The organism is Nocardioides turkmenicus, from assembly GCF_011045035.1.
Taxonomy (GTDB): domain Bacteria; phylum Actinomycetota; class Actinomycetes; order Propionibacteriales; family Nocardioidaceae; genus Nocardioides; species Nocardioides turkmenicus.
Window position 1 is genome coordinate 1 of record NZ_JAALAA010000029.1, and the last position, 52,213, is coordinate 52,213.

General features: G+C 69.7%; 51 protein-coding genes. 28 read left to right on the top strand and 23 right to left on the bottom strand.

All coding sequences use genetic code 11. From position 1 onward, the window contains the following. The 4 genes from G5C66_RS23535 to G5C66_RS26630 form a co-directional block, all read right to left on the bottom strand. Positions 1 to 830 (bottom strand): hypothetical protein (locus tag G5C66_RS23535; RefSeq protein WP_478354330.1); only part of this gene is annotated, 830 nt, incomplete at its 3' end. A 251-nt stretch (positions 831 to 1,081) separates the two neighbouring features. Beyond that, positions 1,082 to 1,945 carry an HpcH/HpaI aldolase/citrate lyase family protein gene (locus G5C66_RS23540; RefSeq protein WP_165113721.1) on the bottom strand — a complete coding sequence of 288 codons (864 nt, stop codon included), beginning with the start codon at positions 1,943 to 1,945 and terminating at the stop codon, positions 1,082 to 1,084. A 2-nt stretch (positions 1,946 to 1,947) separates the two neighbouring features. Continuing rightward, positions 1,948 to 3,018 carry an HpcH/HpaI aldolase/citrate lyase family protein gene (locus tag G5C66_RS23545; protein WP_165113724.1) on the bottom strand — a complete coding sequence of 357 codons (1,071 nt, stop codon included), beginning with the start codon at positions 3,016 to 3,018 and terminating at the stop codon, positions 1,948 to 1,950. Positions 3,019 to 3,075: 57 nt separating this feature from the next. Then, complete coding sequence (locus G5C66_RS26630; RefSeq protein ID WP_277602232.1) at positions 3,076 to 3,207, bottom strand: hypothetical protein; 132 nt, start codon at positions 3,205 to 3,207, stop codon at positions 3,076 to 3,078. Positions 3,208 to 3,277: 70 nt separating this feature from the next. Here G5C66_RS26630 and G5C66_RS23550 point away from each other — a divergent pair, with 70 nt between their 5' ends. Next, positions 3,278 to 4,231, top strand: a complete 954-nt coding sequence (locus tag G5C66_RS23550; RefSeq protein WP_165113727.1) for a GlxA family transcriptional regulator — start codon at positions 3,278 to 3,280, stop codon at positions 4,229 to 4,231. 80 nt (positions 4,232 to 4,311) lie between these two features. Next, entirely contained in the window at positions 4,312 to 4,956 is a 645-nt protein-coding gene (locus G5C66_RS23555) for a dihydrofolate reductase family protein (protein WP_165113729.1), read from the top strand. 3 nt (positions 4,957 to 4,959) lie between these two features. Here the strand turns inward: G5C66_RS23555 and G5C66_RS23560 are convergent, their stop codons facing one another. From G5C66_RS23560 to G5C66_RS23575, 4 genes are read right to left on the bottom strand one after another with little or no spacing between them, the layout of a single operon-like run. After that, positions 4,960 to 5,493, bottom strand: coding sequence for a DnaJ family domain-containing protein (locus tag G5C66_RS23560; protein ID WP_165113731.1), 534 nt, complete (start codon positions 5,491 to 5,493; stop codon positions 4,960 to 4,962). A 56-nt stretch (positions 5,494 to 5,549) separates the two neighbouring features. Next, a complete protein-coding gene (locus G5C66_RS23565; RefSeq protein WP_165113733.1) occupies positions 5,550 to 6,986 on the bottom strand; it encodes an MFS transporter in 1,437 nt (478 codons plus the stop codon). Beyond that, a complete protein-coding gene (locus G5C66_RS23570) occupies positions 6,983 to 8,287 on the bottom strand; it encodes a M20/M25/M40 family metallo-hydrolase (RefSeq protein WP_165113735.1) in 1,305 nt (434 codons plus the stop codon). The genes G5C66_RS23565 and G5C66_RS23570 overlap by 4 nt, the downstream gene beginning before the upstream one ends. A gap of 53 nt (positions 8,288 to 8,340) precedes the next feature. Beyond that, complete coding sequence (locus tag G5C66_RS23575; RefSeq protein ID WP_165113737.1) at positions 8,341 to 9,630, bottom strand: C39 family peptidase; 1,290 nt, start codon at positions 9,628 to 9,630, stop codon at positions 8,341 to 8,343. 94 nt (positions 9,631 to 9,724) lie between these two features. Here G5C66_RS23575 and G5C66_RS23580 point away from each other — a divergent pair, with 94 nt between their 5' ends. After that, positions 9,725 to 10,873, top strand: coding sequence for a GTPase family protein (locus G5C66_RS23580; RefSeq protein WP_338144295.1), 1,149 nt, complete (start codon positions 9,725 to 9,727; stop codon positions 10,871 to 10,873). Positions 10,874 to 10,885: 12 nt separating this feature from the next. Here G5C66_RS23580 and G5C66_RS23585 read toward each other — a convergent pair whose 3' ends face one another. Continuing rightward, entirely contained in the window at positions 10,886 to 11,374 is a 489-nt protein-coding gene (locus G5C66_RS23585; RefSeq protein ID WP_338144296.1) for a winged helix-turn-helix transcriptional regulator, read from the bottom strand. Between the two features lie 108 nt (positions 11,375 to 11,482). Between G5C66_RS23585 and G5C66_RS23590 the strand changes: the two genes are divergently transcribed. After that, positions 11,483 to 12,145, top strand: coding sequence for a dihydrofolate reductase family protein (locus tag G5C66_RS23590; RefSeq protein WP_165113741.1), 663 nt, complete (start codon positions 11,483 to 11,485; stop codon positions 12,143 to 12,145). A gap of 18 nt (positions 12,146 to 12,163) precedes the next feature. Further along, positions 12,164 to 13,054 (top strand): SDR family NAD(P)-dependent oxidoreductase, encoded by an 891-nt coding sequence (locus G5C66_RS23595; RefSeq protein WP_165113743.1) that lies wholly within the window; start codon positions 12,164 to 12,166, stop codon positions 13,052 to 13,054. A 4-nt stretch (positions 13,055 to 13,058) separates the two neighbouring features. Here G5C66_RS23595 and G5C66_RS23600 read toward each other — a convergent pair whose 3' ends face one another. Continuing rightward, complete coding sequence (locus G5C66_RS23600) at positions 13,059 to 13,655, bottom strand: nitroreductase family protein (RefSeq protein WP_165113745.1); 597 nt, start codon at positions 13,653 to 13,655, stop codon at positions 13,059 to 13,061. Between the two features lie 146 nt (positions 13,656 to 13,801). On the opposite strand from G5C66_RS23600, the gene G5C66_RS26635 reads away from it, so the two are divergent. From G5C66_RS26635 to G5C66_RS23645, 10 genes are all read left to right on the top strand, one after another. Next, positions 13,802 to 13,924, top strand: coding sequence for a hypothetical protein (locus G5C66_RS26635; protein WP_277602233.1), 123 nt, complete (start codon positions 13,802 to 13,804; stop codon positions 13,922 to 13,924). Between the two features lie 94 nt (positions 13,925 to 14,018). Further along, entirely contained in the window at positions 14,019 to 16,919 is a 2,901-nt protein-coding gene (locus tag G5C66_RS26640; RefSeq protein ID WP_165113747.1) for a helix-turn-helix transcriptional regulator, read from the top strand. A gap of 89 nt (positions 16,920 to 17,008) precedes the next feature. Beyond that, the gene (locus G5C66_RS23610; protein WP_165113750.1) at positions 17,009 to 17,149 is read left to right on the top strand and encodes a hypothetical protein; all 141 of its coding nucleotides are present in this window, start codon (positions 17,009 to 17,011) and stop codon (positions 17,147 to 17,149) included. 59 nt (positions 17,150 to 17,208) lie between these two features. Further along, positions 17,209 to 20,139 (top strand): helix-turn-helix transcriptional regulator, encoded by a 2,931-nt coding sequence (locus tag G5C66_RS26645; RefSeq protein WP_165113752.1) that lies wholly within the window; start codon positions 17,209 to 17,211, stop codon positions 20,137 to 20,139. Between the two features lie 90 nt (positions 20,140 to 20,229). Further along, positions 20,230 to 20,823: a hypothetical protein gene (locus G5C66_RS23620; RefSeq protein ID WP_165113755.1), complete on the top strand. Its 594-nt coding sequence runs from the start codon at positions 20,230 to 20,232 to the stop codon at positions 20,821 to 20,823. 39 nt (positions 20,824 to 20,862) lie between these two features. Then, positions 20,863 to 21,714, top strand: coding sequence for an aldo/keto reductase (locus G5C66_RS23625; RefSeq protein WP_165113758.1), 852 nt, complete (start codon positions 20,863 to 20,865; stop codon positions 21,712 to 21,714). Positions 21,715 to 21,980: 266 nt separating this feature from the next. Further along, the gene (gene dnaK, locus G5C66_RS23630; RefSeq protein ID WP_165113762.1) at positions 21,981 to 23,840 is read left to right on the top strand and encodes a molecular chaperone DnaK; all 1,860 of its coding nucleotides are present in this window, start codon (positions 21,981 to 21,983) and stop codon (positions 23,838 to 23,840) included. Continuing rightward, complete coding sequence (grpE, locus tag G5C66_RS23635) at positions 23,837 to 24,544, top strand: nucleotide exchange factor GrpE (protein WP_165113765.1); 708 nt, start codon at positions 23,837 to 23,839, stop codon at positions 24,542 to 24,544. Before dnaK ends, grpE begins: the two co-directional genes overlap by 4 nt. A gap of 78 nt (positions 24,545 to 24,622) precedes the next feature. After that, entirely contained in the window at positions 24,623 to 25,822 is a 1,200-nt protein-coding gene (locus G5C66_RS23640) for a DnaJ C-terminal domain-containing protein (RefSeq protein WP_338144297.1), read from the top strand. Further along, complete coding sequence (locus G5C66_RS23645) at positions 25,822 to 26,256, top strand: heat shock protein transcriptional repressor HspR (protein WP_165113767.1); 435 nt, start codon at positions 25,822 to 25,824, stop codon at positions 26,254 to 26,256. Before G5C66_RS23640 ends, G5C66_RS23645 begins: the two co-directional genes overlap by 1 nt. A gap of 259 nt (positions 26,257 to 26,515) precedes the next feature. On the opposite strand, the gene G5C66_RS23650 is transcribed toward G5C66_RS23645, so the two are convergent. The 6 genes from G5C66_RS23650 to G5C66_RS23675 all read right to left on the bottom strand — a co-directional run bounded on the left by G5C66_RS23650 (position 26,516) and on the right by G5C66_RS23675 (position 30,899). Continuing rightward, complete coding sequence (locus G5C66_RS23650) at positions 26,516 to 27,244, bottom strand: DUF6230 family protein (RefSeq protein ID WP_165113770.1); 729 nt, start codon at positions 27,242 to 27,244, stop codon at positions 26,516 to 26,518. A gap of 26 nt (positions 27,245 to 27,270) precedes the next feature. Beyond that, on the bottom strand, positions 27,271 to 28,263 hold the full coding sequence (locus G5C66_RS23655; RefSeq protein ID WP_165113772.1) for a hypothetical protein: 993 nt from the start codon (positions 28,261 to 28,263) through the stop codon (positions 27,271 to 27,273). 5 nt (positions 28,264 to 28,268) lie between these two features. Next, entirely contained in the window at positions 28,269 to 28,745 is a 477-nt protein-coding gene (locus G5C66_RS23660) for a DUF6114 domain-containing protein (RefSeq protein WP_165113774.1), read from the bottom strand. A 37-nt stretch (positions 28,746 to 28,782) separates the two neighbouring features. Next, complete coding sequence (locus G5C66_RS23665) at positions 28,783 to 29,694, bottom strand: DUF6230 family protein (protein ID WP_165113776.1); 912 nt, start codon at positions 29,692 to 29,694, stop codon at positions 28,783 to 28,785. Beyond that, positions 29,691 to 30,209 carry a DUF6114 domain-containing protein gene (locus G5C66_RS23670; protein ID WP_165113777.1) on the bottom strand — a complete coding sequence of 173 codons (519 nt, stop codon included), beginning with the start codon at positions 30,207 to 30,209 and terminating at the stop codon, positions 29,691 to 29,693. Before G5C66_RS23670 ends, G5C66_RS23665 begins: the two co-directional genes overlap by 4 nt. An 84-nt stretch (positions 30,210 to 30,293) precedes the next feature. Continuing rightward, positions 30,294 to 30,899: a hypothetical protein gene (locus G5C66_RS23675; protein WP_165113779.1), complete on the bottom strand. Its 606-nt coding sequence runs from the start codon at positions 30,897 to 30,899 to the stop codon at positions 30,294 to 30,296. A 237-nt stretch (positions 30,900 to 31,136) separates the two neighbouring features. Here G5C66_RS23675 and lepB (G5C66_RS23680) point away from each other — a divergent pair, with 237 nt between their 5' ends. The 7 genes from lepB (G5C66_RS23680) (at position 31,137) to G5C66_RS23710 (ending at position 39,608) form a co-directional block, all read left to right on the top strand. Then, the gene (lepB, locus tag G5C66_RS23680; protein WP_165113781.1) at positions 31,137 to 31,814 is read left to right on the top strand and encodes a signal peptidase I; all 678 of its coding nucleotides are present in this window, start codon (positions 31,137 to 31,139) and stop codon (positions 31,812 to 31,814) included. Further along, positions 31,811 to 32,386: a signal peptidase I gene (lepB, locus tag G5C66_RS23685; protein WP_165113783.1), complete on the top strand. Its 576-nt coding sequence runs from the start codon at positions 31,811 to 31,813 to the stop codon at positions 32,384 to 32,386. Before lepB (G5C66_RS23680) ends, lepB (G5C66_RS23685) begins: the two co-directional genes overlap by 4 nt. A gap of 168 nt (positions 32,387 to 32,554) precedes the next feature. Further along, entirely contained in the window at positions 32,555 to 33,874 is a 1,320-nt protein-coding gene (locus G5C66_RS23690) for a DUF445 domain-containing protein (protein ID WP_206444491.1), read from the top strand. Continuing rightward, complete coding sequence (locus G5C66_RS26980) at positions 33,871 to 34,893, top strand: Abi-alpha family protein (RefSeq protein WP_165113785.1); 1,023 nt, start codon at positions 33,871 to 33,873, stop codon at positions 34,891 to 34,893. Before G5C66_RS23690 ends, G5C66_RS26980 begins: the two co-directional genes overlap by 4 nt. A gap of 96 nt (positions 34,894 to 34,989) precedes the next feature. After that, positions 34,990 to 36,312, top strand: coding sequence for a DUF445 domain-containing protein (locus tag G5C66_RS23700; protein ID WP_165113787.1), 1,323 nt, complete (start codon positions 34,990 to 34,992; stop codon positions 36,310 to 36,312). Further along, entirely contained in the window at positions 36,309 to 37,202 is an 894-nt protein-coding gene (locus tag G5C66_RS23705; RefSeq protein ID WP_206444492.1) for an Abi-alpha family protein, read from the top strand. The genes G5C66_RS23700 and G5C66_RS23705 overlap by 4 nt, the downstream gene beginning before the upstream one ends. 177 nt (positions 37,203 to 37,379) lie before the next feature. Then, a complete protein-coding gene (locus G5C66_RS23710) occupies positions 37,380 to 39,608 on the top strand; it encodes a transglycosylase domain-containing protein (RefSeq protein WP_241248805.1) in 2,229 nt (742 codons plus the stop codon). Between the two features lie 97 nt (positions 39,609 to 39,705). Here G5C66_RS23710 and G5C66_RS23715 read toward each other — a convergent pair whose 3' ends face one another. After that, complete coding sequence (locus G5C66_RS23715; RefSeq protein WP_165113791.1) at positions 39,706 to 40,554, bottom strand: GTP-binding protein LepA; 849 nt, start codon at positions 40,552 to 40,554, stop codon at positions 39,706 to 39,708. Between the two features lie 233 nt (positions 40,555 to 40,787). Here G5C66_RS23715 and clpB point away from each other — a divergent pair, with 233 nt between their 5' ends. The 4 genes from clpB to G5C66_RS23735 all read left to right on the top strand — a co-directional run bounded on the left by clpB (position 40,788) and on the right by G5C66_RS23735 (position 45,876). Continuing rightward, complete coding sequence (gene clpB, locus G5C66_RS23720) at positions 40,788 to 43,370, top strand: ATP-dependent chaperone ClpB (protein WP_165113794.1); 2,583 nt, start codon at positions 40,788 to 40,790, stop codon at positions 43,368 to 43,370. Positions 43,371 to 43,464: 94 nt separating this feature from the next. Beyond that, a complete protein-coding gene (locus G5C66_RS23725) occupies positions 43,465 to 44,010 on the top strand; it encodes a chloramphenicol phosphotransferase CPT family protein (protein WP_165113796.1) in 546 nt (181 codons plus the stop codon). A gap of 61 nt (positions 44,011 to 44,071) precedes the next feature. Then, positions 44,072 to 45,160, top strand: coding sequence for a hypothetical protein (locus G5C66_RS23730; RefSeq protein WP_165113798.1), 1,089 nt, complete (start codon positions 44,072 to 44,074; stop codon positions 45,158 to 45,160). A 41-nt stretch (positions 45,161 to 45,201) separates the two neighbouring features. Further along, positions 45,202 to 45,876, top strand: coding sequence for a hypothetical protein (locus tag G5C66_RS23735; RefSeq protein ID WP_165113800.1), 675 nt, complete (start codon positions 45,202 to 45,204; stop codon positions 45,874 to 45,876). Between the two features lie 6 nt (positions 45,877 to 45,882). Here the strand turns inward: G5C66_RS23735 and G5C66_RS23740 are convergent, their stop codons facing one another. After that, positions 45,883 to 46,557 (bottom strand): DedA family protein, encoded by a 675-nt coding sequence (locus G5C66_RS23740; protein ID WP_165113802.1) that lies wholly within the window; start codon positions 46,555 to 46,557, stop codon positions 45,883 to 45,885. Positions 46,558 to 46,599: 42 nt separating this feature from the next. Further along, complete coding sequence (gene pyrE, locus G5C66_RS23745; protein ID WP_165113803.1) at positions 46,600 to 47,136, bottom strand: orotate phosphoribosyltransferase; 537 nt, start codon at positions 47,134 to 47,136, stop codon at positions 46,600 to 46,602. Positions 47,137 to 47,155: 19 nt separating this feature from the next. Between pyrE and G5C66_RS23750 the strand changes: the two genes are divergently transcribed. After that, positions 47,156 to 48,322, top strand: coding sequence for an aminotransferase class I/II-fold pyridoxal phosphate-dependent enzyme (locus G5C66_RS23750; RefSeq protein ID WP_165113804.1), 1,167 nt, complete (start codon positions 47,156 to 47,158; stop codon positions 48,320 to 48,322). Here the strand turns inward: G5C66_RS23750 and G5C66_RS23755 are convergent. Next, positions 48,319 to 49,050: a DedA family protein gene (locus G5C66_RS23755; protein ID WP_241248801.1), complete on the bottom strand. Its 732-nt coding sequence runs from the start codon at positions 49,048 to 49,050 to the stop codon at positions 48,319 to 48,321. The two genes, G5C66_RS23750 and G5C66_RS23755, sit on opposite strands and share 4 nt — an antisense overlap. A 105-nt stretch (positions 49,051 to 49,155) precedes the next feature. Between G5C66_RS23755 and G5C66_RS23760 the strand changes: the two genes are divergently transcribed. Continuing rightward, a complete protein-coding gene (locus G5C66_RS23760; RefSeq protein ID WP_165113805.1) occupies positions 49,156 to 49,845 on the top strand; it encodes an RNA methyltransferase in 690 nt (229 codons plus the stop codon). A 130-nt stretch (positions 49,846 to 49,975) separates the two neighbouring features. Here G5C66_RS23760 and G5C66_RS23765 read toward each other — a convergent pair whose 3' ends face one another. The 3 genes from G5C66_RS23765 to G5C66_RS23775 all read right to left on the bottom strand — a co-directional run. Beyond that, on the bottom strand, positions 49,976 to 50,539 hold the full coding sequence (locus G5C66_RS23765; RefSeq protein WP_165113806.1) for a dihydrofolate reductase family protein: 564 nt from the start codon (positions 50,537 to 50,539) through the stop codon (positions 49,976 to 49,978). Between the two features lie 54 nt (positions 50,540 to 50,593). Continuing rightward, on the bottom strand, positions 50,594 to 51,085 hold the full coding sequence (locus tag G5C66_RS23770; protein ID WP_165113807.1) for a SigE family RNA polymerase sigma factor: 492 nt from the start codon (positions 51,083 to 51,085) through the stop codon (positions 50,594 to 50,596). Further along, positions 51,082 to 52,213, bottom strand: a 1,132-nt coding sequence (locus tag G5C66_RS23775; protein WP_165113808.1) for a hypothetical protein, incomplete at its 5' end; no start/stop codon positions are given. The genes G5C66_RS23775 and G5C66_RS23770, both read right to left, overlap by 4 nt.

Sequence of the window (52,213 nt, forward strand, 5' to 3'; positions counted from 1 at the left end):
GCGGGTCTCGTGGGCTCGGGGGCCGGCTGGGGAGCGGGCTTCGGCTCCTTGTCCTCCAAGGGGGTCCCGTTCTGAGGGGTGGAGACGGATCCGCTGGCGGCGTGGGCGCCACCGTAGGCCTCGGCGGTGGAGGGGGCGTCGTAGTCGCCGCTGGAGTGCTTGCCGGGGGTCGCGCGGCCGGCCGTACGGGAGAAGAGGGTGGTCTCCTTCGGTGCGATCACGCCGGGGGCGTCGATGACCTTCTGCTCGTCGGTGTCGACGACCGCGATGGCGTCGTACTGGTCGGCGTGGGCCTTGACCTGCTGGGTCTCGATGTCCGGGTCGACGTTCGACTGCGCGAATGCGCCGAGGCCGGCCGAGGCGATCGCCATCGCCGCGAGCGGCAGCAGCACCGCCTTCTTGTTCCGGGCACGGTTCTTCGGGATCCGGTACTCCTCGACCGCGGCGTTCCGGGTCGGGACCTGCGCGGCGGCGTACGGCGGCATCGCCGGGTTGGCGAAGGTCACCGGTCCGGCGGGGTGGTACTGCTGCGCCGTGTAGGGGCTCGGCTGGTAGGCGTACTGCGGTAGCCGGGTGTGCGGCGGCAGCGGGCGCTGGTAGTTGGGCCGCGGCGGCTGGTAGCGGACGGGGACGGGAGCGGGGTGTGCGGGAACGAGCGCCGTGCCGGGCTGTGGCGGCGGGGCGTACGGAATGTGACGCGGTCGCCCCCGGTCGGGGGCGGCGTTGGTCTTGGGAGAGTCGAACCACGACTCGGTCCCCGGCGACAATCCCTCGAGAGCGCGGTTGGCGATCTCGAGGGGGTCGGCCGCGGCGTTGTTCTTGCTGCGCATCTGTGGGGCGTGGTGTCGTGCCGGCGTGGGCGGGACGTTCGAGGGGTCCCCCGTCGCGGGCCGACGGTTCGCTTCAGTCATCTGACGCTGTCTCCTGAGCGCTTAGCGAGTGTCGGTTGTGTCGCGCAGCACGTAACGGAATCAGAATCCCGCCGGTTTGTCACCTTCTTCTCGGAAAAAAGTTACTGATCAGCCAAAATGGGAGATGGGTAACTTTTTCTATACATTGAGAGGTATTCCTGGCCGGTGGCCTACAGCGCGGCGATGGCCTCGGCGATGCTGAGGACTCGCTTGGCGCTCTCGACGTGCAGGGCCTCGACCATCTTGCCGTTGTAGGTCGCGACGCCGCTGCCGGCCGCCTCGAAGGCCTCGATGAGACCCTTGGCGTCGGCGATGGCCTGCTCGCTCGGGGCGAAGCCGGCGTTGGCGACGTCGATCTGGGCGGGGTGGATCAGGGTCTTGCCGTCGAACCCGAAGATCCGGCCCTGCTCGACCTCGGCCGCGTAGCCGTCGGCGTCCTTCACGTTGTTGTAGACGCCGTCGAGGATGACCTTGCCGCTCGCACGCGCGGCGAGCACCGCGAGCTGGAGCGAGGTGACCAGGTTGGCGCGGGCCGGGACGTGGTCGACGTACAGCTCCTTGACCAGGTCGTTCGTGCCGAGGACGAGCACGGTCAGCCGCTCCGAGGCGGAGGCGATCTCCTCGGCGTGGAGGATGGCGTACGGGCTCTCGATCATCGCCCAGAGCTTGGTCTTCTCCGGGACGCCGGCCTTCTCGAACGCCGCGACGAGGTCCTTCACCTGCTGGGCGGAGTTGACCTTGGGCACCACGATCGCGTCGGGGCCGGCCTTGGCCGCGGCGGCCAGGTCGTCGGCGTGCCACTCGGTGTCGGCGCCGTTGATCCGGATGGTGAGGTACTTGTTGCCGTATTCGCCGCTCGTCACCGCGGCGGCAGCGTTCTCGCGTGCCTCCGGCTTCACGTCGGGGGCGACGGCGTCCTCGAGGTCGAGGATCAGCGCGTCGGCGGCGATGGTCTTGGCCTTCTCGAGGGCACGCGTGTTGGAGCTCGGCATGTAGAGGACCGAGCGGAGCGGGCGGAACGTTGCTTCAGTCATGATCAGTCCTCGATCTCGATGGCGTCGTAGAGCTCCTTGAGCTTCGGGTCGATGGCGGCCAGCTCCTCGGCGAGCTCGACGAGGACGAGGCACTGCTTGAGCGAGGCGTCGTCCTCCATCTTGCCGTCGAGCATGACCGCGCCGGTGCCGTCGCCCATCGCCTTGACGACGCGGCGAGCGTGCTTGATGTCCTCGACGCTGGGGGAGAAGACGCGGTTGGCGATCTCGATCTGCTTCGGGTGGAGGCTCCAGGTGCCGACGCAGCCGAGCAGGAACGCGTTGCGGAACTGGTCCTCGGCCGCGACCACGTCGGTGATGTCGCCGAACGGGCCGTAGTAGGGGTAGATCCCCGCCTCGGCGCAGGCGTCGACCATCTTCGCGATCGTGTAGTGCCACAGGTCCTGCTGGAAGACCGTGCGGTTGCCGTGGATGTCGCCGTCGACCGGGTCCTGGCGGACCAGGTAGCCCGGGTGGCCACCGCCGACGCGGGTGGTCTTCATCTTGCGGTCGGCCGCCAGGTCCGCGGGGCCCAGCGAGATGCCCTGCATGCGCGGGGAGGCGAGGGCGATCTCCTCGACGTTGGCCACGCCGCGGGCGGTCTCGAGGATGGCGTGGATGAGGATCGGCCGCTGTACGCCGCCCTTGGCCTCGAGCTGCGCCAGCAGCCGGTCCACGTAGTGGATGTCCTCGGGGCCCTGCACCTTCGGCACCATCACGACGTCGAGCTTGTCGCCGATCTCGGTCACCAGGGTGATGAGGTCGTCGAGCACCCACGGGGAGTCGAGCGAGTTGATCCGGGTCCACAGCTGCGTGGGTCCGAAGTCGGTGGACTTGGCGATCTCGACCAGGCCCTCGCGCGCGGCGATCTTGTTGTCCGCCTTGACGGCGTCCTCCAGGTTGCCGAGGAGCACGTCGACGGTGCCGACCATGGCCGGCACCTTCGCCGCCATCTTCGGGTTCGACGGGTCGAAGAAGTGGATCGCGCGGCTCGGCCGTGCCGGGATCTCTCGCAGCGGTGCGGGGGCGCCCACCGCCAACGGCGCGAAGAAGTCCTTGGGGCTCTTGTGACTCATGCCGGTCACCCTAACGGCCGGGGGTTACCGGTCGGTAGGTGTCTCGGCTTGTAACGATCACGGGCGGCGTGCGGGGTGGTCCTTCGGTACTCGGGCGCCGTGCCGGATCCGGGTGCCGGCATCGAAGCCGGCGAGGGTGGCGCGGACGGTGGCTCGGAGCTTGCTGGGGTTCTTCCGGTTCTTGGTCATGACTCCATCGTGCTCGCGTCGAGCGTGCTCGAGGAGTGGCAGGAATGCCTATGAATGATAGATTCTTGCCATGCCTGAGAAGCCGTCCATCGCCATCCCGATCGTCGACGGGATGACCCTGTTCGAGATCGGGATGCCGCTCGAGGCGCTCGGCTACGACTGGGACCACGACGCCAGCCCGCTCTACGACGTGGTGCTGTGCGGCGATCTGCGTGGCGTACGCGTCCACGGTGGGCCGCGGCTCACGCCGCAGCGGCCGATGAGCGCGCTCGCCGAGGCCGGCACGGTGCTGGTGCCCGCGATCCGTCCGGGCGAGCCGGTCAGCCCGACCCTGCTCCGGGAGCTCCGCCGGGCCGCGGCGACCGGAGCCCGGATGGTGTCGCTGTGCACCGGTGCCTTCGCCCTGGCCGAGGCCGGGCTGCTCGACGGTCGCCGAGCCACGACCCACTGGCGGTGGGCGGAGCTGTTCCGGCGTACGTATCCGGGGGTCGAGCTCGACCCGCGGGCGATCTACGTCGACGACGGCGTGCTCACGAGCGCGGGCTCGGCCGCCGGCCTGGACCTGTGCCTCCACCTGATCCGCACCGACCACGGTCAGCACGCCGCCAACACCATCGCCCGCAACCTGGTCATCGCCTCCCACCGCGACGGCGACCAGGCCCAGTACGTCGCGGCCGACCCGCTCACCGAGCAGGCCCACTGGCTCGACGAGCTGCGCACCTGGCTCCGGGCCAACCTGCACGAGGACGTCACCCTCGAGCGCCTGGCGGCGGCCGCGGCCGTCTCGCCCCGCACGCTCGCGCGGCGCTTCGAGCGCGATCTCGCCACCACTCCGATGCGCTGGGTGAGCGCCGAGCGGATCGCGGTCGCCAAGACCCTCCTGGAGACCACCGACCTGCCGATCGACCGGGTCAGCCACGAGGCCGGCTACTACTCCCCGGTGACCTTCCGGGCCGGGTTCACCTCAGAGGTCGGGGTCACGCCCGGCCGCTACCGGGCCCGGTTCGCCGCGCGGGCGGTCTGAGCGGCCGGCGAAATTCGCTGTCCCGGATCAAGTTGTGGTGGAACGGTGGGGGAGCGAAGCGACAACGACAGGAGACGATGATGTCCCTCACCCGCGTACACAACTTCGCGATCTCCCTGGACGGCTTCGGCACCGGGGAGCCGCAGAGCCTCGAAGAGCCGTTCGGGCACGCCGGAGAGCGGCTCCACGAATGGATGTTCGCCACCCGCTGGTGGAACGAGAACGTCGGCGAGCCCGGTGGAACCACGGGAGTCGACGACGCCATCGCCCGGAGGCACCAGCCGGGGATCGGTGCCGAAATCATGGGCGCCAACAAGTTCGGTCCTCCGGGATGGCACGAGGACCCGGAGTGGAAGGGCTGGTGGGGTGAGAACCCGCCGTTCCACTCGCCGACCTTCGTGATGACCCACCACACGCGCGAGCCGATCGAGATGCAGGGTGGCACCACGTTCCACTTCCGCGACGCGTCGCCGGCCGAGGTGCTGGAGGAGGCCCGCGCGGCAGCCGACGGTCAGGACGTACGCCTCGGCGGGGGCGCGACGGTGATCCGCGACTTCCTGGCGGCCGGTCTCGTCGATCACCTGCACGCGGTCGTCGTCCCGATCCTGCTCGGCCGTGGCGTACGGCTGTGGGACGGTCTCGAGGGGCTGGAGTCGGACTACGAGATCGAGTCGGTCGCCTCGCCCAGCGGGGTCACGCACCTGACGCTGACGCGCACGCGGTGAGGCTCAGCGCCGCTGCCACCAGCGGCGTCTCTTCTCCTGGGTGGCGGCCTGGCGACTCCGGGCCGCCTCCATCCGGGCGGCGCGCCGGTCGCGCCAGGCGGCCAGGGTGGCATCGACGTCGCGCGGCATGGTGATCAGCGGCGGACCTTCGGGCGCGCCGTAGCGGGCCGCGATCACCCGCTCGTTGAACTCCTCGACGATCCTGCGGGCACCGTCCTCGGTGGTCTGGGTGTCGAGGAGGTCGTCGAGCTCGGCGTCGTCCTTGCGGAGCTGGACGGACCGGGGGAGCACCACGATCTGCTCGCGCTCGACCAGCTGCTTGACCCACCAGTCGGGATCGTGGTCGCGGTCGAGGTTCTTGATCGGCTTGCCGGCGCCGGGCAAGTTGTCGAACTCGCCGCGAGCGATGCCCTGGCGCACCACCTCCTCGACGTAGAGGTGCTGCTGCCGTATCCGATCGGCGGCCGCGGCCCTCGACTCCGCCTCGTTGATCGGCTCGGCGCGCACCTCGGTGAACTCCTCGTCGGGATCGGTCATGTCGACACCTCCTGATGCCGACCAGTTTACCGAGCCGGTTGAGTTTGTGAAACCCTTCACAAGGTGTCATCGGCTGGTGCGGCGCGTGCCAGGAGCAGCAGCGCTCCCGCCACGGCAGCGGCCAGACCGCACACCGCCCACACCGTCAGGTAGCCCGACAGCGGCGCCTTCGCCTCGGCCCCGATCGATCCGGTGGAGGCCAGCGCGATCGCGAAGACGGCCGAGGCGATCGCGCCGCCGACGGTCTTGGTCGCGTTGGTCATCCCGGTCGCGAAAGCGGTGCGCGACGCTGGCGCGGCCGCGGCGGCAGCCGCCGGCAGCGACGCCACCAGGGCGCCCGACCCGAGGCCGATCACGGCCATGTTGAGCAGCGCCTGCCCGGTCGACCCGTGGAACGGCAGCCACATCAGATAGCCGAGCGCCACCAGGAAGCAGGCCACCGCCTGCGACCGCATCGGTCCGAGACCCCGCGCCCACAACGGCAGCGTGAACGCGCCGAGCGCCATCGTGATGACGTACAACGCGATCAGCATCGACACGAACGACGCGTCCGCGCCCAACCCGTAGCCCGTCACCGCGGGGTCCGTCCGGGCGAACGTCGACAGCGGGATCTGCGCCCCGAGCACCGACATCCCGAACAGGAACGCGGTCAGCTGGATCGGCCACTGCCCTCGGGACACCAGCAGCCGTACGTCGATCAGGGGCTCGCTCTGCCGCACCTCGACCTTCCAGAACGGCCACAGCGCTGCCAGCCCCAGCACCACCAGACCCCAGGCGAGGAGGGAGCCGGCGCCGAGGACGCGTACGCCGATCAGGCCTGCCATGACCAGGCCGAGCACCAGGGTCAGCACGCCGAGCCCGGCCCAGTCGAAGCTGTTCTCTGTTGCGGCGGTGGGACGGTCGGGCTCGATCCCGAGCGCGATCACGACGAACACGGCGGTGACGCACAGCGCCGGGATGGCCAGGATCGCAGCCATCGGCAGTGCTCCGACCAGCGCGCCGGCCGCGACCGCGCCGATGATCACCGAGATCTCCAGCGCACCGACCAGGATGCCGGCGGCTTTACGGGTGAGCGCCGTGTCCCCGTTCGTACGCCGGTGGACGATCGCCACCTCGAGCGGCAGCCAGATGACGTACGCACCCTGGATCGACCAGGCGACCAGGAACGAGCCGAAGTCGGGAGCGACGACGGTCCACCAGGTCGCCGCCGCGGTCAGACCGGTCGCCAGCAGGAGCACCTTCTTGTGGCCGATCAGGTCGCCGAGCCGGGCCAGCGGCGGCACGCACAGCGCGGAGACGATCAGCTGCCCGGCCTCGAGCCAGTTGAGGTCGGCATCGGAGACGCCCAGGTGGGCGGCGAGGTCGGAGAAGATCGGGGTGTAGTAGCCCTGCAGGATGCCGCTGGCGAACTCGACGGCCACCAGGAAGCCGACGATCACCCAGATCCCGCGGGCGGCTCTCTCCAGGCCGGTGCTCTGGCGTTCGGTGGTCACAGCGACTCGATCAACCTTCGGTAGAAGCGGATCCCGTCGAGGTAGTCATCGACCCGGATGTTCTCGTCAGCGGCGTGGATGGTGGCCCGCTGGGCAGCGGTCATCCGGAACGGCGCGAACCGGTAGACCCGGTCGCAGATCTCGTAGAAGAACCGTGAATCGGTCGCCGCCATCACGGTGTAGGGAGCAGGGACCGCCTCCGGGAAGACCTCGCCGATGGCGGCGGTGATCGTCGCGAAGGCCTCGTCACGGGGCGAGACCGGGGACGGCTCACCCGCGCGGACGACCTCGATCTCGACCTGCTTGTCGCCGATCGCGGCCCGCAGCCGCTCGACGACCTCGGCGACCGTCTCGCCGATCATGATCCGCAGGTTGACCCCGGCTGAGGCCGCCGAGGCGATGACGTTGGCCGCCGGGCTGCCCTCGAGCGTCGTGATCGCGACGGTGGTGCGGGTCAGCGCGGCCGGCTCGGGCCCGAGCCGGGGCAGCAGCCGGGCCAGCGCCGGCGCCAGCCGGCCGGCGTTGGCCAGCACGGGACGCAGGGGCTTGGCGGCGTACGGCGCGATCTGCTCGAACATCTCGACCGTCGGCGCCGGCAGCTGCACCGGCATCGACATCCGGTCGATCCTGGTGATCGCACGGGCCAGCCGCGCGGTCGGTCCGTTCTGTCGTGGGGTGGAGGAGTGGCCGCCGTCGCCGGTCACCCGGAGACGTACGTCGGTGGTGCCCTTCTCGGCCACGCCGACGACACCGATGGGAGCGGCGACGCCCGGGAAGGCGTCGAACGCGACCGCGCCGCCCTCGTCGAGCACGAACCACGGCTCGACACCCCGGGCGCGCAGCTCCTCGACGGCCGCTCGCGCGGCGGCGCCGGTCGTCTCCTCGTCGGAGCCGAACGACAGCCACACGTCGTACGCCGGGGCGAACCCGTCCGCGAGGAGCCCCTCGACCGCGGCGCAGATGGCCACGAGCTGGCCCTTGTCGTCGAGGGTGCCGCGCCCGTGGATCACCCCGTCGACGATCTCGCCGCCGAACGGGTCATGGGTCCACTCGCCGGCGATCGGGACAACGTCCTGGTGGGCCATCAGGACGACCGGCTTCTCGGCCGAGGCGCCAGGCCAGCGGAAGAGCAGCCCGTGGCCGCCGACCGGGGTGAGGTCGAGGGTCGCGTGGAGCCGCGGGAAGTGTTCGCGCAGCGCCTCGTGGAGCTGCGCGAACGCCTCGGCCTCCGCCCCCGAGCCGTCGTTGACGGTCGGGGCCCGAAGCGTGGCCTGAAGAGCGGCGACGGGGTCGGGTGTCATGACCGAAACCTAGTCGCTCCCGGGTGGTGCGGAGGACGCTGTTGGCGACTCCGTCACCAGTTTGTGGCGCTGCCGGGCAGCGGCACGTCGCGCGGGTGGATGACGTAGGTGATCCCGTCGGTCGAGGTCTGCCAGACCCGCTCGAAGTTCTCGCGGGTGTAGACGTTGCGCACCTCGTCGTTGGACGGGTAGTTGGGGTCGTAGAGGATCGGGTCGCCCTCGGCGGTGAAGCCACCGATGACGAGCAGATGGCCGTCGGTGCCGTAGCCCGCCTCCGGCATCTCCGAGCGCTCCCAGTTGGCGGAGACGACCAGCGGGAAGCCGGCCGCCACCAGGGTCTCGGCCTCGGCCAGCGACCGCAGCCTGGTCACGACCCCGTCCAGGCCCCAGCGGCCGGCGTAGGCGGTGTTGAACGGCCAGTTGCCGGCGCCCTCGTAGGCGTAGTCCCAGGTGTTGATCGCGGCGTAGTCGACCTGCGGGTCGCCGTTGGGCGCCTCGATGCCCTCCAGCTCGCTCGCCGGGACCTCGTGACCCCAGTGGTACTGCACCATCGTCGTCGACGTCGGCGAGCACCACACCTGGCCGCCGCCACCGAACTCCGGGTATTCACCGCGGTGGATGTTCTGGCTGAACGGCGGCACCCCGAGGTCGATCGCCCGGTCGAGGGTCGGCGTGCTGGTGCCGGGGTAGGCGGAGTCGGGCAGGTACTCGTTGGTCAGCGTCGCCACCGAGCGCAGGCTCGGCGAGACGGTCGTGCCCGCCGGGCGCAGCAGGGTGACCCGGGTCTGGAACGCCTCGGGCTCCTTGCCGGTCCGGGCGACGAAGGTGTCGGTGTAGAGCGCCGCGTCGGTGTCGTTCTGCCCCTCGACGGAGGTGCGGTGGATGTCGCCGGCCGCGAAGTCGTCGCCTGCCGTCCAGCGGCCCATCACGAACCACTTCGTCCAGGTGCCGTCCGCCTTGCGGCCGCGGAACCCGATCTCGGCCCAGGTGCCGGTCGGGGTGTCGACGTCCCACGAGGTGACCGACTCGTCGATCGCGTAGCCGGTCGTGACCACCGGCGACGTCCAGGTGCCGGACTCGTAGGTCTTCGCCGTGCCGTCGCCGAACGGGTCGGTGTAGGTCGTCGTTCCGCTGCCGCGGACGATCCGGAGCGTGCCGTGGCGGTCCGGGTGCAGGTTGCTCGACCTGCCCTTCGCGAAGTCCTCGACGCTGTTCCACCGGGTGAGGGTGATGTCGGTCGGCTGGGTCTCAGGCTCGGCCGCGTGGACCGGAGTCGTGGGTGCTACCAGGACGGTTGCGGCGGCGAGGGCGGCAACGTACGCAAGGCGGGACCGGGGGCTCATGGCGGAACGCTATTCCTCCGCGGAGGGCCCGGCCACGACAATTCAGAAGTCCGACTGCCCGGAAACCTCGATGGCGGCTGGCATCCTGGTCGGCGTGAACAACTTCGCATCCGACGGCTGGTTCAAGGACGAGTTCCACAAGAGGTATGCCGAGTCGGCCAAGGAGATCGGCCGGTTCAACCTCGCCGTCTTCGGCAAGACCGGGGTCGGCAAGTCCACGCTGGTCAACGCGGTCTTCGGAGCCGAGGTGGCGAAGACCGGGATCGGTGAGCCGGTGACGAAGGAGTCGACGCTCTACCTGCACACCAGCGGCTTCTTCGGGCTGCTCGACACCCAGGGCCTCGAGATCGGCGTCGAGGGCGACCGGGTGATCCGCGATCTGGCGAAGCTCATCCAGGAACGGCGCCGCAAGCCGCAGTCGGAGCAGATCCACGTGGCCTGGTATGCCGTACGCTTCGCCGACCGCCGCTTCGAGGACACCGAGGCCGCGTTCGTCCAGAAGCTGGCCGACCTGGGGCTGCCGGTGGTGCTGGTGATGACCCAGGTGCCGACGTCCCCGACCGGCGCCTACCACCCCGACGCCGTCGAGTTCGCCCAGCAGATCGACGCGCGCGGCCTGCCCGTGCACGGGGCTCGGGTCTACCTGACCAACGCCAAGGCCGACGACTTCTCGGGCCAGCAGGTCCACGGACTGCAGGAACTTGTTGATGCCACCTTTCGATGCGCGCCTGCAGGCGTCGAGGAGGCGCTCACCGCGGCGCAGAAGGTGGATCTCAAGCGGAAGCAGGAGCAGGTGAACACCGTGATCGCCGGCGCCGCCACCGCCGCCGGTGCGGCCGGTGCCACCCCGATCCCGTTCTCCGACGCGGTCGTCCTGGTGCCGATCCAGCTCGGCATGATGGCCCGCATCTCGGCGATCTACGGCATCGAGGTCGACAAGGCGGCGATGGCCTCGATCGCCGCCACCGCGGCCGCCACCCAGGCCGGCCGCACCGTCGCCGGCAACCTGCTCAAGCTGGTCCCCGGCTTCGGCACCGTCGGCGGCGGGGCGATCAACGCCACCGTCGCCGCGGGCTTCACCGGCGCCATCGGCGCCGCCTGGTCGGCGGTGTGCGTCAGGCTCGGCGAGGGCAAGCTCCGCGGGGTCAACGGCGCCCTGGACACCGAGAGCATCCGCTCGTTGTTCCTCGACGAGCTGAAGAACCAGATCTCGCGGCTGAAGCTCAATGCCAAGGAGAAGTGAGGGCCGCGTTCCTCACCCCGCCATCGCCGCCTCGTACGCCGCAGCGAGCTGCTCGCTCGCGCGCGGTGCGTCCGGGTCGGGCCGAGGCGTGCCGAGGTGGAGCTCGCGCAGCTCGTCCATGAACGACGCCACCATCTCGGGACCGGCGTCGCGCAGGAGCTCCGCGCGGACCCGGAGCTGCCGGGTGCCTTCGCGGTGCGCGAGCCCCCAGTTGCCGAGCGCGACCATGATCGGCAGCGTCTGGATGCCGGCCTCGGTCAGCGCGTAGGCGGCCCGCTGGCCGCGGGCGGCCTGCTCCTTGGTCAGCAGCCCGCCCTCGACGAGCTTCTTCAGCCGGCTGCTGAGGATGTTGGAGGCGATGCCCTCCTCGGAGCTCGCGAGGAGCTCGCGGAAGTGGCGCCGGTTCCCGAACATCACGTCGCGCAGCACGATCACCGACCAGGGGTCGCCGAAGACCTCCACGGCTGCGTTGATCGGGCAGCCCGACCTGGGTTCGTTCACTGGCCTGCTCCTGTGCCGGAATTAGTGGTTGCAATCTGCAATCAGAAAGCCTACTCTCGGTCGCAGTGATTGCAAAGTGCAATCACTTCTGGTTCTGAGGAGATCCCCATGTCGCTCGTCCGTGCCCACAACATCGGCATCTCACTGGACGGCTTCGCCACCGGCGAGGGCCTGAGCCTGGAGGCGCCGTTCGGCCACGCCGGCCACCGGCTGATGGAGTGGTTCTTCCCGACCGCGACCTTCCAGGGTGCGACCGGGAATCGGGAGCGCGTGGACGTCGACCCGGCGGCCGACCCCGACGACGTCTTCGCCCGGCGCGCCTGGGAGGGCATCGGCGCCGAGATCATGGGCGCCGGCAAGTTCGGCCCTCCGGGATGGCAGGACGACGCCGACTGGACCGGCTGGTGGGGCGAGGAGCCGCCGTTCCACACGCCCACCTTCGTGCTGACCCACCAGCCCCGCGAGTCGATCGAGATGAAGGGCGGCACCACGTTCCACTTCCGCAACGCGCCCATCGAGGAGGTTCTGGCGGAGGCCCGGGAGGCGGCCGACGGCCAGGACGTACGCCTCGGCGGCGGCCCCTCCTCGCTCCGGGACTATCTCGCGGCCGGTCTCGTCGACCACCTGCACGTGGCCGTCACCCCGATCATCCTGGGTCGCGGCGTACGACTGTGGGACGGGCTGGAGGCGCTCCAGGACGGCTACGACGTCGAGTCGACCACGACCCCGAGCGGCGTCACCCACGTCACCTTCGACCGGAAGCAGGGCTGACGCCACTAGGGTGCAGGCGTGGCCGGCCTTCTCTCGCTCCCGCTCCTGCAGACGCCGCGCGCCCGGGTCGCGCGCACGCTCCGGACGGTGACCGGTGGCCCCAGCCCGCTGGCCGGCCGGACCGTGCTCATCACCGGAGCGAGCTCGGGGATCGGCGAGGCCACCGCCTACGCCGCCGCCCGGCGTGGCGCGCACGTCCTCCTCGCCGCCCGCCGGGCCGAGGAGCTGGCGCGGGTCCGAGCCGCGGTCGAGGGCGCGGGAGGCCGGGCGTCGACGTACGTCGTGGACATGACCGACGGCGACTCTATCGACGCGCTGGTGGAGCGGCTGCTGGCCGAGCACGGCGCGGTCGACTACCTGGTCAACAACGCCGGCCGGTCGATCCGGCGGTCGCTCGAGCTGACCCATGACCGCTTCCACGACTTCGAGCGGATGATGGCGGTCAACTACTTCGGTGCCGTGCGGCTGACGATGGGGCTGCTGCCGGCGATGCGTGCCCAGCGGTTCGGCCACGTGGTCAACATCGTCACCTGGGGCAACCAGATCAAGGCGCCGAAGTTCGCCGCCTACATCGCCGCGAAGTCGGCTCTTGACGTCTTCGGTCGGATCCTGAGCCGGGAGGCCTACTTCGACAACGTGACCTGCACCAACATGCGCGTCGCGATCGTCCGGACCCCGATGATCGCGCCGACCGCGGAGTACGCGGGCCGCGGCGAGAGCCCGGAGGAGTGCGCGGAGCGGGTCGTGCGCGCTCTCGAGGACCGGCCGGTGACGGTGAACGGTGCGTTCGGCTCGGTCTTCGAGATCCTCAACATCGCCGCGCCCCGGCTGGCCGATCTTGCGATGGCGGTCTCCCACGTCCGTACGCCGGACTCTGCTGCCGCGCGTGGAGCGGTCGGGAGGGACTGACCGGTCACCAGCGGCCGCGGTGGACGACGTCCTCGAGCGGCGTCCGTTTGCGGCGGGTGGGGGAGCCCTTCGCGCCACCGGAGGCGGGGTGGCCGATGGTGACGGCGCCGATGGGGTCGAAGTCGTCGGGGATGTCGAACGCCTTGCGGACGGCGGCGTCGGACTCGGGCGGGATCCCGAAGTAGAGCGCGCCGAGGCCTTCGTCGACGACCGTCTGCAGGATCAGCATGGTCGCCATCGCGGTGTCCATGTGCCAGAACGGCATCGGCCAGCGGGACTCGTCGCGGTCGGTCCAGCCCTTGTCGGGCTGCGCGTAGCGGTCCAGGTAGGCAGCCTTCGAGGAGCACGGGATCACGATCACCGGCGCCGTCATCATCCCCGTCAGCCAACTGTCGGGGTTGTCCACGTCGGCCGTGGCCTCCCAGTAGCGGCGTACGTCCTCAGGGGTGTCGAGCACGAGGAAGGCCCAGCCCTGGGAGAAGCCCGCCGACGGCGCGCGGGTGGCGTTGTGCAGGATCTTGTCGACCACCTCAGGGGCCACCGGATCGCCGGTGTAGCTGCGGACCATCTTGCGGCGGCGTACGACCTCGGAGAACTCCATAGGCCCAGTCTCCCGTCTAAGGCGATCGGGAGCGGGCTGAGGTCGGAAAGTAAGGCGCGCGACCGATCCGGCGGCCTACCTCAGCGGAGGAGTCTTCTCGGTGTCAGCAGGACACGCCAGCAGGACGACACAGCCAGGAGATCCAGATGTACACCAGCGTAGGTTACGAAGCAGAGGTCAAGTACCGCCGCCAGCAGATCCAGAAGGACCTGGTCAAGCGCCAGCGGGCCAACCAGGCCCGTCAGACCCGACGCAACCGCACCCGCTGAGATGCGGGCGCGGGACCCACAACGCCGAGCAGGAGAGATCCCGCTCGGCGTTGTGCCATGTCCGGAGTTGCCGGAGGGCGCGATGATTGCGCCCATGGCGCAGAGTGCCGAGAGGCTGGTCGGGCGTGACGCCGACCTGGAGACGTTGACGGATCTGGTGGGTCTGACGCAGTCGGGCCGAGGCAGGCATGTCCTCCTCGCCGGCGACGCCGGCGTCGGGAAGACCCGGATCCTGTGCGAGCTCCGCGCCCGTGCCGTCGCGGACGGACGGCAGGCGCTGGTCGGACACTGCCTCGACTTCGGTGACAGCGCCGAGGCCTACCTGCCCTTCATCGAGATCCTCGACACCGTCACCGCGGCGCTGCCGGACGTGGTCGCGCAGGTCGCCGACGTGCATCCGGCGCTCCTGCGGATGGCGCCCGTCGCCCGGGCTCTCGGCGGGGCCGACACCGCCGTCCAGGAGGCGCTCGACCGAGGCAACCTCTTCGCCGCGATCCACGCGCTCCTGGAGCGCGCCGCGGAGAAGGCGCCGGTGCTGGTCGTCGTCGAGGACACCCACTGGGCCGACCAGTCCACCCGTGACCTGCTGACCTTCCTGTTCACCCGGCCGTTCGACGGCCCGGTGACGATCGTCGCGTCCTACCGTGCCGACGACCTCCACCGCCGTCACCCGCTGCGCCGCCAGCTCGCCGAGTGGACCCGGCTGCCGTCGGTCGAGCGGTTCCATCTCGGCCGCCTCACCGACGACGACGTCCGCATCCTGGTCGGTGAGCTCGCCGGCGAGCATGCGGACGGGTTCGACGTCGAGAGTGTCGTACGCCGTGCCGACGGCAACGCGTTCTTCGTCGAGGAGCTGGTGCAGGCCGCCGGCGCCGACGAGCTGCCCTGGGACCTCGCTGACCTGCTGCTGATCAGGTTGGAGCAGCTCGACGCGACCGCGCGCGAGGTGGTCGACACCGCCAGCGCCGCCGGCCGAGACGTCAGCGACGAGCTCCTCGAGGCCGTGGCAGGTCTCGACCGAGCGACCCTCGACGCCGGGCTGAGGCAGGCGATCGAGCGCGCCATCCTGGTGCCGCGCGAGGACGGCTACTACGTCTTCCGGCACGCGCTGCTCGGCGAGGCGGTCTACGACGACCTGCTCCCGGGCGAGCGCGTCCGGCTCCACCAGCGCTACGTCCAGGCGCTGAGCAGCGACCTCTCGACCGGCAGCGCGGCCGGTCTCGCGCGCCACGCGCGCCTCGCGGGCGACCACGAGACCGCGCTCAGCGCCGGCATCGCGGCCGGTGACGAGGCCGCGGCCAGCGGTGGTCCCGACGAGGCGTCCCAGCACTATCAGCAGGCGATCGCACTGCTCGCCGGCCGAGCCGACTCCGACGACGACACCCAGCGCCTCGTCGACCTGGTGGTCAAGGCCAGCGACGCGATGGTGGCCGCCGGCCACGCCGACCGGGCCGGGAAGCTGGCCCGTGAGCAGCGGGAGTCGCTCCCGGCCGGCGCGCCCGGTCTCTGGCGCGCCCAGCTGATGACGGTCGAGATCGAGACCAGCTTCGCCTACGTCAACGACGTCAGCGTGGGCGCGCTCGCGGAGGCGGCGATGGCCGAGCTCCCCGACGACGCGCCGCCGGTCGTGCGGGCACGGCTGCTGGCGGCGTACGCCCGGGTGCTGATGATCTACCGCCGCCACGAGGATGCCGAGCGGGCCGGCCGGGAGGCGCTGGCGCTGGCGGAGGAGCACGGCCGGACCGGCCTCGCCGCCGAGGTGGCGGTGACGCTGGCCGGGGCGTGGGGCCGCCCGCCCGAGCCGTGGATCGAGCCGCTGCGTACGGCTGTGGCGCGGGCGGCGAAGGTCGGCGCGCTCCATCCCGAGCTGCGCGGGCGGATCCAGCTCGGCTTCGCCCTCGATGCCGCCGACCGTCTCGAGGAGGCCGGCGAGACCTACCGCAGTGCCTTCGAGCTCGGCGTGGAGCGCGGCGTCCCGTGGGCGCCGTACGCCTTCGATGCCCGGATCGCCTGGCTCGACCACCTCCACGCCACCGGGCGATGGGACGAGGCGCTCGCCCTCACCGACGCGTACGGCATCCCGCCGGCGCTGTGGCCGTGGCTGGAGTCGAAACGACTGATGATCGAGCAGGCCCGCGGCGCCGACGTCGGCGCGGAGGCGCGCCGGCTGCGGCCCTCGTGGAAGCAGGAGGTGGCCACGGCGAGCGAGTCGACACCGGTGGAGATCCGGGCTGCCGGCTCCCGCGGGGACGTGGCGGCGGTGATCGAGGCGTACGAGGCCGGGGTCGACGCCCTCAAGGGCGGCTGGGGGAAGTGGTTCGGCGCCCATGCCCGGCTCGCGGCCATCGCCGTCGGTGCGATCAGCGGCGCGATACCGGCTCTTCCCGTCGGTGAGCGGCCGCAGGTGATGGCCGAGGTGGATCGCATCCTGGCGGCAGGTGCGCGGCCGGTCAGGCCGAAGCGGCCGTGGGGTCTGGAAGGACAGGCATGGTCGGCGCGGCTGCGGGCCGAGGGGCTGCGCGCCCACTGGCTGGCCGGCATCGCCGTGCCCGACCAGGACGAGCTCGTCGAGGCCTGGCGCGAGACCGTGTCGGCCTTCGAGGCGTTCCCGCACGTCCACGAGCTCGCCTGGTCCCGTGTCCGGCTCGCCGAGATCCTCCGCGCCGGTGGCGACACCGCCGCCGCACGGGAGCTGGCCGACCAGGCCCGGGAGACCGCGAAGCGGCTCGGCGCTCAGCCGCTGCTCGACCACCTGCTGACCCTCGGCACGACGCCGATGCGGTCGGCGTCCGGACCCTCCGGTCAGCTCACCGCCCGGGAGAGCGAGATCCTCGCGCTGGTGGCGGCCGGGCGGAGCAACGGCGAGATCGGCAAGCAGCTGTTCATCTCGACCAAGACCGTCTCGGTCCACGTCTCCAACATCCTGGCCAAGCTCGGCGCCTCCGGGCGCACCGAGGCGGCCGCGATCGGACGGCGTCGTGGGCTCGTGGAGTGATGCGGATCACGGCCTCTGAGGCACCTCTGACCTGCACCTAAGGCAGGCGCCTCATGCGTCGCGCTACCTCAGGGTCGGAGTCTGGAGGCATGACGTACAGCAACCAGATCAGCTACGACGCCGAGGTGACCTACCGCCACCAGAGCATCCGCCGCGCGACCGCGGCCGACCGCCTCGCTCGCACGGTGAAGCGCCGCCGGCCGCGTCGGATGGACTCGATACACAACTGAGTCCTCGGAGGTCGGTAATGCGGGAGAATCCCGGGCCCGGAGGCGCGATGATAGGGGACATGGCGCAGAGTGCTCGGTCCTTCGTAGGTCGCGACTCCGAGTTGCAGACCCTCACCGGGCTGCTCGGAGTCGCCTCGCCCGGCTCGTCCGCCGAGTCCCGGCGCCAGCACGTCCTCCTCGCCGGCGACGCCGGCGTCGGGAAGACGCGGCTGCTCACCGCGCTGCGCGACCGTGCCGTCGCCGACGGCTGGCAGGTCCACGCGGGACACTGCGTCGACTTCGGCGAGAGCGCCGTGGCGTACATGCCGTTCTCGGAGATCCTCGACCGGATCGTCGCCGACCTGCCCGACGTGGTCGAGCGGGTGGCGGCCGACTACCCGGCGCTGGCCAGGCTGAGGCCCGTACGCCGCGTGATGGGCGCCAGCCAGGGAGCCGCCTCGACCGGCACGGACCGTGGCCAGCTCTTCGACGCCGTCCACACCCTGTTCGAGGCGGCCGCCGAGAAGGCGCCGCTGCTGGTCGTGGTCGAGGACACCCACTGGGCCGACCAGTCCACCCGCGACCTGCTGACCTACCTCTTCACCCGTCCCTACGACGGCCCGGTCGCGATGGTCGCGTCCTACCGCGCCGACGACATCCACCGTCGCCACCCGCTGCGCCGCCAGGTGGGCGAGTGGGGCCGGCTGCCCGACGTCGAGCGGATCGTGCTCGAGCCGCTCTCCGACGACTCGGTGCGGCTGCTCGTCCACGAGCTGGCCCCCGGCAAGGTCGATGCCGAACGAGTCGTACGCCGCGCCGAGGGCAACGCCTTCTTCGTCGAGGAGCTGGTGCAGGCCGGTTGCGACGAGGACCTGCCCGTCGACCTCGCCGACCTGCTGCTGGTGCGCCTGGACCGGCTCGACGGGGCGGCCCGGAGCGTCGTACGCACCGCGTCGATCGCGGGACGACGGGTCACCCACGAGCTGCTCGCCGCAGTGACCGAGATGAAGAACGACGAGCTCGACGAGGCGCTGCGCACCGCGGTCGAGCAGAAGGTGCTGGAGCCGACCGGATCCCGCTACACGTTCCGGCACGCGCTGCTCGCCGAGGCGGTCTATGACGACCTGCTGCCCGGTGAGCGGGTGCGTCTGCACGCGCGGTTCGCCGAGGTGCTGAAGGAGACCCCGGGCCTGGGGGCGGCCGCGGAGCTCGCGCTGCACGCGAAGCATGCCGGCGACCTCGCCACCGCACTGCGTGCCCGCATCGCCGCGGCCGAGGAGGCCCGCAGCGTCAGCGGTGTGGGCGAGGCCGCCCACCACTACGAGAAGGCGCTCGGTCTCGCCGCCGACCCGAAGGTCACCCAGGCGGCGGCGATCAACCTCGACCGGGTCTACGAGCGCGCGGCCGACACCCTCATCCTCGCCGGGCTGCCCTCGCGCGCCGACGCGATCCTGGCCGAGCGGCTCGACGCCATCCCGGTCGGACCGTCGGTCGGCCGGGCGCTGCTGCTGGCGACCCGCGCCGAGGCGGCGCTGCTCATGGAGTACGGCGACCCGCTGGCCTACTCCAGCGATGCCATCGCGGCGCTTCCCGAGGACGCCGAACCGAAGGTGCGGTGCGCCGTCCTCGCGATCCGCACCCGCACCCTGGTCACCTACCGCCGCAGCGAGGAGGCCGAGGCGGTCGGGTTGGAAGGCCTGGAGATCGCTGAGCGGCACAGCCTCACCAAGCTCGCCTCCGACATCGCCACCAGTCTCTCGATGCTCAAGGTCCGCACCGGCCGGGCCGCCGACGACAAGGTCGAAGGCTTCCGGCAGGTGCTGCGCGAGACGGTCGACCAGGCGCGGCGGGTCGGGTCGACGTACGCCGTCAGCCGGGGGATGTTCACGCTCGGCCGGTCCTACGACGAGGCCGGTGACTTCGCCGAGGCGCTGCGATGCTTCCAGGCGGTGGTCGACGAGGCCGGCGGTGAGTCGCTGCAGTGGTCCCCGTTCGTGGCCGCGGCGCGCACCGACATCGTCCGCATCCGGATGATCCTCGGCGAGTGGGACGAGGCGCTCGCGCTGGCGGGTGGCAACGATCCTGACGCGCCCCCGATCCCGGTGGCGCTCCTCGGCACGCTCCGGATGATCATGGAACAGGCTCGCGGTGCGTCGGTCGGCAACGCCGCGGCGGCGCTGCGTCCGTTCTGGGACGAGGAGGGCCTGATCGCCCTCTACGGTGGCATCGTCGAGATGGTGGCGGCGGCTCGGGCGGGCGACCACGAGGCCGTGTTCGCGATCTATGCCGACGTCGTCGAGAAGCTCTCGGAGTTCTGGACCGAGTGGTTCGGCGGCCGGGTGCGGCTGGGGGTCGTGGCGTCGGCCGGGGTCGCGGAGATGCTGCCGTCGATCCCCGCCGCGCAGTGGCTGGATCTGGTGGCGAAGGTCGACGGCCTCCGCGCCGACGGCGAGCAGGTGGTCGCGCAGTACCAGCCGGGTGAGTGGGGGCCCGAGGGCCAGGCCTGGTCGGCCCGGCTGGAGGCCGAGGTGCTCCGCGTCCACTGGCTGGCCGGCATCGACGCCCCGTCGCAGGAGTCGCTGCTGGCGGCCTGGGCGCGGGCCGAGCAGCAGGTCGAGGCCTACGGCGACGTCCCCGGCCTGGCCGCGGTCCGCACGACGTACGCAGCCATCCAGCGCGCCACCGGCGACGTGGCCGGCTCGCGGGTGACCGCCGACAAGGCCCGGGAGACCGCGAAGCGGCTCGGGCTGCAGCCGTTGCTCGACGAGCTGAAGGCGCTCGGCGCGACGGCGGTCAAGCAGCAGCAGGCCACCTCGACCGCGCTCACCCCGCGGGAGAGCGAGATCCTGACGCTCGTGGCCGCGGGGCGCAGCAACGGCGAGATCGGCAAGCAGCTGTTCATCTCCACCAAGACGGTCTCGGTCCACGTCTCCAACATCCTGGGGAAGCTCGGGGCCGGGAGCCGCACCGAGGCGGCCGCCATCGCGCGCCGTCAGGAGCTGATCAGCTGATTCCCTGGTGCGCGATCTGAACGTGTGGCTGAATTGTCACCATCACCACGCGTCGGTGGGGACGGTCGTGGCGGCACGCGAGGAGCAGATGTGAAGCAGGGCGGACAGCACCCGATCACGGCCGGGATCACGGCGCTCGCAGCGGTCGCCGTCGGGGTCGGGCTGATCGTCGGGCTGGCGATGTTCGTCGGTGTCAACATCATGGGCCTCGGCGGCGGAGGCTCCAGCGATCGCGCCACCGATCCGGACGCCGGCGCTTCGCTCCACGTGCCGCCGCCGAAGCCGACCAAGACCGCGACCGGTCCCGCGATCACGCTTCACGCGTCCCCGACGAACGCTCCCCGCAAGAACGCTGGCTCGACCTCCGCGAGCCCGTCCGCGTCGGAGTCGGTCGAGGAGAAGCCGGCGAAGAAGGAGATCACCCTCCAGGTCGGCACGGTCCAGGCGAAGCCGATGGAGCGCGTCGACATCAGCGGGATCTACCCGGGTGGCGAAGGCGCCATCCTCCGCCTGGAGCGCAACGACGGCCAGGGATGGGAGGAGTTCGGCATCCCCGACGTACCCGTCACCGGCGAGCAGTTCTCCACCGTGATCCAGTCCGGCCGGGTCGGGAAGCACAAGTTCCGGATGAAGGACGTCGACACCGGCAGCTACTCCAACGTGGTGAGCGTGACGATCGGCTGATGCTGGAATAGGCACACACCGGCTTGGTTGTATGGGGACATGACGGTTCCCACGATCAAGCTCAACGACGGCACTTCGATCCCGCAGTTCGGCCTCGGCGTCTGGCAGGTCCCGCAGGACGAGGCCGAGCAGGTGGTCAGCCAGGCCCTCGAGGTCGGCTACCGCCACATCGACACTGCGCAGATGTACCAGAACGAGGCCGGCGTCGGGGCCGCGCTGAAGAGCGCCGGTCTCGCCCGCGAGGACGTCTACGTCACCACCAAGCTCAACAACTCCCAGCACGACCCGGCCAAGGCGAAGGCGTCGCTCGAGAAGTCCCTGGAGCTCCTCGGCCTGGACCGGGTCGACCTGTTCCTGATCCACTGGCCGCTCCCGACGCAGTACGACGGGACGTACGCGAAGACGTGGGAGGCACTCGTCGGCCTCCGCGAGGCGGGCCTGACCACCTCCATCGGTGTCTCCAACTTCCAGCCCGACCACCTCGACAAGATCGTGGCCGAGACCGGTGTCGCGCCGGCGGTCAACCAGATCGAGGTCCACCCCTACTTCGCCAACGAGGCCGCCCGCGCGGCCACCCGGGCCCACGGTGCACAGGTCGAGGCGTGGTCCCCGCTCGGCCAGGGCGGCGGCGAGCTCACCGACCCGGTGGTCGCCGAGATCGCCTCCGCGCACGGCAAGTCGCCCGCCCAGGTGCTGCTGCGCTGGCAGATCGACCGCGGCGACATCGTCTTCCCCAAGTCCGTACGCCGCGAGCGGCTCGAGGAGAACCTCGCGATCTTCGACTTCGAGCTGAGCGCCGACCAGGTCGCCGCCCTCGCGGCCCTCGACAAGGGCGAGTCCGGCCGCACCGGCCCCAACCCCGACACCTTCGACTGGATCCCGTCCTTCTGATCCTCCGACCCTGCCGAGTCGGCCCGTCTTGACGGGCCGACTCGGCCAGGTTTTCGGTCAAGACGGGCCGACTCGGCGTGGTTTCGGCGGGGCTGGAATAGGGGTCGTAGGGTCTTCGTTGTGGACAGTGAACGAAGTTGAGTTGAATCGGCTCAACTTGTTTGCAACACTCGGCGGCGGCAGCCGCTGGGGCGCAGACCAACCCAGTCTTCCGAGACCCCTCGGATTCCACATACACACAGCTTCAACAAGCGGAGGTAGCAAAGATGGCACGTGCCGTCGGTATCGACCTCGGGACCACCAACTCGGTCGTCTCGGTTCTGGAGGGTGGCGAGCCCACCGTCATCGCGAATGCCGAAGGCGCCCGTACGACGCCTTCCGTGGTCGCGTTCAGCAAGTCCGGTGAGGTCCTGGTCGGTGAGGTCGCCAAGCGCCAGGCCGTGACCAACGTCGACCGGACGATCAAGTCCGTCAAGCGCCACATGGGCACCGACTGGAAGGTGACCATCGACGACAAGGACTTCACGCCGCAGCAGATCAGCGCGTTCGTCCTGCAGAAGCTGAAGCGCGACGCCGAGGCCTACCTCGGTGAGACGGTGACCGACGCGGTCATCACCGTCCCCGCCTACTTCTCCGACGCGCAGCGCCAGGCCACCAAGGAGGCCGGTGAGATCGCGGGCCTCAACGTCCAGCGCATCGTCAACGAGCCCACCGCGGCGGCGCTGGCCTACGGTCTCGACAAGGGCGACGACCAGACCATCCTCGTCTTCGACCTCGGTGGCGGCACCTTCGACGTCTCCCTGCTCGAGATCGGTGAGGGTGTCGTCGAGGTCAAGGCGACCTCCGGTGACAACCACCTCGGTGGTGACGACTGGGACAACGCGATCGTCAAGTGGATGGTCGAGAAGTTCAAGAACGCCAACGGTGTGGACCTGTCCGCCGACAAGATCGCCGCGCAGCGCCTCCAGGAGGCCGCGGAGAAGGCGAAGATCGAGCTCTCCTCGAGCCAGAACACCTCGATCCACCTGCCCTACATCACCCACGGTGAGTCCGGCCCCCTCCACTTCGAGGAGACCCTGACCCGGGCGGAGTTCCAGAAGATCACCGCCGACCTGCTCGACCGCACCAAGAAGCCGTTCGAGTCGGTCCTCAAGGACGCCGGCATCGCGGTCAAGGACATCGACCACGTCGTCATGGTCGGCGGTTCGACCCGTATGCCGGCCGTGACCGACCTGGTCAAGAGCCTGCTCGGTGGCAAGGAGCCCAACAAGGGCGTCAACCCCGACGAGGTCGTCGCCGTGGGTGCCGCGCTGCAGGCCGGCGTGCTGAAGGGCGAGGTCAAGGACGTACTGCTCCTCGACGTCACCCCGCTGAGCCTCGGCATCGAGACCAAGGGCGGTGTCTTCACCACCCTGATCGAGCGCAACACCACCATCCCGACCAAGCGCTCCGAGATCTTCACCACGGCTGACGACAACCAGCCGAGCGTCGAGATCAAGGTCGCCCAGGGCGAGCGCCCGATGTGGTCGGAGAACCAGCCGCTGGGCAACTTCGAGCTCACCGGCCTCCCGCCGGCGCCGCGCGGCGTGCCGAAGATCGAGGTCACCTTCGACATCGACGCCAACGGCATCGTGCACGTCTCCGCCAAGGACCAGGCCTCGGGCCGCGAGCAGTCCATGACCATCTCCGGCGGCTCCGCGCTGTCGAAGGAGGACATCGACCGCATGGTCAAGGAGGCGGAGCAGTACGCCGAGGAGGACGCCAAGCGTCGCGAGTCCATCGAGATCCGCAACCAGGGCGACAGCCTCGTCTACACCACCGAGAAGTTCATTACCGACTCCGGCGACAAGGTCCCGGACGACGTGAAGACCGAGGTGCAGGCCGACCTGGACGCGCTGAAGAAGGTCCTCGAGGACACCGAGGCCGACAAGGACGCCATCCAGACCGCGATCACCAAGCTCGGTGAGTCCTCGCAGAAGATGGGTGCGGCCATGTACGCCGCGGCCGAGGCCGAGCAGTCCGCTGCCGGCGGTGCCACCGGTGCGACCGGGGAGGCTGACGACGACGTCGTCGACGCCGAGATCGTCGACGAGCCCGCCGAGGGCGAAGAGGGCGACAAGAAGTGACGAAGCGCCGCCCGGGCGGGGCGGAGGAGGCCGTCGAGGAGACGACCTCCGAGGCCCCGCCGCCCGAGACCGACCCTGAGACAGAGGCTGTCGAGGAGTCGGCCGAGGACGCCGAGGTGGACGCTCCTGAGGGCGACGCCGCGGACTCGGACGACTCCGCCGAGGCCGGCTCCGACGCGGAAGCCGGCGAGGCAGCCGACGACGAGGCCGAGACCGAGGACGAGGCAGACCTGGTCATCGAGGACGAGAGCGAGGTGGACCTCATGGGCGATGCCGCCGACGAGGTCGACAAGCGCGTCGCCGAGCTGACCACCGACCTGCAGCGTCTCCAGGCCGAATACGTCAACTACAAGAAGAGGGTCGACCGTGACCGCGAGCTCGTCTCGCAGAACGCGACCTTCAAGGTGCTCACTCCGATCGTGGACGTGCTCGACACCATCGACCGTGCCCGTGAGCACGGCGAGGTCGAGGGCGGCTTCAAGGCCGTCGCCGACCAGCTCGAGAAGATCGTGACCAACCTGGGTCTGAAGAAGTTCGGTGAGCCGGGCGACGTCTTCGACCCCAACCGTCACGAGGCGCTCAGCCACATGGGCACCGACCCGGAGGTCGAGGAGACCTCGGTCAAGCTGGTCGCCAAGGCGGGCTACATGATCGGCGACCGGGTGGTCAGGGCCGCGCAGGTCCTGGTCGTCGACCCGGAGTGACCCGGAGTGACAACGACGGGTGGTCGAGCCTGCCGCACCGGCAGGCTCGACCACCGAGAAGAAGGGAGGAGGGGCTAGGTGGCTGAGAACGACGGGATCCGGCCGGACTGGATCAACAAGGACTACTACGCCGAGCTGGGCGTCAAGAAGGACGCCTCGAGCGACGACATCAAGAAGGCCTATCGCAAGCTCGCGCGGGCCAACCACCCCGACTCCAACCCGGGCGACGAGGCCAAGCACGAGAAGTTCAAGAAGGTCGCAGAGGCCTACGACGTCATCGGCGACCCCGAGAAGCGCAAGAAGTACGACGAGGTGCGCACCCTGGGTGCCACCGGCGCCTTTCCTGGTGGATTCGGTCCGGGTGGATTCGGCGGCGGCGGCGGCCGGGGCTACAACTTCGAGGACCTCTTCGGTGGCGGCGGTGCTCAGACCGGCGGGCTCGGCGACATGTTCGGCGACCTGTTCGGCGGTGGCGCCGGCGGAGGCTTCGGTGGGCGGCGTACGACCCCGAGGGCTCGGCCGATCAAGGGTGCCGACGTCGAGACGAGTGCCACGATCGGGTTCACCGACGCGCTCGACGGCGTGACCATCTCGCTGCGGCTGACCTCCGACGCGGCCTGTCCCGACTGCAACGGCACCGGCGGCAAGCCCGGCACCAAGCCGCGGGTCTGCCCGGAGTGCGAAGGTGCTGGCTACGTCGTCAACTCCGTCGGCGGCGCGTTCTCGATGAACGAGACCTGCCCCCGTTGCGGTGGCCGCCAGCTGATCTACGACGAGGCCTGCCCGACCTGCCACGGCTCCGGCCGCGGCACCTCCGCGCGCACCATCCAGGCGCGGATCCCCGCCGGCGTCAAGGACCGCCAGCGGATCCGGCTCAAGGGCAAGGGTGCCGCCGGCGAGAACGGCGGCCCGGCCGGTGACCTCTACGTCACCGTCCACGTCACGCCCCACCGTGTCTTCGGCCGCAAGGACGACAACCTCACCATCGACGTGCCGGTCGGGTTCGACGAACTGGTCCTCGGTGCGGAGGCCAAGCTGCCGACGCTGTCCGGCTCGCCGGTGACGCTGCGGATCCCCCCGGGCACCCCCAACGGACGTACGTTCCGGGTGCGCGGCAAGGGCTTCCGGCGCCCCGACGGCACCGTGGGTGACCTGCTCGCGACCGTCGAGGTACAGATCCCGGCCGTGCTCGATGCCGACGCCAAGGCTGCCGTCGAGGCCTACCGTGCCGCGATGGCCGGCAAGCCGCTCCGTACGTCTCTTCTCGAGGAGTCATGATGAACGACGGATTCAGCAGCCCGTCTCCGGATGCCGCGGTCTATGTCATCAGCGTCGCGGCGGAGCTGACCGGCCTGCACCCGCAGACCCTGCGGACCTATGAGCGGATGGGCCTGATCACCCCCGGTCGCACCGGGGGTGGCGGGCGACGCTACTCCTTCCACGACATCGAGAAGCTGCGCTCGATCGCCGACCTGACCTCGGCCGGCATCGGCATCGAGGGCGTGCGCCGCATCCTGGCGCTCGAGCAGCACGTCGACGCTCTGCGCCGCCGCAACGAGGAGCTGCTGCACGAGCTCGCCGCGACCCGGGAGGCGCTCGCCCAGGCGCGGGCGGCCGCGTCGGAGCCGAAGGGACCGGCCAGCAGGCTTCCTGCGGTTCGCCAGGCCCCGCCGGGGCAGGCGGTCGTGGTCTGGCGACGCCAGCAGGGCTAGCACGTCCCCTACTGATCGCTTGACAGATTTGTTGGCGAGTTGTGGATTTCGGTTAAAACCGATGTTGGTCCCATACCCCCATACTGATGAGTAAGCCGCGAGTGTCGGACCAACCCCCATATGGTCGGGGCACGCGCGGCGGACCCGGTGGAGCCGACCCGAGACGGAACCGCCGGGTCCTTCCAATTTCAAGCGAGTCACGAGACCGCGACCCGCGTGTCGAGATCTACACGGCCCGGGTGGTCGGCGCGCGGAGAGTTCAGTTCGGGAACGTGCCGGCCTGCGCCGCGGCCTTGCAGGACCGGTCGCCCGGGAGCAGTTGGATCTCCAGGTTCGGCAGGGTGACCTTGCCCTCGATCTGGGCCTGCCGGACGTCGCCGTAGACGGCGTTGAGGTCGGCGACGGTCGCGTCGATGCCGGTGAAGCCCTGGCCGTTGTTGTGGCCTCCGTTGCCGCTGGACTGATACCAGTTCGAGTCGAAGACCTGAGGCACACCCATCGGGTTGGCCGCGTAGGGAGCGGTGCCCGGATTCGTGGTCAGGTCGGTGGTGGCGAGCCCGATTTGAGCGGTTCCCTGCAAGTTGACCCTGGGGGCGGAGGCGGCCCGGAGCTGGGTGATGTCGAAGACGGCCATCTGGGCGCTGATCTCGTTGGTCGCCGGGTCGTCGTCGCCGGCCGTCAGCTTGATCGTGTAGCTGCCGAGCGCCCCGACCTCCTCGACCCGGGAGAGGCAGAAGCCGTTCATCGTCGCGGTCGCGAAGCCGGCGCGCAGCACGGGCGTCCAGTCGCCCCCGCTGCTGGCGGCTGCCTGGGTCTTCACCAACGACGTGCCGAACGCCGCGTCGGCGGCCTGGATGTTGGTCGAGGAGAACGTCGAGCCGCCGTTGTTGATCGTCAGCGTGGGGCTGAAGGCGGCGGACGCTGAGGAACCCATCGCGGCGACCATCCCGGTGAGCAGGCCGAGGCCCACCGTCGTCGCCGCGATCATGCGGCGCCATCGTGTCCCGTACGTGCTCATCCTGCGGTCACCGTGATCGTCGTGTTGGGGAGCTGGATCGAGTTGAGCGGGTTGGTGGTGCCGCCCGGCGGATGGATGTACGGGTCGTTCGACGCGTTCACGTCGTGGGTGAACAGGTAGTAGAACTCGAGGTTCGCGGCGAGGATGTTGTAGTCGCCGCCGGCCGCCAGGCCGCTGAGGATCGCGGTGACCAGGTCGTTCCAGCCGCCGGTGCCGTCGCCGGCGAGGGTGCGGATCTTCATCCGGCACGAGTCACCGTTCCAGCCGGCCGTGCAGATGGTGTTCTTCTGCGCGGTCGTGGTCAGCCCGGCGGCGATGATCAGGATGCCGGCCAGGTTGGTCACCGTTCGCCACGGGATCGCGACCCACGAGTCGCCGGTGGTGAGCAGGTTCGTCTTCACGCCGGGACCGCCGACGGTGAACGGACCGTCCGGGGCGATGCGCAAGGTGTGCGGCACCTTCGCGGTGGGGGCCAGGGCCGTCGACGACCTCGCGGTGAGCACCGGGGCACCGAACGAGGCGACGTTGCTGCGGAAGACGAGATCGCTGAAGGCGATCTGGAAGAGGCACATGTTGCCCGTGGCGGCGTAGTAGTAGGTGAACCCCTTGTTGCTGTCGCAGTTGCCGTCGCTGGTGTTGGTGTAGATGCCACGTACGTCGGCGGCCACGTTGGCGGTGCTGCTGCCGTTCGGCTCGCCGGCGGTGAGCGTCCACCGCGTCCCTGACAGGCAGGGGAACATCCGGGTGCCGAAGAGGCGGCTCTGGAAGGTGCCATTGTCGCCGCTGTTCTTGAGCGGCACGACCTGCCGTCGCTGCTGAGGGTTGCTGCTGCCGGGCTGGTCGCACGCGAACGGCTGATAGCTGTCGTTCTGACTGTTCGCCTCGGCCCGGTGGTCGGGCGTCGGCCACAGCGCCGAGGACATCACGACGAGTGCGATCGCGGTGATGACGACGAGGCGCTGCTTGCCGATGGTGAGGTCGTGGGACACGCGGTTCATCCGCCGGCAGGCCCGGACGTACGCGGCTTCTTCTCGCCCCACGACCAGATCATCGATCCGCCGATGATGCCGAGGACCGAGCCGACGACGAAGCCGCCCAGGTTGGCGGTCGGGAAGGCCCCGAGCGCGATCAGGAACCCGACGATCCCGGAGAGCGATCTGTAGTGCGGAGCCAGCCAGGTGACCAGCCCGAACATGATCAGCGAGCCGCCCATCACGTAGCCGGCGGAGTAGGACCAGCCCCCGGTCAGCGCGATCCCGATGTCGAACGACATCCAGTAGATGATCCAGGCGCCGGCCACGATGAGCCACAGCGCGCCCCAGAACGGCCGGGTACGCCGCCAGGCACGGAACCACGAGCGGGCTTCCGCGAGGAAGGCGCCGACCCGGTTGGTCCGGCGTGCTCGCTCCGGGGCGGGGTCGGTGGAGAAGCCGAGATCGTACGTCAGCGGCTCGGTCTTGGATTCGGTCATGATGATGGCTCCGCGTGGTTCGGTTGACGAGGGTCGATCAGGAGCAGTCGGCCTGCGTGCGCGCTCCGGGCACGACCCTGATGTTCAGGTCCGGCAGCGTGATGTTGCCCTTGAGGTTGAGCCCGTAGCTGTTGCCGTTGAGACCGGCCACGTTGAGCTGGCGGGCGTAGAGGCCGAACGCGCCGGCCTTGGGCAGCTGGTTGGCGTTGCCCTCGAAGGCGAGGCCGGCCGACTCCCCGACGGTCTCGGCCGACTGGCCGAGGTTCATGCCGGAGATCTTGTTCCCGTAGCCGCTGAGCGCGTCGGAGTTGAGGTACAGGTTGGTCGCCGAGATCGCGTTGTCCAGGCTGCCGTCGGTGAGCTTGCCGGTGCTCGGGTCGGTGGTGGTGCCGGTCGGGATCGACGAGCCGTTGTAGCTGTCAGGGACGTCGTCGCCGGCGGTGATCATCAGCGAGTAGTTCCCGACCAGAGGGATGTTCTCGGTGGCGATCCCGCACAGCCCGGCGAGCTTGGCCTGATGGATGCCGAGCTCGGTGACCCCGCACTGCGCCTGGACGTCGGCGGTGTCGGCGTCGCAGTCGGTGGCCCCCTGACGGCTGGTCGGGGCGAGATAGCCCGCCGCGTGCTCGGCGTCGAGGTAGTTGGAGTAGAGCTTGAACTTGGAGTTCCCGGTGGTGAAGTTGACCGCCAGCGCGCTCTGCGAGACTGCGCCGAACATGGCGACGAGCGCGGCGCCGCCACAGATCATCAGCGGCAGCGAGCGCTTGCGGCTGCCGCGGCGTACCGACTCCGCCTCGGCCTTCATCTGTTCCGACTGCTCGGCGGCACGGTCGATCGCGGCGTACGCAGCGCGGTAGAGGCGGCCGGTGAGCCGGCCCCACACGCTGCGTACCCCGGGCTTCTCGCCCCAGGGTGCGGTTCGCTCGAAGCGGCGCGCGCGGGGGCTCATGCGGTGGCTCCGCTCCGGGCCGGCTTGCGGGCCTCCTTGCGGGCGCGCTTGCGTGCGTCCTTCTCGGCCATCTTGGTCAGCTGCTCCTCGGTGTAGGGGGTCCAGGCGACGATCAGGGCGCCGCCGGTGATGCCGGCGACGGTGCCGATGATCAGGCCGCCGAGGTTGGCCAGCGGGAGTGCCGCGATCGCGAGCGCGACCGAGACGATCCCCGGGAACGTGCGCTGCGACGGCATGAACATCGCGATCAGCGCCGCGGCGGCCAGGGTGAACGAGATCAGCACCGGCGGCAGGGTCTGGTTGCCGAAGGCCGCGAAGATCGTGAAGTCGAGCTGCTTGGACAGCATCGATGACCCGATCAGCCACGAGGACCACAGCAGGATCAGGCTGCCCCAGAAGGGACGGGTGCGCCGGAAGCGCGTGAAACCACGCGGTGTGGGGCCGCTGGCCGAAGGGTTCACGGTGGGGTCGGGTGTCGCGTCGAGCCCGGCGTCGGCGGGCGTGTTGTCAGTCATGGCTTCTCCGCAGGGGACTGGGTCCAGAGCCGTCGGCGGGCGCTCCGGAACGCCCGCCGACGGCTGCCGGTTGGTGGTGGAGGACTACGGGTTGAGCCTGATCGACAGGTTGTCGAGGCTCAGCGAGCTGAGCTGGACCGCGTACGCCTGTGCCGACAGGTTGTTCAGCACCTGCTCGCCGCTCTGGCCCGCGGTCTGCGAGGCCTGAAGGGCGAAGCCGTCCGCCACGTACCCGCGCCCCGTCGAGTCGAACCCGGCGTCGGCCTGCGACTGACCCAGGGTGACGTTGGCCATGGAGGCACCGGACGGGGTGTTGAGCGAGGCGGCGTTCAGCGCCACGTCGCCGAGGTTGATCGACGTATCGGCCGAGGTGATCCCCAGGTTGAGGCTCAGGCCCGGCAGGACCTCGACGCGGGGCGTCACGACGTTGAGCCCGTTGGCGACGGAGCCCTCGGTCTGGGCGTAGATCGTGCCCTGGTTGTTGTTTGCCGCGCCGACCTCAGTGGCGCCGGTGCGCATCTTCAGCGCATCGGCTGTGAGGTTGGTGCTGAGGGTGAAGCCATCGGTCGACGAGATGACCGCGCCGACCATCCCGGACAGCATCGCGTAACCCATACCGGCGGAGACGACCGCCGCCGGCAACGTGACGGCCGCGAAGCGGCCGAGACTGGTATGCCCCAACTTGTTCATGTGTGCTCCCTCTTTGAGCCCGTCCCTCACGGGCTGATGAACCCCGAGAAAAGTGCGCCGCCCGCAGGGCCGAATACCCTGGGCGGCATTCCAAACTGTGATGGACAACACGTGCTACGGTCAAGCACATCTGGACAATTAGTCCCTCAATGTCTATGACGAATGGCTATGCTGGCGTGGGTTTGGGCTCGCTTCGTTGCCCTGCCTGAAGGAGAGCCTGGTCCCTTGGGAAGGTCCTTGAATGCACTAGTCGCCGACGACAACGGCTCCGCTGCGGTGGCCGTCGGCTGGGTCGCCCTGGTGTCGATCCTGCTCGTGATGACCGTGGTCGTCGCCGCGTTGTTCGGCTCGTTCGCGGTCAAGGGCCGGAGTATGGAACCCACGCTCACCTCCGGTGAGCGGATCCTGCTCGATCCCCTGCACAACGACGAGATCGAGCGCTTCGACCTGGTCCAGGGCATCGAGCCCGGGCCCGAGCGCTTCGGCGGTGGCGGCCAGGTGGTCAAGCGGGTGATCGGGCTGCCCGGTGACCGGGTCGCGATCGTCGGTGGCGAGAAGCCGGTCGTCTACGTGAGCCCGGACGGCGCCGGCGATGTCTTCCGGGTCGACAACCCGGCGTGGCCGACCCGGATCGGGACGGAGATCGGAATGTGTTGCGAGCCGGACGGGACGTACGACCCGGATGCTGCTTCCGCGGCCTGGGTGACCGTCCCGGACGACGCGCTGTGGGTGGTCGGGGACAACTGGGGCGGCTCGACCGACTCTCGCGCGTTCGGGTTCCTGCCGGCCGGGGACGTCTCCGGGAAGGCCTGGCTGCGGCTGCTCCCGGTCGCCTCGTTCGGTCGCTTCGGCGACGGTGGGGTCGAGCTCGTCGAGGAGACCGAGCCTGTCGCCGGGTTGGGTGCACCTTCGTGAGGAGGGTGGTCACGGCGAGCGGGATCGGCGCCGGGGTGGCGGCCTTCGTGGCGCTCGTGCTGGTGGTCGTGGCGCTCGCCTTCTCCGTCAACGTCGACGGCACGAGCATGGAGCCGACGCTGCGTGACGGCGACCGGATGCTCCTCGAGTTCTGGACCCGGGACGAGATCGAGCGCTTCGACGTCGTCGAGGCGGATGCGCCGAGCTCTGTGTCCGGCGGCGACGTCCGGATCCTCAAGCGGGTGATCGGCATGCCCGGCGACCGGATCTCGGTGACCCGGGAGGCGCGCGTCCTGGTCCGGCCCGCGGGGGAGGAGGAGATCTATGTGGTCGACAACCCCGCCTGGTCCGCCGACGCCGGTGCCGAGCAGGAGTGGGTGACCGTCCCCGCCGGCGCGTACTGGCTTCTCGGCGACAACTGGAACGCCTCGACAGACTCGCGGAGCTTCGGTTTCGTCGATGCTGATGCCGTTCATGGCAGGGTGGTGTTCCGAATGCTCCCCCTCGGTCGGAACGGGGCTGTTGCCCAGGATGTCCGACTTGCTCTCGTCGAACCGGGCTCAGCGCGGTAAGGGTGTACGCGTCGCGCTTCCTGCAGGGCCACTGGCTCGACATCTGAGCAACGGGTGGACATTTTGCCCCAGATTGTCAAACGGTGGACTAGCCTTCGCGCCAGGGAGACCATGACACTGCTTGCACCTGGGGCGGTCTCGTGGATGAGGGAATGAAGGTCAGGTCTTGTGTCTAACATCATTTCGGCCGGGTTGGCCCTGCTCGACGACGTCAACTGGTTCGAGTTCTGGTCGGTACCGCTCTTCACCGCGGTGATCGGCTGGCTCATCAACTGGTCAGGGCTGTGGATGCTGTTCTCGCCGATCCACTTCCACGGGATCACCGTGCCCGGGCTCAAGCAGATCGCCGGCTCGCTGCCGCGCAAGGTCCAGGAGATCCCGGGCATCCTCCGCGGCGGGATCGGCTGGCAGGGGATCGTGCCCGCGCGCGCCGCGAAGATGGGCTCGATCGCGGTCGACCGGGCGCTGTCGCAGATGGCGACGGCCCGGGACTTCTACGAGCGGCTCGAGCCCGAGAAGATCGCGGCCCACATCGTCGATGTCTTCCGGCCCGAGATCCCGCTGCTCGTCGACGAGATCATGTGGCGCGAGCATCCCCGGTTCTGGCGCGATCTGCCGCGCCCGCTGCGTACCGTCGTGATCCAGCGGGTCCAGGACCGGCTTCCCGACGTGGTCCGCGACGTGACGGTCGAGATCGGCAACCACATCGACCAGATCTTCGACCCGAAGATCATGGTGATCGAGAACTTCGAGAAGGACCCGTCGATCATCGTGCGGATCTTCAAGGACTTCGGCGCCCGCGAGCTGCGGATGATGGTCGTCTTCGGTGCGGTCTTCGGGTTCCTGCTCGGCATCCCGGTCGCCATCGTCGACCAGGCCTTCCACCTCTGGTGGCTGCTGCCGATCCTCGGTGTGCTGGTCGGCTGGACGACCAACCTGCTCGGCATGCTGCTGATCTTCCAGCCCGCCGAGCCGAAGCGGATCGGTCCGTTCAAGATCCAGGCGCTCTTCGCCCAGCGGCAGTGGCAGGCCTCCGACGTCTACGGCAAGCACATCGCCAAGGACGTGATCACGCTCGAGCACATCGGAGACCACCTTCTCAACGGCCCGTCGGGCGACCGCACCCGACAGATGCTCGCTGCGGCCCTCGAGCCGGCGGTCGACGCCGCGGTCGGGCCGGCCTACGGCGCGGTCCGGGTGGCGGTCGGGACGCGGAAGTTCGACGCGATCCGGTCCTCGGTCGCCGAGCAGGCCGTCGAATACACGCTCACCCCGATGCGAGACGCCGCCTTCAGCCAGCAGCAGTCGTGCAACATCCGGCGGCTGATCGCCGAGCGATGTCGTGCCCTTCCTCCGAAGACGTTCGTTGAGATGATGAGAGCGGCGATCAAGGAGGACGAGTGGCTGCTCTACGCCCACGGGGCGATCATGGGTCTGGCGGGCGGGTTCCTGCACGTCGCGGTCTTCGAATGGTGGAACGTGTTGTGAGCGCCCTCCACATCAACCCCGAGCCGGGTGCCCGCCGACCCGAGACGTACGCCCGGCCGGCCGCCTCGATCGATCCGCCCGAGGAGCTCGTCGACGGCCGTGAGGGGATGCACCGGATGCCCACCCCGGCCCCCGGTGGCGGTCTCGTCGACGAGGCGATGGACGTGCTCCCGGGTCTGCTCAGGATCTCCGCGGTCACGGTTGCCCACACCGCGGGCTGGGGGCTGAGGACGTACGCCCGGGGTGTGGGGCGGGTCGCGAAGGCGGTCGTCGACCCCAACGAGGCGGTGCGGCTCACCGAGGACGTCGCGACCGGCGCCCGCCAGGTGACCGGTTTCGCCAAGCGGGTTGCGACCGGCAACCCGGTCACCGGCCTGCTGGAGCGCTTCGCGCTGCCGGCCGCGGAGACCGCGAGGGCAGCGATGGAGGGTCGTGCCGCCCGGGTGAACGGGGTCGCGCCGGGCACGAGCCACGATGAGCTGCGGCGTACGGGGGAGGAGCTGCTGCGCCGCTCGCGCGACGTATGGGACCGGAACGAGCGCCACCCCGCCTTCATCTCGATCCTCGACGAGCTCGCTCCCGACGAGGCCCGCATCCTGGTGCTGATGCTCAAGGACGGTCCGCAGCCGGCGGTCGACGTGGTCGAGGGCGGCCTGATCGGCCACCTGCGCGGGGCCAGGATGATCGCCCGCGGTCTGACCATGATCGGGGCGCAGGCCAGCGTGCGCTACCCGTCGCTGGTGCCGCAGTACCTGAACAACCTCACCCGGCTCGGTCTGCTGTGGCAGTCGGAGGAGCCGGTCAGCGAGCTGATCCGCTATCAGGTGGTCGAGGCGCAGCCCGACGTGCTCCAGGCGCTCCATGCCAAGGGCGGTGCCCGGATCAAGCGGCGCTCGATCCACCTCACGCCGTTCGGGCAGGACTTCGCCCGGGCCTGCTTCGCCGACGCCGAGGACATCGCCCGGCTGCCGAGCCATGAGATTCCGCCCGGTGCGGCGACGGAGGCATCAACCGAATAGCCCCAACCCGAATGGCAGACGCTTCAGGGTGTTTGCGTTCGCCTGTGGGTAGGGTACGCATACTGACGGTCTGGAACTCTGGCGGAAGGAGCTCGGATGTCGCCGGAGTGGCAGGACTCGCTGGTCAGCTGGTTCGAGGACTGGGCTGCCCATGTCCACTGGCTCTCGCTGATCACCATCCCGATCTTCACCGGGGTGATCGGCTGGCTGATCAACTGGTCGGGGCTCTACATGCTCTTCGCCCCGCTCGCCTTCAAGGGGTTCAAGGTCCCCGGGCTGCGTGAGCTGACCAGGGTGCTGCCGCACAAGCTCCAGGAGGTCCCGGGGTTCGCCCAGGGCGGCCTCGGCTGGCAGGGGATCATTCCCGCCCGCGCCGCGAAGATGGGCTCGATCGCGGTCGACAAGGCGATCGCCAAGCTCGGCACGCCGAGCGACTTCTACCAGCAGCTCGGCCCCTCGGAGATCGCCACGCACATCGTGGAGACCTTCCGGCCGGAGGTGCCCGAGCTCGTCGAGCAGATCATGATGCGCGAGCACCCGCGGCTGTGGCGCGACCTGCCGCGGCCGGTCAAGGACGCGATCGTCGTACGCGTGCAGGCGCAGCTTCCCTCGATCGTCCACAAGGTCACCGACGACATCGGCGTCCACATCGACCAGCTGCTCGACCCGAAGCTGATGGTCATCGACCACTTCCGCAAGAACCCCGCCCTCGTGGTCAGGATCTTCCGCGACTTCGGTCAGCGCGAGCTCAACCTGATGGTCGCGTTCGGGTTCATCTTCGGGTTCCTGCTCGGCATCCCGGTCGCGCTGATCGACCAGACGTTCCACCTGTGGTGGCTGCTGCCGCTGCTCGGCGTGGTCGTCGGCTGGGTGACCAACCTGCTCGGCATGTGGCTGATCTTCGAGCCCGCCGCGCCACGCCGCGTCCTGGGGATCAAGGTGCAGGGCCTCTTCCCGCGCCGTCAGGAGCAGGCCGCGGAGGTCTACGCCGACATCATCGCCACCGACGTGATCACGCTCGAGCGCATCGGCGACTTCCTGCTCGACGGCCCCCGCGGCGACGCCACCCGCAAGCTGCTGATCTACGCGCTGATGCCCGCGGTGGACCGCGCGGCAGGGCCCTACCGGGGTGCGGTGCGGATAGCGCTCGGGTCGGAGCGGTTCGACCGGATCAGCACCTCGGTGGCCAACGAAGCGGCGGACCGTACGCTGGTTCCGTTCCGTGATCCCGGGTTCAGCCGGCACCAGGCAGACAAGATCCGCGAACTGGTCGCACGGCGCACCAAGGAGCTTCCGCCGGGCGACTTTGTGGACATGATGCGGTCAGCGATCAAGGAGGACGAATGGATGCTCTACGCCCATGGCGCGATCATGGGGCTCGCGGGCGGCTTCCTACACCTTCTAATCTTTCCGACATGAGCCTCTTGGGGAAGGTCCTCCCGACCGCCTCCGCCGTGGCCGGCACCGCTCCCGGCCTGGCGCGGGTGGCGGCAGGTGCTGCCTGGCAGACCGCCGGGTGGGGGCTGCGCACCTCCAGCCGCGCCGGTTTCCGGGTGGCTCGGGCGATGATCGACCAGGACGTACGCGACGGGCTGGTGCGGGAGACGGCCGAGGCCGTCGGGATCGTCGCCGGCACCGCGGCCCGGATCATCCTGCCCGGCGTGAAGCCGGTGATGGAGCTCTCCGAGTCCGACTACGAGGCCGCCGGCCGCGACGTCGTGCTCGCCCGCACGCGCGAGTCCGAGGAGTCGCAGGACTCCCTGCCGATGCTGCGCCGCCGCGGGGCCGAGCTGCTCGACCGCTCGCGCGACGTCTGGGCTGATGAGCAGGGGCATCCGGCGTACGCCCGGATCCTCGACGAGCTCGCGCCCGACGAGGCGCGGATGCTGCTCTACCTGCTCGAGGCGGGGCCGCAGCCCTCGGTCGACGTACGCACCGGCGGACCGGCCGGTCTCGTCGGCAGCACCATGATCGCGCCCGGGCTCAACATGATCGCGGGGCGCAGCGGGGTGCGCTACCCGGAGCGGGTGCCTGCCTACCTCAACAACCTGTTCCGGCTCGGCCTGGTGTGGTTCTCCAAGGAGCCGCTGCCCGACCCGCTCGAATACCAGGTGCTCGAGGCGCAGCCCGACGTGCTGGAGGCGCTGCACTCGGTGAAGTTCGCCAAGATCGTGCGCCGGTCGGTGCACCTGACGCCGTTCGGCGAGGCCTTCGGCCGCACCACCCTCGTGGACGAGGGCTCGGCCGAGTCCGCGTTCCCGGAGCATCAGGCTCCGGTGACCGGCGGGGCGGATCTGCCCAAGGCCTGACCGCTGACGCGTCGGTGTCGCGCTCGGGCACGGCCCGGCGGCGTGGGCCCGTCGGGTATTCTGAAATACCTGTTCCCGATCGTTCAGCAACCCTCGCCGGACAGGTTCGAGGGCCGGGTAGGAGCCCCCATCTTGGCGCGCAAAGTCGTTCGTTCCCTGCCGTTTCATCGCGTTGTGATGCGGTTCGTGGCACTCATCGGCGTAGCCGCCGTGACGGGGTTGGTGGCCTCCGGAATGGCGGTCCCGTTCATCCACCTGACCGGTGTCGCGGCCAAGTCCGGCGCTCAGGCGATCGACGACCTTCCGCTCGACATCGACATGGGCGAGCTGTCGCAGACGACCCGCATCCTGGACGCGCACGGCAGGGTGATCACCACCCTCTACGACCAGAACAGGTCCTACAAGGCGCTCGACCAGATCTCGCCCAACATGCCGAAGGCACTGCTCGCGATCGAGGACAGCCGCTTCTACGAGCACGGTGCGATGGACCTCAAGGGCACGCTGCGCGCGCTGCTGCGCAACTCGGCCTCGGAGTCGGGTGCGGTGCAGGGTGGCTCCTCGATCACCCAGCAGCTGGTCAAGACGACCCTCGTCTACGGTGCCGACACCGAGGAGGAGCGGAGGGCTGCGACGGAGAAGTCCACGGCTCGCAAGATCCGCGAGCTCCGCTACGCGATCTGGCTCGAGGAGCACCACGACAAGGACTGGATCCTCGAGCGCTACCTCAACGCGGCCTACTTCGGTGACTCCGCCTACGGCGTCCAGGCGGCCGCGAAGCACTACTTCAACGTCGACGCCGCCGACCTGACCTGGGCGCAGGCCTCGATGCTGGCCGGGATGGTGAAGAACCCCACCGGCTATGACCCGACCGACTTCCCCGACGCCACGGTGGCCCGCCGCAACCTCGTCCTGGAGCGGCTGGTGCAGGTCGGCGACCTGCCGCGCGCCGACGCCGAGAAGCTCAAGGAGAGCGACCTCGGGCTCAACGTCCAGGACAGCCGCAACGGCTGCTTCGGGTCGTCTGCGGAGTTCTTCTGCGACTACGCGCTGCAGTGGCTGCTCGCCGACGAGTCGCTCGGCGAGACCGAGGCCGAGCGCTGGCGCCTGCTCCAGACCGGCGGCCTGACCATCAAGACGACCCTCGACGCGAGCTTCCAGAAGGCGGCGCAGCGATCGGTGAGCAACCACGTCTCGCCGACCGACAACGCCGTCGGCGCCCTGGCGATGGTCGAGCCCGGCACCGGCATGGTCAAGGCGATCGCTCAGTCGCGGCCGATGGGCGAGAACCGGAAGAAGGGCGAGTCCTACCTCAACTACCTGGTGCCCAAGGAGTACGGAGACGCGAACGGCTTCCAGGCAGGCTCGACCTTCAAGGTCTTCGTCGGCGCCGCGGCGATCGAGAAGGGCTTCCCGCTCCGGCAGGAGATCCCGTCGCCGCCCAAGCGGACGTTCAACCAGGCGTCCTTCGCCAACTGCCCCGGCGAGGGCAACTTCAGCCCCAACCCCTACCCGGTGGGCAACTCGACCACCTCGGGCAACAAGAACCTCTACACGGGCACCCGTGAGTCGGTGAACACCTTCTACGTCCGGCTCGAGCAGTTCACCGGCGTCTGCGCCCCCTACACGCTCGCGAAGAAGATGGGCGTCCGGCTGACCGACCCCGCCCACGAGCGGGTGCCGTCGTTCACCCTCGGACCGGTCGACGTCAGCCCGTTGGAGATGGCCGAGGCGTACGCCACCTTCGGCGCCCGCGGCAAGCACTGCGACTCGCGGCCGGTGACCGCGATCCTCGGTCCCGACGGGAAGACGATGAAGGAGTACGCCGCCTCGTGCGAGCAGGTGATGCGTACCGGGACCGCGGACGCCATGAACGACATCCTCCGCGGCGTGCTGCAGCCGGGTGGGTTCGGGCAGCGGCTCGCGCTGAGCGTGCCGGCGGCCGGCAAGACCGGCACCACCAACAGCAACCGCGCGGTGTGGTTCAACGGCTACACCCCGAAGCTCGCGACCGCGTCGATGATCGCCGGCGCCGACTACGAGGGCAACTGGGTCACCCTCAACGGGCAGCGCCTCCGCGGCGGCTACGTCGCCTCGGCGTCGGGCTCGACCGTCGCCGGCCCGATGTGGGCCGGTGCGATGCGGGCGATCGACGGCAAGCTCGGCTCCGCGAGCTTCGTACGTCCCGGCGCCGCCGTCGTCAACGGCAAGGGCCTCAAGATCCCGAAGGTCGAGGGCCTCTCGGTCGCCAAGGCCACCGCCCGGCTCAAGGCGGCCGGGTTCAAGCCGGTCGTCGGGAAGCGCGTCCGGTCGCACTGGAAGGCCGGCACCGTTGTCGGGACCGTCCCGGGCGGCCGGGCGATCAAGGGTGCGACCGTCGAGATGCTCGTCTCGAAGTGGCGCGGGTGAGGGGCGGATGTTCACCGAGGTAACTCGGTGGAGGTGCACAGACTTCGTGGAGTTCCACGATGGGAGTGCGCGCTGACCGAGTTACCTCGGTGAGCATTCACGCAGCGCGCGCCCGAGCCGCTTCGACGGCCTCGCGGAAGGCGCGGGTGACGTAGTCGGGGACGGGGAGGCCGCGGTCGCGCGCCCAGAGGAGCTCCTGCTCGACGCGGGCCACGTCGGCGGCCAGGTCACGGCCCTCGTGGTCGACCCCGAGGGTCTCCATCACGTCACCGAAGTCGGCCAGCTGCTTCACGTTGTTGACCCCGACGGGCGCGAACGAGATCCGGCGCATGTGTCGGACCAGCCACTTCTGCCAGGCCGCGAGCGTGGCCCAGTGGGCGCGGGCGGAGAGCTGGTAGAAGGCGTAGTGGCCGGGCTCCTGGCGCTTGATCGGCGCGATCACGGTCTCGGCGACGGCCTGCTCGCCGGTCTCGATCACCCCGTTGTGGAGCAGGTTGTAGGCGATCACCGCGGAGCGTTCGGTGGCCATCCCGGTCAGATAGTAGAGCATCCGGCACACGTCCTGGAACGGCTCCAGGTGAGCCAGCAGGCCGAGCACCTTGAGCTTCAGGCCGACGTGGTCGAGATCGGTGTCGGCCGGCGGCCGCCCGAGGACCTGCTGGAGCCGGTCGAGGATCAGGCCGTGCTGGATCTCCTGCGGCTGCCAGACCTCGGCGTAGAACCGCTTGTCGACCTCGGGCGGGTTGGGCAGCATGGTGGAGATCTCGAGTACGTTGCGGTCGACCTCGAGCTCGACCCGCGCCATGTAGTCGAGCACATGACCGAAACGAGCGCCGAAGCCGGCCGGGTCGTTCACGGTGAAGTCGACGGAGTCCATCGGGATCGGCGGGTGCTCCTCGCCGAGGCGCGCGACATGAGCGACGAGGCGGTCGGTATCGGTCTGCATCGAGGCGGCTCCTGGTGGGGTGTCAGGCAGCGCCTCAAGTGTGCCCGTAGCGCGCGGGGTTGTAACGCGATTTAACGCAACAGCGGGGTCCAGGCCGCCGCCGTCAAGTCTCTCGCGTCGACTGGGGCCGGAAACTTGAGTGGAATAGACTCAACTTTGGTGTGTTGAGATAGATGCGGGTGGTCGGCATCCGCGACAGACTCACATGCGTCCCAGGAGGAGTGCAGACACAGATGAGCCAGTTTTCGGCAGACAAGTTCACCACCAAGGCTCGCGAGGCGATCGAGGCCGCGCAGCTCTCCGCCACGACGGCGGGCAACACCACGACCGAGCCGATCCACCTGCTCGTCGCGCTGCTGCACGACGAGGGCACCGCGACGTCGATGGTCACCAAGTCCGGTGTGGACGCCGAAGAGCTGTCGCGAGCGGCCGCTTCCGATCTCGCCGGGCTCCCGCGCGCCAGCGGTTCGACCGTGCAGCAGCCCGCTGCCTCGGGTGCGCTGACCCGGGTCCTGGCCGGGGCGATCACGCTGGCCACGTCCCTCAAGGACGACTACGCCGCCACCGAGCACCTGCTGATCTCGTTGGCCACGGTCGAGTCGTCGGCGCAGAAGGTGCTCAAGGGCGCCGGGCTCACCGAGAAGGGGCTGCGCGAGTCGCTGAAGGCTGTCCGCGGCAACCGCCGGGTGACGAGCCAGGACGCCGAGGACTCCTACGAGGCGCTCGAGAAGTACTCCCAGGACCTCACCGAGGCCGCCGAGAAGGGCAAGCTCGACCCGGTCATCGGCCGTGACGCCGAGATCCGCCGCGTGATCCAGGTCCTGAGCCGGCGTACGAAGAACAACCCGGTCCTCATCGGCGAGCCCGGCGTCGGCAAGACGGCCGTCGTCGAGGGGCTCGCGCAGCGGATCATCGCCGGTGACGTACCCGACTCCCTGAAGGGCCGCCGCGTCCTGAGTCTCGACCTGGCGGCGATGGTCGCCGGTGCCCAGTACCGCGGCCAGTTCGAGGAGCGGCTCAAGGCCGTCCTCGAGGAGATCAAGGCCGCCGAGGGTCAGGTCATCACCTTCATCGACGAGTTGCACACCGTCGTCGGCGCGGGCGCCGGCGGCGACTCCGCGATGGACGCCGGCAACATGCTCAAGCCGATGCTCGCGCGCGGTGAGCTGCACATGATCGGCGCGACCACGCTCGACGAATACCGCGAGCGCATCGAGAAGGATCCGGCCCTGGAGCGCCGCTTCCAGCAGGTCTTCGTCGGCGAGCCGTCGGTGGAAGACACCGTGCAGATCCTGCGCGGGATCCAGGAGAAGTACGAGGCCCACCACGGTGTCCGCATCACCGATGCCGCGCTGGTGGCCGCCGCGTCCCTCTCCGACCGCTACATCACCGGCCGCCAGCTGCCCGACAAGGCGATCGACCTCATCGACGAGGCCGCGTCCCGCCTGCGGATGGAGATCGAGTCGTCTCCCGAGGAGATCGACCAGCTCCGCCGCGCCGTCGACCGGCTGAAGATGGAGGAGTTCGCGCTCTCCAAGGAGTCCGACGACGCGTCCTTGGAGCGCCACGCGGCGCTGCGCAAGGAGCTCGCCGACAAGGAGGAGGAGCTGCGCGGGCTGGAGGCTCGCTGGGAGCGGGAGAAGGCGTCGCTCGAGGGCGAGGGTGCCCTGCGCAAGCAGCTCGACGCGCTCCGCATCGAGGCCGAGCGGCTGCAGCGTGAAGGGTCTCTGGGCGAGGCGTCCGAGATCCTCTACGGCAAGATCCCGGTGCTCGAGGCGCAGATCGCCGAGGCGGCCGCAGTCGAGGACGAGGTCACCGACCGCCTGGTCGGCGAGGAGGTCGCCGCCCAGCAGATCGCCGAGGTGGTCGAGGCCTGGACCGGCATCCCGACGGGCAAGATGCTCCAGGGCGAGCAGGCCAAGCTGCTCGAGATGGAGTCCGTCATCGGGCGGCGCCTGATCGGGCAGAAGTCCGCGGTGACCGCGGTCGCCGACGCGGTGCGACGCTCTCGCGCCGGCATCGCCGACCCCAACCGCCCGACCGGCTCGTTCCTGTTCCTGGGTCCGACCGGCACCGGTAAGACCGAGCTCGCCAAGTCGCTGGCCGACTTCCTCTTCGACGACGAGCGCGCGATCGTACGCATCGACATGTCCGAATACTCCGAGAAGCACTCGGTCGCCCGCCTGGTCGGAGCGCCTCCGGGCTACGTCGGCTACGACGAGGGTGGTCAGCTGACCGAGGCGGTGCGTCGTCGCCCCTACTCGGTGGTGCTGCTCGACGAGGTCGAGAAGGCTCACCCCGAGGTCTTCGACATCCTGCTGCAGGTGCTCGACGACGGTCGCCTGACCGACGGCCAGGGCCGCACGGTCGACTTCCGCAACACGCTCCTCATCCTCACCTCCAACCTCGGCTCGAACTTCCTGGTCGACCCGGTCATGGACGAGAACGAGAAGCGTGAGTCGGTCATGGCCGTGGTCCGAGGATCGTTCAAGCCCGAGTTCCTCAACCGCCTCGACGAGGTCGTCATGTTCGACGCCCTCTCGCTGGCCGACCTCACCAAGATCGTCGACATCCAGCTCGGCCTCCTGGAGAAGCGTCTGGCCGCTCGTCGCATCTCGATCTCCGTCACCACCCCGGCGCGGGAGTGGCTGGCCGAGACCGGCTACGACCCGGCGTACGGCGCCAGGCCTCTCCGCCGCCTCATCCAGACCACCATCGGCGACCCGCTGGCCCGGATGCTCATCGGTGGCGAGGTCTCCGACGGCGGTCAGGTCACCGTCGACCGCGACGGCGACGGCCTCATCCTGAAGGTCTGACCCGCCGAGGCGTCACCCCGGTCGGCCGAGTGGGCAGATGGATGCCCACTCGGCCGACGTACGTGACGCCTCGGCAGGTGGGTAGCCTCCACGCATGCGGAGCGGTCGGATCATCCTGCTCAACGGGGCGTCGAGCTCGGGCAAGAGCAGCGTCGGGCGGGAGCTGCTGCCGCTGCTGGAGGACCCGTGGTTCCTGGTGCCGGTCGACGGGATCAGCGGGATGCGGTCGACGGTGCACACCCGGGAGCTCGACGATGCCGGGATCGCGGAGATGCTGCGGCGTACGCGGCTCGGCTACCACCGCGCCGTCGCTGCCCTGGCCTCGGTCGGCAACGACGTGATCATGGACTACCCGCTCAGCGAGACCTGGCGGCTCGACGACCTGCTCGAGGTGCTCGACGGCCACGACGTCACCCTCGTCGAGGTCTGGTGCTCGCCCGAGGAGCTCGAGCGTCGCGAGGCCGCCCGTGGCGACCGTCCCGCCGGCCTCGCCCGATCCCAGACTCTGGTCTACTCCCACCCGTACGACATCCGTGTCGACACCACGGCCGCGACCGCCGCCGCGTGCGCGAAGGAGATCGCCGAGGCCCTTCCCGAGCTCACCGCACCCAAGGTGTTCGACCGCCTACGCGCCGAGTAGGCGCGACGGGGGCGACCTCTCGGCCCGTGGGGTTGCCGGGGATGAGAAAATGATTCCCGACATGTCTGAAACGAAGCTTCCCCGCCCCGGTCAGGCCACCCTCGCCGGGTGGCTCATCGTGCTCGGCTCCCTGCTCACCGTGGTGACGGCCTGGGACCAGATCGCCAGGCTGCGCAGCCTGGACACCCGGGAGCGGGTGGAGGAGGTGTTGGCCCAGCCGCCGCTGGCGGGCTCGGGGATCGGCCTCGACAACATCCTCGACCTCATGCACGTGATGGCGCTGGTCACCGGCGCGATCGCGGCGGCGGCGGTGATCCTCGGCTGGCACGCGCTGCAGCGCAACAGGCAGGCGCGGCTCGCGCTCACGGTCATCGCGGCGCCGCTCTTCTTCGCGGGCATGTTCGGCGGCGGGTTCTGGTCCACGCTGGCGGCTGTGGCCGTCGTACTCCTGTGGATGTCGCCCACCCGTGACTGGTTCGACGGCGTCTCGCCGACCAAGCGCGAGGCCCTCGGCAACAGCGACCCCGACCAGAAGTCGTACGTCGCACCGGCCCCGCCCGAGACCCAGACCGGCACCACGGACACCACGGACACCGCCGGCACCACCACGGGCCAGGCCCGGCTCTCCGCGCAGCAGCCACCGCCGTGGACCGGTGCGATCGCCCAGCCCGCCACGGCAGCGCCCACGCGCCGCCCGGGCGCCGTGACGGCGGCAGCGGTGCTCACCTGGATCGGGTCCGGGTTGACCGCGCTGATGATGTTCGCCTCGGCGGTGACCGCGACCGCCAACCCCGAGCTGATCCTCGACCAGGTGCGCAAGCAGGCGGAGAACGACCCCACGATGCGGGAGGCGGCGAGCCTCTACACCACCGACGTCATCGTCGCCTCGGTCTGGATCATGGCCGTGCTGGTGGCGCTCGTGTGCGTGGCCGCTGGCGTGTTCGCCGTCTTCGCGCTCCGTCGCCACTCCTGGGCACGGGTCGCGCTGATGATCGCGGCCGGCATCTCGGCGCTCTCGCTGCTGCTCTTCGCGCTCGCCTTCCCGCCGGCCGTGATCCTCTTCGGCGCCGCTGTGGCCACCTTCTCGTTCCTGCTGCGACCGGAGGTCGCGGCGTGGTTTCGCGGCCGGAGCGCAGGCCCGGGGCAGTAATGCAGCGCGCCTGACCCACCCGGCCGGATAGGCTCCGCGGCATGTCAGATCAGTACGGCTCCTTCGACAACCCCTATGGCGGCACACCGCCGTTCCAGGGGCAGGAGCCGCCGCCCCCGACGCCGTACGCCGCACCCCAGCCGTACGCAGCGCCGCACCCGACCCAGCCTCAGCAGCCGCAGGGATGGGGCCACGCACCGCCGGCCTACGGTCAGTACACGATGGGGCAGCAGCCCCCGGCGTACCTGCGTCCTCACTACCCGCAGCCCGATCCCGACACCCGTCCGGGCACGGTGGTCGCGGCGTCGGTCATGACGATCGTGGGGTCGGTGATCGCGCTGCTGCTCTCGGTGTTCATGGTGCCGGCGGGGATCGCCGACTACAACGACCCGTCGTCCACGGACAAGGGCGTGACGCTGGCGATGGTGATCTGGTTCGCCGTCTGCGGCGTGCTGAGCCTGATCGCGTTCCCGCTCGGGATCATGGTGCTGTTCCGCTCCAAGGTGGCCCGGATCCTGCTCACCGTCGTCGGCTCGATCGCGGCATTCCTCTCGCTCTTCACGGTGCTCTACCCGGCGCTGATCATCGCCGCGATCGTCATGCTGTACGCAGGCAGAGCAGGCACCTGGTTCGCCCGGCGTAAGCCCGGCGACCGCTGGCAGCAGCCCGCGACGGCGGTGCCGGGACCGACACCGCCGACTCACCAGCAGCTCTAGCCAGAGCTAGGGGACGAGCGAGTCGTCCTTGGCGCCGTTGTCGGAGCCGCGGACGATCTTGTAGACCCGCACCGCGATCCACGCGACGACGGCCACCGCGACGACCAGGATGACGATGTTCTGGAAGCGGCCGACGATTGGCTCGACCTTCTCCCAGTTGTCGCCGAGCTGGTAGCCGGCGACGACGAAGATGGTGTTCCAGATCGCGGATCCGATGGTGGTGAGGATCAGGAACTTCCAGATCGGCATCCGGGTGACGCCGGCGGGCACCGAGATCAGTGACCGGAAGATCGGGATGAAGCGGCCGAAGAAGACCGTCCACGCGCCGTACTTCTCGAAGAACGCCTCGGTCTTCTCCAGGTCGGAGGTCTTGACCAGCGGCAGCTTCTCGCCGACCCAGTAGACCCGCTCGCGGCCGATCAGCGCACCGACCAGGTAGAGCGCGAGCGCGCCGACGACCGAGCCGAGGGTGGTCCAGATCAGCGCCTCGGCGATCGTGAAGCGGCCCTGGGCGGCGGTGAAGCCTGCCAGCGGCAGGATGATCTCGGAGGGCAGCGGCGGGAAGAGGTTCTCCAGCGCGATGCCGAGACCCGCACCCACCGGGCCGAGCTTGTCCATCAGGTCGACCGCCCAGCCGGCGACGCCGGTGAGCTCCTCGGGCTGGGTAGAGGTCAGGATCATGGCGCTCTCTTCGAGTGTGTGGGTGGGCCGGGCGGCCGAAGCCTAGGAGGCTGCGTTGACCGCGTCCAGATCGGCCCGGGTCAGCACCGAGCGGATCTCCAGCGAGACATCGCGCAGCGACTCACCGGGCTCGGGCGAACGGTCGATCGCACACACGACAGTGTCCACGACCGCACCAAGCGGACGGAGCGCGTTGACCGCGTCGCGCACCGCGCCGCCGGAGGTGATCACGTCCTCGATCAGGGTGACGCGCTTCCCGTCGAAGGAGGGGCCCTCGGCGAGCTTGGCGGTGCCGTACTCCTTCGCCTTCTTCCGGATGAAGATCGCCGGGATGCCGGTCTTGGCCGACACCATGGTCACGATCGGGATGCCGCCGAGCTCCAGGCCGCCGAGCAGCTCGGTGCCCTCCGGGAGCAGCTCGACCATCCGCGCCGCGACGCGCTCGAGGAGCGCCGGGTCCGCCTCGAAGAGGTACTTGTCGAAGTAGGTGTCGCTGACCTGCCCCGAGCGGAGCGTGAACTCCCCGTGCAGGCGGCAGGTGGCGTCGATGTCGGCAGCAAGGGTCTGGTCCGTGGTCACGACCCCTAGCCTAGGTGTCATGACTGCGCGACGACTTCACGGCATCCCGCCGACGATCTTCTCCGAGATGTCCGCGCTGGCTGCGTCCACCGGCGCGGTGAACCTCGGCCAGGGCTTCCCCGACGTGGACGGGCCGGCCGAGATCATCAAGGAAGCCGTCACCGCGTTGGAGAGCGGACGCAACCAGTACGCCCCCGGCCCCGGTATCCCTGCCCTGCGCGAGGCCGTCGCGGCCCACCAGCAGCGCCACTACGGCCTCACCTTCGACCCGGCGCGCGAGGTCGCCGTGACCACCGGAGCCACCGAGGGGATCGCGGCGGCGATCCTCGCCCTGGTCGACCCGGGCGACGAGGTGATCCTCGTGGAGCCCTACTACGACAGCTACCCGGCGATGGTGCAGTTCGCAGGCGGCGTACGTCGCCCGGTGACGCTCAGCCTGGACGAGTCCGCGCCGGGCGGGAGGCTGCCCCGCGAGGCGCTCGAGGTGGCCGCCTCGGACAAGACCAAGGTGCTTCTCCTGAACTCGCCGCACAACCCCACCGGCACCGTGCTCACCCGCGAGGAGCTCGAGACGGTCGCCGCCTTCGCCCGCGACCACGACCTGACGGTGGTCTCCGACGAGGTCTACGAGCACCTGACCTTCGACGGGACGCCGCACATCCCCATCGCCACCCTCGACGGGATGCGCGAGCGCACCATGACCCTGTCGAGCATCGGCAAGTCCTTCTCCTTCACCGGCTGGAAGGTCGGCTGGGCGACCGGCCCGGAGCACCTGGTCCAGGCGCTGCTGGGGGCCAAGCAGTGGCTGACGTTCACCTCCGGTGCCCCGCTGCAGCCGGCGGCCGCGTACGCGCTCGAGCACCTCGACCACTGGCCGACGGGGCTCGCCCTCGACCTGCAGCACAGGCGCGACCTGCTCTGCGACGGGCTGAAGCGGATCGGCCTGGACGTGACCGTCCCGGAGGGCACCTACTTCGCCGTCTCCGACATCACCGACCTCGGCTGGAGCGACGGGCTCGAGTTCTGCCGGGCGCTTCCCGAGCGCGCCGGTGTCGTGGCCATCCCGCTGCAGGGGTTCTACGACAGCGACGCCGGACAACACCTGGTCCGATGGACCTTCACCAAGCAGCGTGAGGTGATCGAGGAGGCCCTGGAGCGCCTCGCCCGAGGGAACCTGACGCGCTAGTGGTCGGCGCGGCTGTCGGCCTCGTCGTCCGCCGGTGAGCGCGGCTTGACCGGCATCCCGAGGATGTCGCGGTCGGGGTGACCGTCGTGGTCGAGGTCGGTCGCCAGCCGCGAGGCCGTACGCCGCCGGCGCCACCACTCCACCATCGCCGGTGCGAACGCGAGCGCGAAGAGCAGCAGGATCAGGTAGTCGACGTTGTCGGCCAGCCAGGGCCAGCGCGCCCCGACGAAGAACCCGAACAGCGTCACCGCGAGCACCCACAGCACGCCGCCGACGAGGCTCCAGAAATAGAACCGTCGCCGGTCCATGTGGGTGACCCCGGCGACGACGGTGACATAGGTGCGTACGAAAGCGATGAACCGCCCGATCACCAGTGCCTTGTTGCCGTGTTTGTCGAAGAACTCGCGGGTCTGGTCGAGATGTCGCTTCTTGATGAAACGGCCGTCGCGCTCATAGAGCCGCGGTCCGATCTTGCGGCCGATCTCATAACCGGTCACATTGCCCGCGAATGCGGCGGCGACGAAGAAGAGCATCGCGATGATGATCTCGACGCCGGGAGGCCCGGGAAAGATGTCGATCTTGCCGGTCGCGATGAAGATTCCGAGCGCGATCAGCAGGCTGTCACCAGGGAGGAAGGGGAAGAAGAGGCCGCACTCGACGAAGATGATGATGAGGCTGATCCAGAAGAGCGGCTCGCCAAAAGTGGCCAGCAGAAAGTCCGGACTCATCCATTCCAGACCGGCCACCATCGGCGCAAAATTCCCCGCACCTGTCACCCGCCCTACGGTACCCATAGGTAACAACTCTTGTTGTACGAATATTCTGTCTTGTCGATGAACGAGACACATCAGTCCGAGGGTGAATCCCGAGCGCCGTACGACCCGATGCCCCACGGGCAGCCAGAGGTCGGCCTGGGCCCGTGGCAGGGGGAGTGGCCCGAGGGCGACCACTGGGACCCGGAGCTGCTGGCCAACGGCGACCGCCGCAACGTGGTCGACCGCTACCGCTACTGGACCCTCGAGGCGATCGTCGCCGACCTCGACCGGCGCCGCCACGGCTTCCACGTCGCCATCGAGAACTGGCAGCACGACTTCAACATCGGCACCATCGTCCGCACCGCCAACGCCTTCCTCGCCGCCGAGGTGCACATCGTCGGCAACCGCCGTTGGAACCGCCGCGGCGCGATGGTCACCGACCGCTACCAGCACGTCCATCACCACCCGGACGTGCCGGCGCTCGCGGCGTACCTGCATGAACGCGACGTACGCCTCCTCGGCATCGACAACCTCCCCGGCTCGCTCCACCTGGAGACGATGGAGCTGCCGAAGTCGGTCTGCTTTCTCTTCGGGCAGGAGGGACCGGGTCTGTCCGAGCAGGCCCGCGAGAGCGTCGACGGCACCTTCTCGATCGCCCAGTTCGGCTCGACGCGGTCGATCAACGCCTCCGCCGCCGCGGCGATCGCGATGCACTCCTGGATCGTCCAGCACGCCGACCTGTCTTCCGACGAGGCCTGGCGTGGCTGACCGAACACGTAGACGATTACGCCCCGGTGTCCTCCGCGGGAAGAGGACCCGCTAAAGTTAACTCCTGGGTCGCCCGGATGTGCCCCTTCAAGGGTGCGTGGCCTCGGGGCCGGGCGGCAGCGGGGACTCTCTAGGACCGCTCGACCCGATAGCGGATCTTCACCTGTTCGCCGCTCTGCACGACGTCGATGACGTTCATCCGCTTGCTGGTGATGCGGCGGGGGAGCAGTGGTGCTCCGGCGCCGAGGGTGACCGGGCAGATCCCGGCCACGATCTCGTCGAGCAGGCCGGCGTCGTCGAACTGGCCGACCAGATCCCCGCCGCCCACGAGCCAGATCCCGCCGTCGACGGTGGCCGCGATCTCGTTGTAGACGGGCTTCACGTCGCCCTGCACGAAGTGGACCTGCGTGCCCTGGACCGCCGGCAGGTCGGTCGCGTGCGTGAACACCCACACCGGCCGGTCCTCGTAGTACTCCCGCCACTTCTCGGGACCGGTCAGCATCTCCGGATCGTGCTCGATCATCCAGCGGTACGTCGTGCCGCCCATCACCAGCGCCGCCGACTCCGCCATCAGCCGGTCCCAGGAGGTCTCCTCGTCGCCGTGCGGCGTCTCGAAGAGCCAGTCCAGCGAGTTGTTCTCGTCGGCGATGTAGCCGTCCAGCGATGTCGCGGTGAAGTAGGTGACCTTGGGCATGCCCCCGACGCTAGACCCGTCAGGGGCATGCCCGCCCGACCGTTCTTGCTCTGCCTACCTCCGCGAGGCGTTCCCCGGCTCCAAGCAGGTACGCAGCGCGGCCAGCCCTCGCGAGGAGTGGCTCTTGACGGTGCCCTCGCTGATCCGCAGCTCACGCGCGGTCTCGGCCACCGACAGCTGCAGCCAGTGGCGCAGGACGACCACCTTGCGCTGCATCTCGGGCAGCGCCTGGAGCGCCGCGAAGAGGTCGGACCGCTCCTCGATCTGGCCGACGGGACCGGGCTGCTCCGGGAGCTCACCCGGCTGTTCCCGGCGCCACCACGGCCGCCTCGTCTGGTCGATGTGGGTGCGGACCAGGATCGTCCGGACGTACGCCTCCTCCGATCCGCGCTCCACCCGCCGCCACGCGGTGTAGAGCTTCACGAGCGACGTCTGCACCAGATCGTCCGCCCGGTGCCAGTCGCCGCACAGGGCGTAGGCGGTCCGCAGCAGGTAGGGGCGTCGCGTCACGACGAACCCGGAGAACTCCTCGTCGCGTGTGCTCACGGGAACAGCGACCCCCCGCCTGTCTCCTCGTCGGTCTCGGTGGCCTTGACGATGGCCAGCACGTCCTCGAGGGAACGTGCGTGGCGGTCCTCGGATCGAGGTTCGTCCGTCACCTCGACGGTGTAGACGAGGGTGTGGCCGTCCTTCTCACGAGCGATGACGACCCGTTCCCTGCCCTTGACGGTGATCCGGGCCGCCGCGGACCGGGTCGCGCCTTCGGCGAACTTCTCGCCGAGGTCAGGGTCGGCGATCTGCTCGAGGATCTTCACGCGGTTCTGGGCCGGTACGAGCTTCGATCCGTCCCCGAACTCGACCGCCTCGGAGAGGCCAGCGCTGTAGCCACCCGAGGACCCGGCCCGGTCCGCTTCGATCTCCTTGTCCCGGTGAGCGATGTATCCCTCGATGGTCTGCCCCGGAGCGGCGTACGCCACGCCATAGCCGGCTCCGCCGCCTCCACCTTCCCGTCGGTTGCCGGTGAAGAGGATCCACACCTCCATGCCCTCGCGCTCGGCGACGGCGGCGTCCGAGTCCCAGGGCAGGTCGTAGCCGAGCGGGTTGTCGAGCTCGCGGGTGATCTTCCAGCCGTCGCCGACCCGGATCGACCCGCCGACCCTCCACCTCGGCTCGACGTGGTGCGCGGCCACGTCCTCGGCCCATTCCCTGAGGCTCTTCCCGTCGGTGCGAGACGCGTCGGCGTAGGCGATCTCGGTCGAGTTCATGAAGTTCGCGTAGATCGTCCTCCGCCCGTCGGTCGCGGCGACGAACAGCTGGGAGTAGTCGCGTCCGAGGAGCCGGCCGATCTCCTTCCGCCCGATCCGGTCCGCCTCCTCCCAACCGTCGTGGAAGGTGACCTCCTTCGTGTCGAAGTCGTACCTCAGCGGGGAGGCGTCGCTCAACGGCGGCTGTGTCGGATAGGAGTCGAGCGCCTCGTCGGCCGTCGACTGGGTCGCGATCGGTGGTGTGGGGGCCGCCCGGTCGCGCCAGGGCGCGTACGCAGAGCCCAGGCCGATCACGGCTGCGACAACGAGTGCGGTCCCGCCGACGGCGAGGGCCTGCCGGCGGCGTACGGCCTTCTTCCCGGCGGCCACCAGGCCAGCCGGATCCGCGGGGGTGGGTGGGGGATACGGG

Coding starts and splice junctions, on each gene's coding strand:
- G5C66_RS23540 (WP_165113721.1), bottom strand. CDS start 1,945: ATGACTGAAGCAACGTTCCGCCCGCTCCGCTCGGTCCTCTACATGCCG.
- G5C66_RS23545 (WP_165113724.1), bottom strand. CDS start 3,018: ATGAGTCACAAGAGCCCCAAGGACTTCTTCGCGCCGTTGGCGGTGGGC.
- G5C66_RS26630 (WP_277602232.1), bottom strand. CDS start 3,207: ATGACCAAGAACCGGAAGAACCCCAGCAAGCTCCGAGCCACCGTCCGC.
- G5C66_RS23550 (WP_165113727.1), top strand. CDS start 3,278: ATGCCTGAGAAGCCGTCCATCGCCATCCCGATCGTCGACGGGATGACC.
- G5C66_RS23555 (WP_165113729.1), top strand. CDS start 4,312: ATGTCCCTCACCCGCGTACACAACTTCGCGATCTCCCTGGACGGCTTC.
- G5C66_RS23560 (WP_165113731.1), bottom strand. CDS start 5,493: ATGACCGATCCCGACGAGGAGTTCACCGAGGTGCGCGCCGAGCCGATC.
- G5C66_RS23570 (WP_165113735.1), bottom strand. CDS start 8,287: ATGACACCCGACCCCGTCGCCGCTCTTCAGGCCACGCTTCGGGCCCCG.
- G5C66_RS23575 (WP_165113737.1), bottom strand. CDS start 9,630: ATGAGCCCCCGGTCCCGCCTTGCGTACGTTGCCGCCCTCGCCGCCGCA.
- G5C66_RS23590 (WP_165113741.1), top strand. CDS start 11,483: ATGTCGCTCGTCCGTGCCCACAACATCGGCATCTCACTGGACGGCTTC.
- G5C66_RS23600 (WP_165113745.1), bottom strand. CDS start 13,655: ATGGAGTTCTCCGAGGTCGTACGCCGCCGCAAGATGGTCCGCAGCTAC.
- G5C66_RS26635 (WP_277602233.1), top strand. CDS start 13,802: ATGTACACCAGCGTAGGTTACGAAGCAGAGGTCAAGTACCGCCGCCAG.
- G5C66_RS26640 (WP_165113747.1), top strand. CDS start 14,019: ATGGCGCAGAGTGCCGAGAGGCTGGTCGGGCGTGACGCCGACCTGGAG.
- G5C66_RS23610 (WP_165113750.1), top strand. CDS start 17,009: ATGACGTACAGCAACCAGATCAGCTACGACGCCGAGGTGACCTACCGC.
- G5C66_RS26645 (WP_165113752.1), top strand. CDS start 17,209: ATGGCGCAGAGTGCTCGGTCCTTCGTAGGTCGCGACTCCGAGTTGCAG.
- G5C66_RS23625 (WP_165113758.1), top strand. CDS start 20,863: ATGACGGTTCCCACGATCAAGCTCAACGACGGCACTTCGATCCCGCAG.
- dnaK (WP_165113762.1), top strand. CDS start 21,981: ATGGCACGTGCCGTCGGTATCGACCTCGGGACCACCAACTCGGTCGTC.
- G5C66_RS23645 (WP_165113767.1), top strand. CDS start 25,822: ATGAACGACGGATTCAGCAGCCCGTCTCCGGATGCCGCGGTCTATGTC.
- G5C66_RS23650 (WP_165113770.1), bottom strand. CDS start 27,244: ATGATCGCGGCGACGACGGTGGGCCTCGGCCTGCTCACCGGGATGGTC.
- G5C66_RS23660 (WP_165113774.1), bottom strand. CDS start 28,745: ATGACCGAATCCAAGACCGAGCCGCTGACGTACGATCTCGGCTTCTCC.
- G5C66_RS23665 (WP_165113776.1), bottom strand. CDS start 29,694: ATGAGCCCCCGCGCGCGCCGCTTCGAGCGAACCGCACCCTGGGGCGAG.
- G5C66_RS23670 (WP_165113777.1), bottom strand. CDS start 30,209: ATGACTGACAACACGCCCGCCGACGCCGGGCTCGACGCGACACCCGAC.
- G5C66_RS23675 (WP_165113779.1), bottom strand. CDS start 30,899: ATGAACAAGTTGGGGCATACCAGTCTCGGCCGCTTCGCGGCCGTCACG.
- G5C66_RS23700 (WP_165113787.1), top strand. CDS start 34,990: ATGTCGCCGGAGTGGCAGGACTCGCTGGTCAGCTGGTTCGAGGACTGG.
- G5C66_RS23705 (WP_206444492.1), top strand. CDS start 36,309: ATGAGCCTCTTGGGGAAGGTCCTCCCGACCGCCTCCGCCGTGGCCGGC.
- G5C66_RS23710 (WP_241248805.1), top strand. CDS start 37,380: ATGCGGTTCGTGGCACTCATCGGCGTAGCCGCCGTGACGGGGTTGGTG.
- G5C66_RS23715 (WP_165113791.1), bottom strand. CDS start 40,554: ATGCAGACCGATACCGACCGCCTCGTCGCTCATGTCGCGCGCCTCGGC.
- clpB (WP_165113794.1), top strand. CDS start 40,788: ATGAGCCAGTTTTCGGCAGACAAGTTCACCACCAAGGCTCGCGAGGCG.
- G5C66_RS23725 (WP_165113796.1), top strand. CDS start 43,465: ATGCGGAGCGGTCGGATCATCCTGCTCAACGGGGCGTCGAGCTCGGGC.
- G5C66_RS23730 (WP_165113798.1), top strand. CDS start 44,072: ATGTCTGAAACGAAGCTTCCCCGCCCCGGTCAGGCCACCCTCGCCGGG.
- G5C66_RS23735 (WP_165113800.1), top strand. CDS start 45,202: ATGTCAGATCAGTACGGCTCCTTCGACAACCCCTATGGCGGCACACCG.
- G5C66_RS23740 (WP_165113802.1), bottom strand. CDS start 46,557: ATGATCCTGACCTCTACCCAGCCCGAGGAGCTCACCGGCGTCGCCGGC.
- G5C66_RS23750 (WP_165113804.1), top strand. CDS start 47,156: ATGACTGCGCGACGACTTCACGGCATCCCGCCGACGATCTTCTCCGAG.
- G5C66_RS23755 (WP_241248801.1), bottom strand. CDS start 49,050: ATGAGTCCGGACTTTCTGCTGGCCACTTTTGGCGAGCCGCTCTTCTGG.
- G5C66_RS23760 (WP_165113805.1), top strand. CDS start 49,156: ATGAACGAGACACATCAGTCCGAGGGTGAATCCCGAGCGCCGTACGAC.
- G5C66_RS23765 (WP_165113806.1), bottom strand. CDS start 50,539: ATGCCCAAGGTCACCTACTTCACCGCGACATCGCTGGACGGCTACATC.